Source organism: Sporosarcina sp. CAU 1771 (assembly GCF_054482775.1).
Window position 1 is genome coordinate 57,672 of the sequence record NZ_JBTLRN010000008.1, and the last position, 54,682, is coordinate 112,353.

The 54,682-nt window shown below is 39.9% G+C and carries 54 protein-coding genes (1 of these 54 running past the window's edge); 19 read left to right on the forward strand and 35 right to left on the reverse strand.

Features of this window, described 5'->3' with window-relative positions; genetic code table 11:
* Positions 1 to 525: the 5' portion of a DsbA family oxidoreductase gene (locus tag ACXYMX_RS08150; RefSeq protein WP_459043754.1), read on the reverse strand. Its footprint begins 183 nt before the window's first position; the window shows 525 of its 708 coding nt (coding positions 1-525); it begins with the start codon at positions 523 to 525; its stop codon lies beyond the left edge, outside the window.
* 104 nt (positions 526 to 629) lie between these two features.
* Between ACXYMX_RS08150 and ACXYMX_RS08155 the strand changes: the two genes are divergently transcribed.
* Positions 630 to 2,003, forward strand: coding sequence for an FAD-dependent oxidoreductase (locus ACXYMX_RS08155; protein ID WP_459043755.1), 1,374 nt, complete (start codon positions 630 to 632; stop codon positions 2,001 to 2,003).
* Positions 2,004 to 2,125: 122 nt separating this feature from the next.
* Here ACXYMX_RS08155 and ACXYMX_RS08160 read toward each other — a convergent pair whose 3' ends face one another.
* Both ACXYMX_RS08160 and ACXYMX_RS08165 read right to left on the reverse strand, forming a co-directional pair.
* Positions 2,126 to 3,052, reverse strand: coding sequence for a manganese-dependent inorganic pyrophosphatase (locus tag ACXYMX_RS08160; RefSeq protein ID WP_459043756.1), 927 nt, complete (start codon positions 3,050 to 3,052; stop codon positions 2,126 to 2,128).
* Positions 3,053 to 3,267: 215 nt separating this feature from the next.
* Positions 3,268 to 3,726 carry an Rrf2 family transcriptional regulator gene (locus ACXYMX_RS08165; protein ID WP_459043757.1) on the reverse strand — a complete coding sequence of 153 codons (459 nt, stop codon included), beginning with the start codon at positions 3,724 to 3,726 and terminating at the stop codon, positions 3,268 to 3,270.
* A gap of 163 nt (positions 3,727 to 3,889) precedes the next feature.
* On the opposite strand from ACXYMX_RS08165, the gene hmpA reads away from it, so the two are divergent.
* Positions 3,890 to 5,077 (forward strand): NO-inducible flavohemoprotein, encoded by a 1,188-nt coding sequence (gene hmpA, locus ACXYMX_RS08170; RefSeq protein WP_459043758.1) that lies wholly within the window; start codon positions 3,890 to 3,892, stop codon positions 5,075 to 5,077.
* A gap of 20 nt (positions 5,078 to 5,097) precedes the next feature.
* Here hmpA and ACXYMX_RS08175 read toward each other — a convergent pair whose 3' ends face one another.
* From ACXYMX_RS08175 to ACXYMX_RS08240, 14 genes are all read right to left on the reverse strand, one after another.
* Complete coding sequence (locus ACXYMX_RS08175; protein WP_459043759.1) at positions 5,098 to 5,895, reverse strand: alpha/beta fold hydrolase; 798 nt, start codon at positions 5,893 to 5,895, stop codon at positions 5,098 to 5,100.
* A gap of 161 nt (positions 5,896 to 6,056) precedes the next feature.
* Complete coding sequence (locus ACXYMX_RS08180; RefSeq protein ID WP_459043760.1) at positions 6,057 to 7,109, reverse strand: YkvI family membrane protein; 1,053 nt, start codon at positions 7,107 to 7,109, stop codon at positions 6,057 to 6,059.
* Between the two features lie 55 nt (positions 7,110 to 7,164).
* Positions 7,165 to 7,755 (reverse strand): DNA-3-methyladenine glycosylase, encoded by a 591-nt coding sequence (locus tag ACXYMX_RS08185; RefSeq protein WP_459043761.1) that lies wholly within the window; start codon positions 7,753 to 7,755, stop codon positions 7,165 to 7,167.
* A gap of 109 nt (positions 7,756 to 7,864) precedes the next feature.
* Positions 7,865 to 8,755, reverse strand: a complete 891-nt coding sequence (locus ACXYMX_RS08190) for a glycine betaine ABC transporter substrate-binding protein (RefSeq protein WP_459043762.1) — start codon at positions 8,753 to 8,755, stop codon at positions 7,865 to 7,867.
* 12 nt (positions 8,756 to 8,767) lie between these two features.
* Positions 8,768 to 9,409 carry an ABC transporter permease gene (locus ACXYMX_RS08195; RefSeq protein WP_459043763.1) on the reverse strand — a complete coding sequence of 214 codons (642 nt, stop codon included), beginning with the start codon at positions 9,407 to 9,409 and terminating at the stop codon, positions 8,768 to 8,770.
* A complete protein-coding gene (locus ACXYMX_RS08200) occupies positions 9,406 to 10,377 on the reverse strand; it encodes an ABC transporter ATP-binding protein (protein ID WP_459043764.1) in 972 nt (323 codons plus the stop codon). Before ACXYMX_RS08200 ends, ACXYMX_RS08195 begins: the two co-directional genes overlap by 4 nt.
* Positions 10,378 to 10,395: 18 nt before the next feature.
* A complete protein-coding gene (locus ACXYMX_RS08205) occupies positions 10,396 to 12,129 on the reverse strand; it encodes an ABC transporter ATP-binding protein (protein WP_459043765.1) in 1,734 nt (577 codons plus the stop codon).
* 40 nt (positions 12,130 to 12,169) lie between these two features.
* Positions 12,170 to 12,814, reverse strand: coding sequence for a uracil-DNA glycosylase (locus ACXYMX_RS08210; protein WP_459043766.1), 645 nt, complete (start codon positions 12,812 to 12,814; stop codon positions 12,170 to 12,172).
* Positions 12,815 to 12,852: 38 nt separating this feature from the next.
* Positions 12,853 to 13,200, reverse strand: a complete 348-nt coding sequence (locus ACXYMX_RS08215) for a DUF6054 family protein (RefSeq protein ID WP_459043767.1) — start codon at positions 13,198 to 13,200, stop codon at positions 12,853 to 12,855.
* Positions 13,201 to 13,370: 170 nt separating this feature from the next.
* Positions 13,371 to 14,513 (reverse strand): MFS transporter, encoded by a 1,143-nt coding sequence (locus ACXYMX_RS08220; RefSeq protein ID WP_459043807.1) that lies wholly within the window; start codon positions 14,511 to 14,513, stop codon positions 13,371 to 13,373.
* Positions 14,514 to 14,710: 197 nt separating this feature from the next.
* Positions 14,711 to 15,712, reverse strand: a complete 1,002-nt coding sequence (locus tag ACXYMX_RS08225; RefSeq protein WP_459043768.1) for a siderophore ABC transporter substrate-binding protein — start codon at positions 15,710 to 15,712, stop codon at positions 14,711 to 14,713.
* Between the two features lie 20 nt (positions 15,713 to 15,732).
* On the reverse strand, positions 15,733 to 16,494 hold the full coding sequence (locus ACXYMX_RS08230) for an iron ABC transporter ATP-binding protein (protein ID WP_459043769.1): 762 nt from the start codon (positions 16,492 to 16,494) through the stop codon (positions 15,733 to 15,735).
* The gene (locus ACXYMX_RS08235) at positions 16,491 to 17,441 is read right to left on the reverse strand and encodes an iron chelate uptake ABC transporter family permease subunit (protein ID WP_459043770.1); all 951 of its coding nucleotides are present in this window, start codon (positions 17,439 to 17,441) and stop codon (positions 16,491 to 16,493) included. The genes ACXYMX_RS08230 and ACXYMX_RS08235 overlap by 4 nt, the downstream gene beginning before the upstream one ends.
* The gene (locus ACXYMX_RS08240; protein WP_459043771.1) at positions 17,434 to 18,384 is read right to left on the reverse strand and encodes an ABC transporter permease; all 951 of its coding nucleotides are present in this window, start codon (positions 18,382 to 18,384) and stop codon (positions 17,434 to 17,436) included. The genes ACXYMX_RS08235 and ACXYMX_RS08240 overlap by 8 nt, the downstream gene beginning before the upstream one ends.
* Positions 18,385 to 18,682: 298 nt before the next feature.
* Here ACXYMX_RS08240 and ACXYMX_RS08245 point away from each other — a divergent pair, with 298 nt between their 5' ends.
* Positions 18,683 to 20,401: an ABC transporter ATP-binding protein gene (locus tag ACXYMX_RS08245; RefSeq protein ID WP_459043772.1), complete on the forward strand. Its 1,719-nt coding sequence runs from the start codon at positions 18,683 to 18,685 to the stop codon at positions 20,399 to 20,401.
* 501 nt (positions 20,402 to 20,902) lie between these two features.
* Here ACXYMX_RS08245 and hflX read toward each other — a convergent pair.
* Positions 20,903 to 22,174 (reverse strand): GTPase HflX, encoded by a 1,272-nt coding sequence (gene hflX, locus ACXYMX_RS08250; protein ID WP_459043773.1) that lies wholly within the window; start codon positions 22,172 to 22,174, stop codon positions 20,903 to 20,905.
* Positions 22,175 to 22,242: 68 nt separating this feature from the next.
* Positions 22,243 to 22,929 carry a VOC family protein gene (locus tag ACXYMX_RS08255; protein WP_459043774.1) on the reverse strand — a complete coding sequence of 229 codons (687 nt, stop codon included), beginning with the start codon at positions 22,927 to 22,929 and terminating at the stop codon, positions 22,243 to 22,245.
* Between the two features lie 120 nt (positions 22,930 to 23,049).
* On the opposite strand from ACXYMX_RS08255, the gene ACXYMX_RS08260 reads away from it, so the two are divergent.
* Entirely contained in the window at positions 23,050 to 23,511 is a 462-nt protein-coding gene (locus tag ACXYMX_RS08260; RefSeq protein WP_459043775.1) for a nucleoside deaminase, read from the forward strand.
* Between the two features lie 48 nt (positions 23,512 to 23,559).
* Here the strand turns inward: ACXYMX_RS08260 and ACXYMX_RS08265 are convergent, their stop codons facing one another.
* On the reverse strand, positions 23,560 to 25,122 hold the full coding sequence (locus ACXYMX_RS08265; RefSeq protein ID WP_459043776.1) for an FMN-binding glutamate synthase family protein: 1,563 nt from the start codon (positions 25,120 to 25,122) through the stop codon (positions 23,560 to 23,562).
* A gap of 141 nt (positions 25,123 to 25,263) precedes the next feature.
* Here ACXYMX_RS08265 and nfsA point away from each other — a divergent pair, with 141 nt between their 5' ends.
* Complete coding sequence (gene nfsA / locus ACXYMX_RS08270) at positions 25,264 to 25,995, forward strand: oxygen-insensitive NADPH nitroreductase (protein WP_459043777.1); 732 nt, start codon at positions 25,264 to 25,266, stop codon at positions 25,993 to 25,995.
* Positions 25,996 to 26,078: 83 nt separating this feature from the next.
* Positions 26,079 to 27,245 carry a class I SAM-dependent methyltransferase gene (locus tag ACXYMX_RS08275; RefSeq protein ID WP_459043778.1) on the forward strand — a complete coding sequence of 389 codons (1,167 nt, stop codon included), beginning with the start codon at positions 26,079 to 26,081 and terminating at the stop codon, positions 27,243 to 27,245.
* Positions 27,246 to 27,331: 86 nt separating this feature from the next.
* Here the strand turns inward: ACXYMX_RS08275 and ACXYMX_RS08280 are convergent, their stop codons facing one another.
* Positions 27,332 to 28,360, reverse strand: coding sequence for an NADP-dependent oxidoreductase (locus ACXYMX_RS08280; protein WP_459043779.1), 1,029 nt, complete (start codon positions 28,358 to 28,360; stop codon positions 27,332 to 27,334).
* A 153-nt stretch (positions 28,361 to 28,513) separates the two neighbouring features.
* On the opposite strand from ACXYMX_RS08280, the gene ACXYMX_RS08285 reads away from it, so the two are divergent.
* Together ACXYMX_RS08285 and ACXYMX_RS08290 are read left to right on the forward strand one after the other, a co-directional pair.
* Complete coding sequence (locus ACXYMX_RS08285; RefSeq protein ID WP_459043780.1) at positions 28,514 to 28,885, forward strand: winged helix-turn-helix transcriptional regulator; 372 nt, start codon at positions 28,514 to 28,516, stop codon at positions 28,883 to 28,885.
* A gap of 12 nt (positions 28,886 to 28,897) precedes the next feature.
* The gene (locus tag ACXYMX_RS08290; RefSeq protein ID WP_459043781.1) at positions 28,898 to 29,914 is read left to right on the forward strand and encodes an LLM class flavin-dependent oxidoreductase; all 1,017 of its coding nucleotides are present in this window, start codon (positions 28,898 to 28,900) and stop codon (positions 29,912 to 29,914) included.
* 46 nt (positions 29,915 to 29,960) lie between these two features.
* Here ACXYMX_RS08290 and ACXYMX_RS08295 read toward each other — a convergent pair whose 3' ends face one another.
* The 6 genes from ACXYMX_RS08295 to ACXYMX_RS08320 form a co-directional block, all read right to left on the reverse strand.
* A complete protein-coding gene (locus ACXYMX_RS08295) occupies positions 29,961 to 30,623 on the reverse strand; it encodes a Dph6-related ATP pyrophosphatase (protein WP_459043782.1) in 663 nt (220 codons plus the stop codon).
* Positions 30,620 to 31,621 carry a GNAT family N-acetyltransferase gene (locus ACXYMX_RS08300; RefSeq protein WP_459043783.1) on the reverse strand — a complete coding sequence of 334 codons (1,002 nt, stop codon included), beginning with the start codon at positions 31,619 to 31,621 and terminating at the stop codon, positions 30,620 to 30,622. The genes ACXYMX_RS08295 and ACXYMX_RS08300 overlap by 4 nt, the downstream gene beginning before the upstream one ends.
* 189 nt (positions 31,622 to 31,810) lie before the next feature.
* Positions 31,811 to 33,187, reverse strand: a complete 1,377-nt coding sequence (gene fumC / locus ACXYMX_RS08305) for a class II fumarate hydratase (RefSeq protein ID WP_459043784.1) — start codon at positions 33,185 to 33,187, stop codon at positions 31,811 to 31,813.
* A 94-nt stretch (positions 33,188 to 33,281) separates the two neighbouring features.
* Positions 33,282 to 34,214 carry an HD-GYP domain-containing protein gene (locus ACXYMX_RS08310; protein ID WP_459043785.1) on the reverse strand — a complete coding sequence of 311 codons (933 nt, stop codon included), beginning with the start codon at positions 34,212 to 34,214 and terminating at the stop codon, positions 33,282 to 33,284.
* A gap of 569 nt (positions 34,215 to 34,783) precedes the next feature.
* Positions 34,784 to 36,322, reverse strand: coding sequence for a flotillin family protein (locus tag ACXYMX_RS08315; protein ID WP_459043786.1), 1,539 nt, complete (start codon positions 36,320 to 36,322; stop codon positions 34,784 to 34,786).
* 18 nt (positions 36,323 to 36,340) lie between these two features.
* On the reverse strand, positions 36,341 to 36,883 hold the full coding sequence (locus ACXYMX_RS08320) for a hypothetical protein (RefSeq protein ID WP_459043787.1): 543 nt from the start codon (positions 36,881 to 36,883) through the stop codon (positions 36,341 to 36,343).
* 446 nt (positions 36,884 to 37,329) lie between these two features.
* Between ACXYMX_RS08320 and ACXYMX_RS08325 the strand changes: the two genes are divergently transcribed.
* Positions 37,330 to 37,530: a cold-shock protein gene (locus tag ACXYMX_RS08325; RefSeq protein ID WP_067205063.1), complete on the forward strand. Its 201-nt coding sequence runs from the start codon at positions 37,330 to 37,332 to the stop codon at positions 37,528 to 37,530.
* 836 nt (positions 37,531 to 38,366) lie between these two features.
* Positions 38,367 to 40,493: an MMPL family transporter gene (locus ACXYMX_RS08330; protein WP_459043788.1), complete on the forward strand. Its 2,127-nt coding sequence runs from the start codon at positions 38,367 to 38,369 to the stop codon at positions 40,491 to 40,493.
* 45 nt (positions 40,494 to 40,538) lie between these two features.
* On the opposite strand, the gene ACXYMX_RS08335 is transcribed toward ACXYMX_RS08330, so the two are convergent.
* The 4 genes from ACXYMX_RS08335 to ACXYMX_RS08350 all read right to left on the reverse strand — a co-directional run bounded on the left by ACXYMX_RS08335 (position 40,539) and on the right by ACXYMX_RS08350 (position 42,835).
* Complete coding sequence (locus tag ACXYMX_RS08335; protein ID WP_459043789.1) at positions 40,539 to 40,694, reverse strand: hypothetical protein; 156 nt, start codon at positions 40,692 to 40,694, stop codon at positions 40,539 to 40,541.
* Positions 40,691 to 41,176, reverse strand: coding sequence for a hypothetical protein (locus ACXYMX_RS08340; RefSeq protein ID WP_459043790.1), 486 nt, complete (start codon positions 41,174 to 41,176; stop codon positions 40,691 to 40,693). The genes ACXYMX_RS08335 and ACXYMX_RS08340 overlap by 4 nt, the downstream gene beginning before the upstream one ends.
* A 43-nt stretch (positions 41,177 to 41,219) precedes the next feature.
* Positions 41,220 to 41,876: a pentapeptide repeat-containing protein gene (locus ACXYMX_RS08345; protein WP_459043791.1), complete on the reverse strand. Its 657-nt coding sequence runs from the start codon at positions 41,874 to 41,876 to the stop codon at positions 41,220 to 41,222.
* A gap of 65 nt (positions 41,877 to 41,941) precedes the next feature.
* The gene (locus ACXYMX_RS08350; protein ID WP_459043792.1) at positions 41,942 to 42,835 is read right to left on the reverse strand and encodes a methyltransferase domain-containing protein; all 894 of its coding nucleotides are present in this window, start codon (positions 42,833 to 42,835) and stop codon (positions 41,942 to 41,944) included.
* 204 nt (positions 42,836 to 43,039) lie between these two features.
* Between ACXYMX_RS08350 and ACXYMX_RS08355 the strand changes: the two genes are divergently transcribed.
* Complete coding sequence (locus ACXYMX_RS08355; protein ID WP_459043793.1) at positions 43,040 to 44,167, forward strand: CAP domain-containing protein; 1,128 nt, start codon at positions 43,040 to 43,042, stop codon at positions 44,165 to 44,167.
* A 6-nt stretch (positions 44,168 to 44,173) separates the two neighbouring features.
* Here the strand turns inward: ACXYMX_RS08355 and ACXYMX_RS08360 are convergent, their stop codons facing one another.
* Positions 44,174 to 44,725, reverse strand: coding sequence for a superoxide dismutase family protein (locus ACXYMX_RS08360; protein WP_459043794.1), 552 nt, complete (start codon positions 44,723 to 44,725; stop codon positions 44,174 to 44,176).
* A 122-nt stretch (positions 44,726 to 44,847) separates the two neighbouring features.
* The gene (locus tag ACXYMX_RS08365; RefSeq protein ID WP_459043795.1) at positions 44,848 to 45,531 is read right to left on the reverse strand and encodes a phosphoribosylaminoimidazolesuccinocarboxamide synthase; all 684 of its coding nucleotides are present in this window, start codon (positions 45,529 to 45,531) and stop codon (positions 44,848 to 44,850) included.
* A gap of 179 nt (positions 45,532 to 45,710) precedes the next feature.
* On the opposite strand from ACXYMX_RS08365, the gene ACXYMX_RS08370 reads away from it, so the two are divergent.
* From ACXYMX_RS08370 to ACXYMX_RS08380, 3 genes are all read left to right on the forward strand, one after another.
* Positions 45,711 to 45,932, forward strand: coding sequence for a heavy-metal-associated domain-containing protein (locus ACXYMX_RS08370; RefSeq protein WP_459043796.1), 222 nt, complete (start codon positions 45,711 to 45,713; stop codon positions 45,930 to 45,932).
* Positions 45,933 to 46,012: 80 nt separating this feature from the next.
* The gene (locus ACXYMX_RS08375) at positions 46,013 to 47,899 is read left to right on the forward strand and encodes a heavy metal translocating P-type ATPase (protein ID WP_459043797.1); all 1,887 of its coding nucleotides are present in this window, start codon (positions 46,013 to 46,015) and stop codon (positions 47,897 to 47,899) included.
* Positions 47,900 to 47,912: 13 nt separating this feature from the next.
* Positions 47,913 to 48,620 carry a Crp/Fnr family transcriptional regulator gene (locus ACXYMX_RS08380; protein WP_459043798.1) on the forward strand — a complete coding sequence of 236 codons (708 nt, stop codon included), beginning with the start codon at positions 47,913 to 47,915 and terminating at the stop codon, positions 48,618 to 48,620.
* A gap of 103 nt (positions 48,621 to 48,723) precedes the next feature.
* Here the strand turns inward: ACXYMX_RS08380 and ACXYMX_RS08385 are convergent, their stop codons facing one another.
* Both ACXYMX_RS08385 and ACXYMX_RS08390 read right to left on the reverse strand, forming a co-directional pair.
* Positions 48,724 to 50,412, reverse strand: a complete 1,689-nt coding sequence (locus ACXYMX_RS08385; protein WP_459043799.1) for a DUF2207 domain-containing protein — start codon at positions 50,410 to 50,412, stop codon at positions 48,724 to 48,726.
* 94 nt (positions 50,413 to 50,506) lie between these two features.
* Positions 50,507 to 50,965, reverse strand: a complete 459-nt coding sequence (locus ACXYMX_RS08390) for a RidA family protein (RefSeq protein ID WP_459043800.1) — start codon at positions 50,963 to 50,965, stop codon at positions 50,507 to 50,509.
* Between the two features lie 587 nt (positions 50,966 to 51,552).
* On the opposite strand from ACXYMX_RS08390, the gene ACXYMX_RS08395 reads away from it, so the two are divergent.
* The 5 genes from ACXYMX_RS08395 to ACXYMX_RS08415 all read left to right on the forward strand — a co-directional run bounded on the left by ACXYMX_RS08395 (position 51,553) and on the right by ACXYMX_RS08415 (position 54,507).
* Positions 51,553 to 52,272, forward strand: coding sequence for an ABC transporter ATP-binding protein (locus ACXYMX_RS08395; RefSeq protein ID WP_459043801.1), 720 nt, complete (start codon positions 51,553 to 51,555; stop codon positions 52,270 to 52,272).
* A gap of 12 nt (positions 52,273 to 52,284) precedes the next feature.
* Positions 52,285 to 53,028 carry an ABC transporter permease gene (locus ACXYMX_RS08400; RefSeq protein ID WP_459043802.1) on the forward strand — a complete coding sequence of 248 codons (744 nt, stop codon included), beginning with the start codon at positions 52,285 to 52,287 and terminating at the stop codon, positions 53,026 to 53,028.
* Between the two features lie 64 nt (positions 53,029 to 53,092).
* A complete protein-coding gene (locus tag ACXYMX_RS08405) occupies positions 53,093 to 53,551 on the forward strand; it encodes a LytTR family DNA-binding domain-containing protein (RefSeq protein ID WP_459043803.1) in 459 nt (152 codons plus the stop codon).
* On the forward strand, positions 53,548 to 53,973 hold the full coding sequence (locus tag ACXYMX_RS08410; RefSeq protein ID WP_459043804.1) for a DUF3021 domain-containing protein: 426 nt from the start codon (positions 53,548 to 53,550) through the stop codon (positions 53,971 to 53,973). Before ACXYMX_RS08405 ends, ACXYMX_RS08410 begins: the two co-directional genes overlap by 4 nt.
* Positions 53,974 to 54,063: 90 nt before the next feature.
* Positions 54,064 to 54,507, forward strand: a complete 444-nt coding sequence (locus tag ACXYMX_RS08415) for a PaaI family thioesterase (RefSeq protein ID WP_459043805.1) — start codon at positions 54,064 to 54,066, stop codon at positions 54,505 to 54,507.
* The last annotated feature ends 175 nt before the right edge of the window (positions 54,508 to 54,682 follow it).

Consider the following 54,682-nt stretch of genomic DNA (forward strand, 5'->3'; position numbering starts at 1 on the left):
AACTTGTCTTGCTTCAGCGATATCCGCTTTTACTTCGGTGGCAAACGCGTCAGAGTCCATCATTTCTTTCATACTGTCCTTTGAAATTCCAGATTCTTCAGCGATGCGAGTAAGTACTTCTTCTGTACCGATTTTTTCACCATCTATAAAGTAAGCTTTCAACAATTTCTCTGTCACTTCTTCACCGACATTTTCTTGTTCTGCAAGCTTTGCAAGTCGATGTGCATCGAATGTATTTGCAGGTACCATGTTTTCAAAATCATACGTTAGTCCGACAGTTTTCGCTTGTTCAGCAACATTATCCGTCATGTTTTTCGCTTCTTTTGCACTCATGTTATATTTTGTAGCTAGTACTTCATGCATTGTTTTCTCTGTCTTTTTTGGTGTGTTTGGATCCAATTCATATGCTTTGTAAACTACCTCTATCTTATTGCTTAGTCCCGTTTCCTCTAAAGCCTCTTCTAGTCGACGCTTTCCAATATAACAAAACGGACATACATAGTCCGACCATACTTCAATTTTCATTATTTTTACCACCTTTCACTAATCTCCATATTAAATCTTATTAAAGAGGGCAACAATGTATATGCCTACTACTGCTAAGAATAATACGATATGGAGGTTTATGAATGTCTAGTTCATTATGGCTGGCTACAGCTTATTCGCGGGATGTTTACCCCGCAATAAATCAAGATATACAATGCGATGTATGTGTAATAGGTGGTGGATTGAGCGGACTCGCCACAGCCTATTTTCTCGCCAAAGAAGGAAAGGATGTTATATTGCTTGAGAAGAATAAAATACTGGCGGGTGCTACTGGGAATTCAACAGGTAAACTAACGGCACAACATGATCTAATTTACGCTCAATTACTAAAAAAGTTTGGGCATGATGATACAAAACTATATTATGAGGTCAATGAAAAGGCCGTAGAATTCGGTAAGTCTATTGCAAGCGCCGACGAACTAAAACCGGCCGACTCCATTCTTTTCTCGCAATCGAAGTATGGAACGGAATTGCTAAAGGCTGAGGCTAGTGCCTACGAGAAACTCGGTATTAAAGGTGAATTTGGAAAAAACTCTGAATTACCGATCCCAATTGATGCTACACTTACATTAAAAAATGAAAGTCAACTCCACCCTGTTCGGTTCGGACAAAAGTTAGCACAGATGGCTGTTGAAGCCGGGGCTCGTATTTATGAAGACTCCGATGTGTTGCAGATGGATTTAAAAAAGAAAATAGTGACGTTGCACTCTCATCATGAAGTACAGTTTAAAGAACTTGTTCTTTGTTCTCATTATCCAATTGAGGCACTTCGCGGACTTCAAATTATGAAGCTTTCCGTTGATCGCTCTTACATTGTTTCGGCGGAAGCCGACATCGCACTTCAAGGACAATACATTTCAGTTGATGAGCCGAAAAGATCGATTCGAACAGCACAATTCGACGACAAAACTTACTTTCTTTTGTCTGGGGAAAGTCATCAGGCAGGAGCAAAAGGCAACACAAACTTCCATTATGATCGTTTGTATAGAGATGTAAAAGACCTGTTCGGTTTAGGCGATTTCACGCACGGCTGGTCCGCACAAGATCCTCAAACACCAGATATGATTCCTTACGCTGGAATGATATCTACAGGAATGCCTTATGTTTATTTGAGTACAGGGTATCGTAAATGGGGACTTTCGAATTCAATAGCTAGCGCTCGAATTATTTGCGATCAAATTGTCGGACGAACAAATCGTGCAACCGGACTATACTCCCCTGAACGGACTGGGTTTGGTACCCTACTACTACAAGCTTTCAAAAATACGGGGCTTGTCGTCAAAGAACTCGCCTCGGGGTACACCACTCGACTGAGTTCACCAACGTGTACGCATATGGGGTGCAAAACGAGATGGAATGATGCTGAGGAGACATGGGATTGCCCTTGTCATGGGTCCCGCTTTCGTAAAGATGGTTCTGTACTCGAAGGACCTGCAACAAAACCATTGGATTTATAATTTACTACGACACCGTATTTTACGATTGGAAAAACACGACCTACTAAATTCATTAAATTGAAAGCACAATTAATAGCTATGTAAAAAGGCTGCACCTTTTGGTGTAGCCTTTTTACAATTTTTTATTTTAATGCTTCCGTCAGTACAGGAACAATTTGCTTCTTTCTTGAAACAATCCCTTTAAGCATTCCAATATTATTTTGTAGGTTTATATCGAAAGCAGCACTAGCGCGTTCCGCTTCTTTTCCGAGTGCGAGAATCGTGGAATCGTTATTCAATATATCCGTCACGACAAACAAGAACAAACTTAATTCTTTCTCTTCAATGACTTGTCCAATTAATGCTTCCAACTCAACTTGACGATCCATCACTTCTTGAACCTCTACTGCGTTCACTTGTGCAATTTCAATTTTCATTTCGCCAATTCCAAATTCCTTGGCATCTAGAGTGATTAAATCTTCAAGCGTTTTTCCACTTAAATCCGCGCCCGCTTTTAACATTTCTAGTCCGTATGTTTCTGCATCAATATCAGCAATTGCTGTCAATTCTTTTACCGCCAAACGATCTTCTTCCGTATATGTAGGCGATTTGAAAAGAAGCGAATCCGATATGAGAGCAGACAACATGAGTCCAGCAATGTCTTTAGGAATCTCGATCCCATGTTCTTTAAATAACTTATTTAGAATTGTTGCCGTACAACCAACTGGCTCCGCTCTGTAATAGAGTGGGTCATTTGTTTGGAAGTTTGCAATTCTGTGGTGATCGACGACTTCAATAATTTGTACATCGTCAATATCATCGACACTCTGTTGCTTTTCATTATGATCAACTAAAATAACATGATTTGCTTCAGGTGCTGCTTTTTCAATTAAACGAGGTGCTTCAAATCCGAAATAGTCAAGTGCATAAGCAGTCTCGCTTGTCACCGTACCTAGCCTGACAGCTTCTGCATTCATTCCTAGTTTCTTTTTTAAATATGCGTAACTAATTGCAGATGCAATTGAATCCGTATCAGGATTCTTATGGCCGAAAACCAAAACTTTATTCATGAAAAAATTCCTCCTACTGTTCTTATATCATAGTTCAGTTTATCACATATTTGGATTGATTCAATTACGCCTCGGCGTAATTGCGTCCAGATTTTGAATCGAGCGAGCTCGATAGACTCCTTTCAAAATCTGTGACATCCGCCGGAGGCTTTATCTTCTTACAGCGCGAGTCTGAACATCCACTGTAAGAAACATAAACGCATTCATCTCAACACCTACAGAGGTGGGAGTTTTCTGCTGGAAGAAGATAAAATTGCTGCAAGTCCTTCATTATTTTCAACGAAATCTGCAAGTGTATAACTGTCTAATACTTTAAAATAGGCAGCCATTGCTTCATGGAGAACCCCTTTTAATTTACAGGCGGGAGTGATGACACAGCGATTCGTTTCACAATTAAAACATTCCACAAGGTGAAAATCGTCTTCTGCTTTTCGAATGACATCACCAATATTAATTTGGTCTGGTGTCATTTTCAATCGAATTCCGCCACCTCGGCCACGGATTGTTTCGATGAACCCCATTCTTCCCAGTTCGTGTGTTACTTTCGTAAGGTGGTTTTTAGAAATCTCATAGACATCGGAAATTTCTTGGACCGTCGACAGTTTCTGTTGATCTTGAATCCCAAGATATAAAAGAACACGCAATGAGAAATCTGTATACATCGTTAGCCGCATAAAATCACCGCACTTTCTGAAGCTATTATACCTTTTGTGGCAGAAACGTGAAAGAAATGTGACTAACTTTTAAACGTTACTTAAACATGTATTTAAAATGTATCTTTAAACTCTTTTTTGATTTATGATTAATTTATACAAATACGAAAGGTTGTGCAACACTATGTTATCTCAAGAAACAATTCAAATTATCAAATCAACCGTTCCGGTTTTAGAACAACACGGAAAAACAATCACAACTACTTTCTACAAAAATATGTTCGAAGCAAACCCTGAACTATTAAATGTATTCAATCACGTGAACCAATCACAAGGACGTCAGCAAACAGCTCTTGCGAATACAGTTTACGCCGCCGCTGCGAATATCGATAATTTAGGTGCAATTTTGCCTACTGTTGTACAAATTGCACATAAACATAAATCACTCGGAATTACTCCAGAACAGTACCCAATTGTTGGTTATCATTTATTAGGCGCAATTAAGGAAGTCCTTGGAGATGCAGCAACTCCAGAAATCATTGGAGCATGGGGAGAAGCTTATGGTGTGATTGCTGATGCTTTCATCGGCATTGAAAAAGACATGTATGAAGATGCTGAAAAGCAAGACGGTGGATGGAAAACATTCAAAGAATTTATTATTACTGATAAAATCGTCGAAAGTGACGTTATTACTTCATTTTATCTAGAACCTAAAGATGGGGAGAAGCTTCCTTCTTATAAACCAGGTCAATACATCACGGTTCGATTAGATATTCCCGGTGAAGAATATACGCTCAACAGACAATACAGTTTGTCTCAAGCAGAAAACGGAAAGTGCTACAGAATTTCAGTAAAACGAGAAGATGAATTTAATCCGAACGGAAAAGTTTCGGTTTACCTTCATAATCACTTGAATATCGGAGATAGCCTTGAAGTCAGCGTTCCCGCGGGTGATTTCTACTTAGATACTGACGGTGCAAATCCGGTTACGTTAATAAGCGGAGGTGTTGGGATCACACCTATGATGAGCATGTATGAAACGATTGCCAAGAATACACCCGAACGACCTGTTGCATTCTTACATTCGGCCCGTACGCGTCAGCACCAGGCGTTCAATGATCGTGTTCACAAGCTACATGAAACTATGTCTGCTTCAAGTTATTCCGTACTCTATTCTGAAGAGGGTGACGGATTCATAACACGTGAATTTCTTGCTTCAAATGTACTAACTGACAGCGATATATACGTATGTGGCCCAACACCTTTCATGCAATCCGTAATTAAGGATCTTTATGCAATTGGCATTCCAACCGAAAGAGTACACTTTGAATTTTTCGGACCAGCTGTTCAACTCGACCTTGTTGAAGTTTAATTAAACACAAAAAAACGTCATCACATTTGGATGACGTTTTTTTGCTGTTCGACTTTTGCAATATAGTCGATCGATAATCGATTAAAAACATCCGGTTGGTCAATGTTACAAACATGTCCAGAATCTTTTATAGAAATATACTCAAAGTCGTTATTCAGCCGAACCACTTCTTTAACTGGAGCTGAAAATAAATAATCTTGCTCGCCCATTAGAAAAAGTGTTGGAATTGCAGTGGTTGAAACTTGGAGACGTGTTAAGTAGGGATTGATTAGTTTCGTGAGGGAAAACCATTTAATGAATTCCTTCTGACTCATCAGTTTTGCCTGATTGACAAACGCCATACGTGATTCCTCATGGGATTTACGCGGCATTAATATATAAGCAAATAATTTATAGAGCAACATATAAGGTACAAATTTTTTCGATACGCGCGCAACCATCATTAAAAATTTCGTTCGAAAGTCAAAACGAATAATTGCACCGCCAAGAATTAATGATTTCACACGGTCTGGATGATTGTCTGCCATCGTCTGTGCAACAATGGTACCAAGTGACATGCCAATAACATGTGATTCTTGAATACCAACCTTGTCCATAACATCGACAACTTCTTTTGCTACTTCAGTAAATGTATCATCTTCCTCCCAAAGTCCACGCTCTGATTTCCCGTGACCTCGAAGATCGACAAGTAGTATATTATGTTCTTTCCTGAATTCTCGAATTTGTTTAAACCAAGTAGAAGAGCTGCCTCCCGCCCCATGGACAAACGTTACCCACGGAGATTCTGGTCCAAGCTCGTAAGTTCTATAGTGAAGCAATATGTTCATCCCTCCTTCTAGGCTATCTATATTAAACCACCTTTCATAGTTCTATATCAAGCTATATGTGTAGCAAATTGCTAGTAATCAATCAAAGAGTGACAACATGCTATTTAGAAAACCTAGTTTTGAATGACCTTTTACAATCAATCTTGTTGGTTTCATTTAAAGACTTTTTGTGGAGGTTTTATCGAGGCGAAAACTAATGTTACGACTAAAAACAATCCTAGATACCCTATAATTGGATAGAATAACTCTACTAAATCAGTAAACCCTACAAAACTTGCAACAAATCCAACAACTAATGTTAGGCAGACAAATACCTTGAATTTAGTTGTACCTGTGCTCATGAATCGTGCACCAAAAGCAAAGAACATGCTGACAGCCGTATTGTAAATCATTCCAAACAAGATGAAGGACATGAGCACGCCAAGTATGGGTGATAGATCATCAACAATCTTTAACATCGGAAGGGCGTATGAAGAAACCTCATCTACTTTAGAGAAAAGTGCAAAGTGGTTTAGTAAGATTAAAATGCCGAGACCAAGTCCTCCTATAAATCCACCCCAAGACGCGATTCGTTCATCTTCCTCTGCCCCACCCATTACGAGTGCCATCGAAGCACCAACAGCAATGTTAAAGGACACGTAGTTAATTGCAGAAATGAACCAGTTTGGTAATGGGGTTTCTACAGCTAAGGCAATTGGATTAAGTAAACTAAAAGGTGTTTCCAATGTTACAAGACAATAAATCGCAACCAAAACAATCGTCAGTACGAGAAAAGGAGTAATGCTCCCAATGATGGCAACCACTCGTTCGACGTTTAACATAATCGTGACCAGTACGAGTCCTACTAGTACTAGACTGCCTATAAAAGGTTCAAGTCCAAACTGCTGATGCAAATTTGAACCCGCCCCTGCAATCATCACAACTCCGACACCAAACAATGTGAAAACGATAATGGCATCCACAATCATTCCTAAATATCGGCCACTTATTGTGTAGATAACCTCTTTATGGGATGTTGTACGCATTCGACTTCCCAAGCGTGTAAGCGTCATGCCCAAATACGCAAATAACGCTGTTGAAAGAATAGCTCCAAGCGTTCCCAAATAACCGAAACTTGTAAAATACTTTAGAATCTCTTGTCCAGATGCAAATCCAGCACCTACAATGATGCCTATAAATGCGCTTCCTATTTGTATGACTCTCATTTTATCCCCCAAATCATTTCTTTATCTTAAGGGTATTCAATGCGTCAACATTGCATTACCTATATTTTGAGACATACTCATTATACCTTTCATAAAAACGCCATGGATAGTCGACAGCTTCGCCTGAATTTCCAATACCAACGCGCGGTCCCGATTCGATTTCCTTTATTTCATCCCCTTCGGCAATAAAGAGTGGTTTTTCTGTCCAATGGTGACCGTAATATTCCATTGTAATTCCAAGGGCTTTTGTTAACTTACCAGGTCCATTTGTCCAATCTTTCATTTTCAAGTGTTCGCCGCGATTTTTTTTCATTTGCTCCAATCCTTCGATCGGTTCCGCTGCGCGAATCAAAACCGCATGTGGAGTATTTATAGGCCCACTAACGACATTCATCAGCGTATGCGTATGCATTTGATATGTATAGACAAGGCCAGGTTCTCTGAACATAACTTCTGTTCGCTTCGTTCTTCGATTGCCGAAACTATGTGCTGCTTGGTCTTCTGGTCCGTGGTAAGCTTCGGTTTCTACAATTCGAGCGACAAGCCGACCCTTTTCATGTTCATGGACAATGTACTTTCCTACTAAACTTTTTGCAAGCTCTAAAACTGGCGCTTCAAAAAATGATTGATCTATCGGTTGATACATAGGAATCCGCCTCCGTTTCTATTCCATTCTTCCCTTTATTTCAATAAAATCATACAGAATATGCGGGGAAATCAAAAGAATTCCTACAGGGTGTGTAGGAATCCTCTTTTCACTTCTGTATTAATCCTTTTTCAATAAGGAAATCTCTAGCAACATCTTCTGGTTTGTCTTTATCTAAATCTACGCGAGCATTCATTTTCAACATGTCTTCTTCCGTAATTTTACCTGCAAGACTGTTCAAGGTCTTTTCTAAATCAGGAAACTTTTTTAACGTTTCTTGACGAACAACAGGCGCAGCATCATATTTCGGGAAAAATCCCTTATCGTCTTTCGTAGTAGACATCTCAAATAACTGAATACGACTATCGGTTGTAAACGCTGGTATAACATCTACATCTCCATTTTTTACAGCCTCATACATTACATTGGGATCTAAACTCTTTGTATCTTTAAAATCGAAGGGATATACAGTGACTAAATCATCAAAACCGTCCCCTTGGCGTTCATAAAATGCATGGGGTGCACCGAATACTAATTCGCGTTCGGATGAAATCGTTACAAGATCCGAATATGTAGAAGCTTCGAAGTCACTTCCACTCAGATACGCTAATGTATAGCCATTTTCAAATCCTAGAGGCTCAAGCCATGTAACTTCAAATTCTTCTTCATATCCTTTTTTAACACGCTCAAATACACTTTCTGAGCTTTCACCTGGTTCTGACTCCTCTTTCAACACATCTTTAAGGCCTGTCCCTGTATATTCTACATACAAATCGATGTCGCCTTTTTCAATAGCAGGAGTCATAATGGCTACTTCACCTAGACCATCCTTATAACTCACTTTATAATCCGTATTTGCTTCAATATATTGACCTAATACATGAGGCAATATGAATTGTTCCGTCCAAGGCTTACCACTAATGACAATTTCATCTTTTCCTCCACATGCGGCAAGCAATAACCCTGTCGAAATGAGAAGTAAAGCTAATTTTTTCTTCAAATGAAATACCCCCTAGTTTTGTTTGTACCCTTTTGGTGTTACTTTCTTCTCTACCCTCTTTAAGATAAAGTCAAAACCAATTGCAAGGAGAGCAACAGGAATTGCTCCTGCGAGCACAAGTGAATTGTTATACGATTGCAACCCTCGGTAAATCACATCCCCTAGACCACCTGCCCCTACAAATGTGGCAAGAGTCGCAATTCCTACCGTTAAGACAGTAGCCGTTCGAATCCCCGCCATGATCACGGGTAAAGCAATTGGAAATTCAATTTTTTTCAATATTTGATTGGGCGTCATTCCCATTCCGCGCCCCGCATCGATAATGGACTCATCTACACCTGTCAATCCGGCATATGTATTTCGAACAATCGGTAATAATGCATAAATTACGAGAGCAATAAGTGCAGTTTTCGACCCTATCCCAATCAGTGGTACTAGAAACCCGAACAACGCAAGACTTGGTATCGTTTGTAAAATAGCCGTTATTCCAATAATCGGTTCAGAAAAGCGTCGATACCTCGCAACTAGAATGCCAAGTGGTAGAGCAATGAGTAGACCAATTGCAAGTGCAACAAATGAAAGATAAATATGTTCAAGTAAAGCGCCTAATACCAAATCTGACCGACTGCTAACCGTTTCAATAAAATTTTTCATAGTGATTGCCCCACCTTTCGTTCCAGCATTGCTGCCTGCAATAAAGAGTGGTGCCCTATGTATCCTAATATTTCCCCATCTTTTTTAATCTCAAGTCGGCTCATTGGATTCTTATCAAGAATCGAGATGGCCGCATCTACTTCAGCAGTCGATTCTATTTCCACTACTTCACCGTTCCAGAATTCATCGTAAAACCGTTCAAATTCCACCAGCTTTCTGCGTCCAAAATCACGTTGTCTTTCAATACGCTCCATGCCAATAAAATCACGCACAAAATCATTTACTTGATGTTCGATTAGTGCTTTTGGCGTCGCCATTTGTTCGATTTTTCCGTCTCTCATAATAATAATTTCGTCTGCAATTTTTAGTGCTTCGTCCATATCATGTGTAACAAAAACAATTGTTTTCTTAATTTTTGTTTGCAACTTCTTCAATTCCCCTTGCAATTGTTCCCTACTAATTGGATCGAGTGCTGAAAATGGCTCATCCATTAAAATGATTTCGGGATTACTAGCAAGCGCTCGACTTACTCCAACGCGTTGTTGCTGTCCACCTGATAATTCAAATGGATACCGCTGTTTAAAAATAGTAGGCTCTAAATCTACCAATCTCAGAAGTTCATCAACGCGGCTATCCGTTCTTTCTTTTTCCCAGCCCAGAAGTTCAGGAACCAATCCGATATTATCGCGAATTGTCATATGTGGAATAAGGCCAATGCGTTGGATTACATAACCAATTGAACGTCTTAATTCGACTTCATCTTTTTCAGATATTGGCTGTTCATCAATCGTTATTTCTCCACTTGTTGGAACTTCCAGTCGATTAATCATTCGCATTAGGGTAGTCTTTCCGCAACCACTCGGTCCAATAATTGCAGTCAATTTATGAGCTGGTATTGTCACAGATATACCTTTTAATGCCTCAGTACCATCTTGAAATTCTTTTCTCACATTGTCAAATCGAATCATATCTCCTCACCCCTTCCTTTACGATAATCCTTGACCTGATGCATATTCACTATACAATAGGTGCTTCCCCATCAATTCCGCATGTGTACCACTACCTGTAATCTTGCCTGCTTCCAACACAATGATTTGGTCCGCATCTATGACCGTTGCTAAACGGTGTGCAATTATTAACGTCGTTCTGCCTTCCATTAACCGCGCAAGCGCTTCTTGCACATGGGTTTCAGAACCACTGTCTAAGTTCGAAGTCGCTTCATCCAACAATAGAATTTTAGGATTGTAAAGAAGTGCTCTTGCAATAGCTATTCGCTGCCGCTGTCCACCCGATAACTTCATCCCTCGCTCACCTACTAAGGTGTCGAACTGATGGGACATTCCTTCGATAAATTCAAGTGCATTGGCCGCTTCAGCAGCTTTTCTCACTTCCTCCATCGTCGGCTTCAGATCTAACCCATACGCAATATTGTCAAAAATAGTTCCGCTTAGTAAGGGACTCTCTTGCGATACATATCCAATCTTCGCTCGCCAATCTGAAAGCGCCAGTTTATGAATAGGAGTCTGTCCAATAGTTATTTCCCCACTTGTTGGTTCATAAAACCTTTCCAACAAAGAAAATACCGTTGTTTTCCCTCCACCACTCGGACCTACAAAAGCTGTAACTGTTCCTTGTTGCGCTTCAAAAGTAAGATCCCTTAACACTTCTTTTCCAGATTCATATGAAAAGGACACATCATTAAACCCAATGACTCCCTCTGAAATGCTCGCTTGGCCTTCCGATTTTTCACTATCCATTTCTAATATATCTTGGATTCGTTCCGTTGCACCTACTGCTTTTTGGAATGATGTAAAAAAGGAAGCCATCTGGGCAAACGGTATGATAATTTGAAACATATAAAAGATAATTGCCACAAGGGCACCCGCTGACAATGCACCACGTGATACTTGAGAGCCTCCATAACCAAGAATAACGACTAAAATACTCATCATAATTAACGTCATCACTGGTGAAATAACAGCTTGTATTTTAGCCTCTTTCAAACCAAAACCAAACAGAGATCGAATCGCTTTGTCTCCGCGCTTCGCTTCCGTAGGTTCAGCTCCATAAGCTTTTACAAGTCGAATATCCCCAAGAACCCTGCCAAGGTGCCCGGAAAAAGAAGCCATTTCCGCTTGTGTTGCCTTTGCTACTTTGTGCATAATTCGACCAAGAGGTATGATAATCGCCATACTAATCGGAACGCTAATCAGCATGATTAAGGTCATTTTCCAATCAATAAAAAAGAGGATAATGACTGAACCAACAATAGATATTAACCCGGAGACAAATGTAACAAGGTGATTCGTCACAAGAGTTTTTAGCGTTGTTGTATCTTGTGTAATCCGGCTCATCGTTTCACCGGTTTCATTGGCATCGTAATATGGAACGGGTAGCCTAAGAACTTTATTCCACAACTTCCCTCGTAAATCAGCCACTATCGTTTCTCCAATATAGGTTAACAAGTAATAGGAAAAGCCACCTGTAATTGCTTGAACAATAAAAATAACAAATAGAAGTGCTGCTGTTTTCCAATTGAATAGCGCACTCTCTAACGTGTCTACGAGATCCTTTGTAATAAGCGGAACAATTAGTCCGGTGATTGTTTCAGCGAGCGAAAGAATCAACGCGGTAATCGTAACACCAATCGGCCACTTTAACTGTCTAATCAGTGCAAAAAAATTCTTCGTTGACTGATTCTTTTTAGTATTTGTTTCCATCCACTTCACCTTTTCCGTTTTACCTCTTAGTAAACCTTTGTTATAACTTATTCAAAATACGCCCAATCTCTAACCAATCTGCTTCAAGGGAAGGTCTATGTGAAGGGCGATAGAAAACGGACGCCGGATGAAAAGTAGGAACGATTCGATGTGTATCCTTTGTCCATTTAAAAGTCGTGTCATCTAAATTTTCTAAGTATTGAACTTGCCTTTCTAACAATTGACCATGGATTTCAGTTACCTTTACTTCTTTACCCAATAACCGTTGTAAGCCAACATTTCCTAATGTAACAATTAACTTCGGCTTAATATTCGACAGTTCATAATCGAGTACAGGTGCATGTGCGAGAATTTCCTTTTGAATCGGCGGGCGATTGTATTTGCGTTCCGTTGTCGATCCATCCCGTTCTTTTTTTGTTCCCCGCCGATAAGGACGACTTCGGACTGCACTTGAAATGTATACATCTTCTCGGGTTAGACCGATTGTTGCCAAGGACTTCATCAGTTCTTTACCAGCCCTACCGATAAATGGAATGCCATCTACAAGTTCAAATTCTCCTGGAGCTTCTCCGATTAACATCAACTCAGGGGCTTCTGGTCCTCCCCCGACTAAAAACCCTTCTACAGGGTATCCTTCGATTCTTTTCTTTCCAAGCACAACAAGTGATTCAGGAATTTGAAACATATACACACCTCCGATTTCTTCGCTCACGGTACCTAAACTTATTTAGTGTTTACGATATGATTACTTAATGCCTTTTCAACACTGCCCGCAAAGTTTGCGCTAGCACCCCAGTCGAAACGGAAAAATACGCCTTCCCCTCCACCTGATGCAACCGCATGTACTTTCGTTTCCCCGTCAAAATTATCAATTGTTACCGTTAAAGATGCACGATTACTCGACCGCATATAATACTTTTCCAAGATGAATACAAAAAATTGGTACTCATCGACAGTTCTCACATAACTATCGACAAGTGTACCCGATATGCTCCCTTGTATTACCTCATTTTTAATAATCCCCATTGCCTCTGTTGGCGATATATTTACGTTAAATTCTCTAACAGACATCTTGCATTCCCCCTTTTTATCTTTTACGAACCAATCATTGATTAAGTTTCAGGTAAATAAAAAACAACCCAATTAGAGGTACTGGTAATCACCTTCTAACTGGGTTGCCTTACTAAAAATAATTCCTATTGTGAACATAATGAAGTGCGTGAATAGAACCCAACGTTTCTTTATTCCAATTCTAACTGTTTGGTTTCGGTTCCTAAGAAAACAACCGCTAATACTCCAATAACAATCGATACACTGAAGATCCCGAAGATAACGCCAAACTCATATCCAGCAGTTAACAATGTTCCAACAAGTAGCGGTCCAAAAATCCCGCCAATTCGCCCAATTGCCGCTGCCATGCCTGCGCCAGTTGCACGAATCGACGTTGGATATTGCTCAGGAGAATAAGCATAGAGCGCTCCCCAAGCTCCTAAGTTAAAGAAGGACAACAATGCTCCAAATAATAGCAACATCGGTAATGTGTCGGCGTTGCCAAATAAATACGCACTCGTTGCTGTACCCAACATATATGTAGCGAGGACAAACTTCCTTCCCGCTCGCTCAATTAACCACGCTGCAGAAAAATAACCTGGGAGTTGAGCTAACGTCATCAACAAGACATAACCAAAGCTTTTAATCATCGTGAAACCTTTAAGTACCATGACGCTCGGCAACCAAAGGAACATCCCATAATATGAAAAAACAACCGTAAACCAAACAATCCATAACATGATTGTTCGTTTGACATACGTTCTAGATAACAAAGCTGCCATCTTTTCTAGTGTCGATTGTTTAGGTTCTCCATCTTCTATAAACTTCGGAGAATCTGGTAAGTTTCGCCTCAAATAGATTGCATAAAATGCTGGAAGTGCCGTAATGATAAGTGCAACCCTCCAGCCAAATGAGGGAATAATAAAGTAGGCAATAAGTGCAGCTAATAACCAACCTGCCGCCCAAAAGCTTTCAAGCAAAACGACAACCTTGCCGCGCTCCTTCGCATCTACACTTTCAGATACTAACGTAGATGCAACCGGTAACTCTCCGCCTAGCCCTGCACCAACAAAGAAGCGTAAAATCAAAAATGCCGTTAACGACATGGTGAACGCCGATAGCCCACTGGCAACTGAAAATAATACTAAGGTTATCATGAACACATTTTTACGACCAATTCGGTCAGCTAATAGTCCAAAGCCTAACGCACCAAAAGCCATACCAATGGAATTCACACTACCAATCCAACCCATTTGAGTCGATGTCAGATTCCACTCTACAGCGATTGCAGCGATCACAAACGAAAGGATTCCTACGTCCATCGCGTCAAACATCCAACCTGTGCCCGCAATTCCAAGTAATTTATTTCTTGATATACCCTCTTTCTTATTCCCCAATTTGTTCTACCCCTTATATGTACTTTAATGTAATTCTACCTAAGATTACTATACGCTAGACACTAAAAGGAGACAAACTTTTTTTCAATCAAAAAATCGGCCCAATAACGGACCGATTTTCTTCGTTTTTCAGATTATAATGCGGCTTCTACTTCTTTTATCATTTCTTTCATCGAAAGCAATCCGCCACCTGAAATGTACCAGTATTCCCCATTTAGATAAATCATTTTTTCGTTTTTATATGCGTCTGTTTTTTGAACAAGTTCATTTTCAAGAGACTCTTTCACACTGGATTCTACGCCAATAGCAGCGTCTCTATCAACTACGAACAAAATCCCTGGGTTTGTTGACATGATGTATTCAAACGTAATGTTTTGACCGTGCGTAGATACTTCAATTTTTTCATCTGCAGCTTTGAATCCAAATACATCATGAATGATACCGAAACGAGAACTCGGACCATAAGCACTTACTTTTCCTTCAGTTCCTAGTACAATCAAAGAATTCTCTTCAACTACTGAAGCTTTTTCATGAATGGCAGCGATTTGTACTTCAATTTCAGCGAGCTCAGATTTTACTTCGTCCTCTTTACCAAATACTTCACCAATCATTTCTAAGTTTGCCTTAAATGATTCCATATAATTCGCATTATCAATACCTACATATACAGTAGGTGCAATTTTCGAGAATTCTTCATACATATCCGCCTGACGGGCAGAAATAATAATTAGGTCCGGCTGTAAAGTATGAATCGCTTCAAAATCAGGCTCTTTAAGACTCCCCGTATTTGTATATTTGGCATCTTCATATTTTTTAAGATACTCAGGTATATTTGCTTGTGGTAAACCTACAACTTCAATTCCTAGATCTTCAAATGTATCAAGTGTACCAAAGTCAAAGACTACTACTTTTTCAGGGTTTTTATTTACCGTTACAGGTTTCTTATCAAGTTCATGCGTAATTTCTATAGTAGTAGCTTCTTCTGTCGCATCATCTTTTACTTCTTCCACTTCATCTTTTGAACTGTTTGCATCATCATTTCCTGAAGTCTCGGGTGCCGTTTCAGCTTTCCCACCACATGCCGCAAGTACAAGCATTAGAGCAAACATCATCATTACTATTGAAATTTTCTTCATCATAACCATCCTTTTTATTTTTAAGAGTTGAAATACATACAGATATTGCAATTGTTTATTTTCTTAATTGGGATGTCCATATCGTAAATTTGCTTTAATGCATCTGAATTAATAATTTCATTTGTCGGTCCATCTTTGACGATACGACCATTTTTCAAAGCTACAATGCGGTCTGAGTACACGGAAGCAAAGTTAATATCATGAAGTACAATGACGACCGTCTTTCCAAGATCGTCAACTAGTCGTCTTAGGATTTTCATTATCTGAACAGAGTGTTTCATATCCAGGTTATTTAGTGGCTCATCAAGTAAGATGTAATCCGTATCTTGTGCAATAACCATTGCGATAAAAGCGCGCTGGCGTTGCCCACCAGATAACTCTTCGAGATACTCATGTTGCATATCCATCAACCCAACATAATCCATTGCCTGTTCGACAATTCGGATGTCTTCAGTGTTCAGCCTGCCCTTTGAATACGGAAATCGTCCAAAAGAAACAAGCTCTCGGATTGTTAACCGAACATTTATATAGTTCGCTTGCTTTAAAATCGCTACGCGTTTAGAAAACTCATTGGAATTCATCTTCTTTACATTGTCTTTATCGACGATGACTTCACCTGTATCTGAATCCATAAGGCGACTTACCATTGAAAGTAGTGTCGATTTCCCTGCACCATTCGGGCCGATAAAAGAAGTAATTTTTCCTCGGTAGATGTTCACGTTCACTTTTTCAACGACCGCTTTTTTACCATAAAACTTCGATAATTCGCGAACCTGAATCATGTGGATCGACTCTCCTTTAATAATAAGTAAATAAAGTAAATGCCACCGACAAAATTGACTATAACACTAAGCGTCGTAGAGAAAGTAAAGACTCGTTCCACGACCCACTGTCCACCGACTAAAGCAACAACACTCATTAACGAAGCTCCTACGATGAGAACCGAGTGTTTATATGTTTTAAAGAATTGATAAGACAAGTTTGCAACAATGAGTCCAAAAAAAGTGATCGGACCAACAAGCGCTGTAGATACTGCAATTAAAATTGAAGACAAAATCAATATTTTCTTAACGACTTTATCATAAGATACGCCCAAGTTAATGGCAGTGTCCCTACCAAGTGAGAGTACATCCAAATCATTTAACGATTTCCAACCAACAATTAACGTTACCCCGACGATACCAAGTGCCCACCATACGAGTTCACCATTGACATTGTTAAAACTTGCGAACATTTTATCTTGAACCATCATAAATTCATTCGGGTCAATAAGTACTTGTAAAAAGGTTGAAATACTTCCGAAAAATGTACCTACGATGATCCCAACGAGAAGTAAAAAATAAATCGGTTGTTTCCCGCCTTTGAATAAAAAACGATAGAGAAGCAATGCGAAAATAATCATCGCAGCGACCGATAATATGAAATTGACTTGTTTATTCATCAATGTAACGTGGTTTGAACCTAATGCAAAAATAAGTACTGTCTGTAACAATAAGTAAAGTGAATCCAATCCCATAATACTCGGTGTCAAAATCCGATTATGCGTAATCGTTTGGAAAATAACCGTCGAGTAAGCAATCGCAACTCCAGTAATGACCATAGCAAGCACTTTTATCGCTCGACGTGGTAATGCGTAATCGAAACTGCCATTCAAACCTTGGAACAAATACAATACGCAGAGAAAAACTGAAATCCCAGTCAATATGTAAAGCTTAGTGGTGTTACGCATAGGCCTTCCTCCTAAACAACAAATATAGGAAGATTCCGCTACCGATAACGCCGACCATTAGACTTATCGAGATTTCGTAAGGATAAATGAGCACTCTACCTAAAATATCACATATTAAGAGGAATATTGCCCCGAGTAATGCGGTATGTGGCAATGTTTTCTCTAAGTGATCACCTTTAAAGATGGATACAATATTTGGGATGATTAACCCTAAGAAAGGAATCATACCAACAGTTAAAACAACGGACGTCGTCAGAAGTGCAACGAGTATGAGTCCCACATTAACGACTCGCTTATAAGCAAGTCCAAGATTTTTTGAGAAGTCTTCTCCCATTCCTGCAACTGTAAATCGATTTGCGTAAAGATAAGAAATGAGTAAAATTGGGATACTTAAGTAAAGAAGTTCATATCTGCCCTTCATTATCATCGAAAAATCACCTTGCAACCAGGACGACATGTTTTGGATGACATTTGCTTTGTAAGCAAAAAATGTCGTGATTGATGATAAAATACTTCCATACATGAGTCCAACTAGCGGAATAAAAATCGCATCCTTGAACTTAATCCGGTTGAGTATTTGCATAAATAATAGCGTGCCGGCTAGCGCAAATACAAATGCAACAATCATCTTCTCGATTGTCGATGCGCTTGCAAATAAAAGCATCGAAACAAGAATTCCTAGCCTTGTTGCGTCAAGTGTTCCTGCTGTTGTCGGCGAAACAAATTTATTCCGGCTCAACTGTTGCATAATAAGACCTGCTATACTCATTCCGGCTCCTGCGAGTAAAATGGCAACAAGTCGTGGTACGCGGCTGATTAAGAAAACTTCAGTTTCCTCCGATTTAAAATCAAGCAGGTCCAACGGTGAAATATTGCTCACTCCTACAAATAACGAAAGGAGTGAAAGGATGATAAGTGCGACAAATAAGTAACGTTTCTTCATTGGAATCCCCGTTGTCATTTATTTAAATCTAATTGAGAATCTCGTACTGAAAACTATTATCAATTAGACTCAATGTTTATTATAGCACGCTGTATAGCACTGTCAACATATAACTGAAAATGATTCTCAATTGGATTCACATTGTTGAATAGCTGTCAAATCTCCATTCATTCACGAAAACCTCCACAAGAATAAATCCCCATAGAGTGCCTTTTCTTGATGTATTTCTACGAAGTATCGTTTTCTCTTTCATAATTCGCTATAATTATGCTTACCAATGGAAGGAGCTCTTTTATTTATGCTTAAAAAATTCTTTTCTTACTATAAACCACATAAACGTTTGTTCATCATCGACTTTTCAAGCGCGGTCGTTGTTGCACTGCTTGAACTTGCTTTTCCATTAGCTGTTCAGTGGTTCATAGACCGACTGTTACCTAGTGGCGATTGGGGAAAAATAGTTTCTGTTAGTATCCTGCTATTAGTCATCTATATAGTAAGTACGTTTTTACAATTCATCGTCAGTTATCTTGGACACAAGCTCGGCATAAATATCGAAACCGATATGCGCCAGAAGTTGTTCAATCATGTTCAACGGCAGTCGTTCAGATTTTTTGATAATACTAAAACGGGACATATTATGAGTCGAATTACAAACGACCTCTTTGATATCGGGGAGCTGGCACATCACGGCCCTGAAGATCTGTTTATCGCAGTTATGACGCTCGTAGGGGCATTTATACTGATGTACAACATTAATCCAGAACTCGCACTCATTGCGATTGTCATGGTTCCACTTCTAATTATTTTAGTAGCATTTTGTAATGTGAAGATGAATGCAGCGTGGACAAACATGTATGGAAAAATCGCAGATGTGAATGCGCGCGTTGAAGATAGCGTTTCTGGTGTACGTGTCGTGCAGTCATTTACGAATGAGGACTTTGAAATTGAACGTTTCAAAACGGATAACGGCAACTTTAGGATTGCCAAACTTGTCGCCTATAAAGTAATGGCTTGGACCACTTCAAGCATGTATATGATGACGCGACTCATGACGCTCGTCGTACTCGTCGTAGGCGCTTGGTTTACTGTGAACGGGAAACTGACCGCTGGTGAACTTGTCGGTTTCATTTTATTTGTTAATTTGCTCATCAAACCGGTAGATAAAATCAGTGCACTTCTTGAACTATATCCAAAAGGCATGGCAGGGTTTAAACGATTTCAAGACCTAATTGATGTGATTCCTGAAATTGAAGATCGACCCGGCGCCATTGCTGTTAAACATTTAAACGGGGATATTTCCTTTAGAGATGTTCACTTTAAATACGATGACCATCAAGCTGTCCTTAGAGGGATTAATTTAACCATCCCCGCTGGTGAAACTGTTGCCTTGGTAGGTCCATCTGGCGCAGGTAAGACAACGATTTGTTCACTTATTCCACGCTTTTACGATGTGAATGAAGGTTCGATTTCTATTGATGGACTCGATATACGTGAAATGACAACGCAATCTCTACGTGCCCAAATCGGTATCGTTCAACAAGACGTTTTTCTTTTCACTGGTACGATTCGGGAAAACATCGCATACGGAAATCACGATGCGTCTGATGAAGATATTTATCAAGCTGCTAAAAAAGCGCATTTGGAAGATATGATTGACGGACTTCCACTGGGGTATGAAACGCAGATTGGAGAACGCGGGCTGAAACTCTCAGGCGGACAAAAGCAACGTCTCGCAATTGCTCGTATGTTCCTTAAAAATCCTCCAATTCTCATCTTAGATGAAGCCACATCGGCTCTGGATACCGAGACTGAACGCATTATTCAACAATCCCTTGCTGAACTTGCTGAAAATCGAACGACTCTTGTCATAGCACACCGACTTGCAACCATACGTGATGCAGACCGCATCCTTGTAGTAACCGAAGAAGGTATTGCCGAAGACGGTAAGTATGCAGAACTTGTAACTAAAGGCGGGCATTTCGCTCGGTTGCATAACATCCAATTTCAAGAAGTTTAAGTTCTTTCTATAAAATAGGCTCTGTTAAATAACTCTTTTGATAGTTGTTGAATTATTTGTGCACTCCTTGAATAGTGGAGTGGAAGGTGTGAAAATATCGCTTCGGCGCTTGGTGATGGCCTCCCGTAGTAAGCCCGTCAGAAAGTTCACTGTCGGTCTTACTACTTCGGCTCACACTTGTCGCTTCTGCGCTAGTTCGATTTACTTTATGGTTATTGCATTACTAAGAGTGGAGCAATAATACGACTTGTACACTTCTAGTTGATTGAAGTGGAAGACTTCGACTCCGGGAGGACAGCGGGTCAGGTGAAACAACAGCGGGTTGGTCCACCGCCTGCCCTCCGGAACGCGTCAGGGAAAGATTGCACTTCATCTTTCCAATCTTCGGGTTTGAAACGGAAATCAACAGCACTATTGTGTAATAAGTTTTATCAAAATTATTATTTAACATAGCTTTAAAATAAAAATCTGGCCAATGTGAATATCACATCGGCCAGTTTTTTAATAACTAATAATAAATTCTTCGAAACGTTCGCGATCCCACAATAGCATTTCTACTGTCATGAACGTTCCTTCTTCTTCATACGTTGTTTCTTTCACATTGCTTTTTTCATTCAAATAAGAAACCACATCTCCACGATCGAATGGAACGAGTAATTTGCACGTCACATATTTATTGAATATATGACTCTTTATTAACTCCACCAGTTCATCTAGTCCAATTCCTTCTTTCGCGGATAACCAAATGTTATCATCACTTACTTTTGGATAGTGCACATCCGAAAGGTCCGCTTTATTAAAAATATTAATCGTAGGGATGTTTTCAACGCCAACAACTTTCAATGTTTTGTTTGTTACGTCCATCATGAATTGATGTTCAGGATGCGATACATCTACTACTTGTAAAAGAAGATCCGCATTACGTGCCTCTTCCAACGTTGACCTAAATGCCTTCACTAGATGAGTAGGCAACTTACCAACAAAACCAACCGTATCTGTAAGCAGAAACTCTTTGTTGTCCGGTAGCTTTACCCGGCGCACAGATGTATCGATTGTGGCAAACAGCATATCTTTTTCAAATACTTGTTTTGTATCTTCTGCATTCATCTTTTTCAACAGTTCGTTCATAAGCGTGGATTTCCCAGCATTTGTGTAACCAACAATTGACACGACTGGTGTGCCACTTCTCTTCCTTTGTTTACGCTGAGTTTCACGTTGGTCTTGCACACTTTCAAGGTCTCTTTTCAATTTTGCGATTTGGTCTTCGATGATTCTACGATCCAGCTCAAGTTTTGTTTCACCGGCACCTTTGTTTTGAAAGCCACCACCGGTTCCGCCCCCTTGTCTTCCAAGAGATGCACGTAACCCTATTAAGCGCGGCAACATATATTGAAGTTGGGCAAGGTCAACTTGCATTCGAGCTTCTTTTGTTTTTGCTCGCCGTTGAAATATATCAAGGATAAGCATCGTTCGATCGATTACTTTGCATTCCAATCCATTCTCTAAGTTTCGAATTTGAGATGGGGATAACTCATCATTGAAAATGACTAAATTCGCATCCGCTTCATCAAAACAACTTTTAATTTCCCCGATTTTCCCTGTCCCGACATAATGAGAAGGGTTTCTTCGTTCCAGGTTTTGCACAACCTCTCCAACAACTTCAACATCAATTGCCTGAGCAAGGTTTTTTAACTCTTCCATTGAATACTCAAAATGATCATCGGTTTGAATATTCACCCCGACTATTATTGCACGTTCAACTAATAAATCCATAAACGAACTCCCCCAACTACCAAAGTGGCTTGATTTTATCATATGCGTGATGTTACAACAAAAGAGTGCTACTCAATAGCTTGTTCGATTAACACCTCTGTCAGTCTTTCTTTGCCTTTTTTCTTTCTAAAAGTTAACGTCACATTCTCTAGCTGCAGCTGGGAATCGGCGGTGTCTATTGCGAGTAAATTCGACCAAGCCGAAACGGACTCCAGTGGATCATTCACGTTAAATATACATTCTTTAATTTCAAGTAGTGAACTTGTAGAGGTAATCGTCCCATCTGCACGTAGTTTTTCTAACCGTTGCTCTTCTGTTTCTTCCCATTCGATAAAGAATGGCATGGGTAACTGATCAGAAACTCGTTGCTCTACGAATACCATTTTCCATTTACGTACTTCCCCACTTGTTGTTTTTCGTTCTGCTGGCAACACACCTGAAGTAAGGAATCCTTTTTCGATTAAGCTGTTGTTAAACTCATCTATATTATTTACCGACAAGCAAATCGTTCCCCATCCTTCAACGTCGTACAACAATTGTTCCGTGAGTGGGTGTTTCGCATTTTCAGCAATCTCTTTACGTTCAATCGAGAGCCATTCCAGGTACGCATTTTTCACATACATAAGTGCGTTGTATGTACCCCATTGTACATGACTCCCACCAACAACTGCATGACGGCCGACTTGTTCTTGCTCATTTACCACTTCTGCAGGAGATTTCTTAGTGAAATAGACAACATGATCTAGTTTTATCATAACCAAGCCCTCTTTCCTAACGTTCAATATGTAGTATGATAAGTAAAGACAAACATTCTTCTATCTTTTCCCCGAAATTTCCTGGGAAATAGTTAATATTCGACAAGGAGCGTGCTAAAAGTGACTCACGAAAAATGGCTTCAACAAACTATCCAAATGGCCGTTGATAATGTAAAACAAGGTGAAGGACCTTTTGCTGCCATCGTTGTAAAAGATGGAGTTATTATTGGTCGGGGTACAAACCAAGTACTTCTTCAAACAGACCCTTCCGCACATGCAGAACTACTTGCGATTCGAGAAGCCTGCAAAGTGGTTGGTACGACAGATCTTTCCGACTGTGTTTTATATGCGAGCGGTGAACCATGCCCGATGTGCCTAGGCGCATCTTACTGGGCAAACGTAGGCGCCATCTATTATGCATGTAGCAAAACCGATGCAGCTACCGAGGCTGACTTTAACAATCCACTTCATATGTTTTTTTCGGATCAATCCCAACAGCCAGAACAACGAAAAGTTCCATTTGTTCATTTAAAAACTGAAAATTATTTGGATCCATTTACATTGTTGAATCAAAGAAAATAACCTAGAAAAGCGTATTCATTCAGCGAATACGCTTCTCTATTTTTTTAATTACGAATCAAGAGGAAAAACCCGACCTCTTTCATCCTTATAAACGATATGATGTCTTTCCAATTTCGTAGGCGAATCCACCCCTGCCGCCGCTGATACACGGAAAAGTCCTTCACGCATTGTCAGAATAAAGTTCGCAACACGGTATTTCTTTTCTTCCACAACAAGTCCTTGTTGTAATTTTTCATCTGTCGTCGCAACACCTGCAGGGCAGTCATTCGTGTGGCAACGATGCGCCATTATGCACCCGACCGAAATCATAAATCCTCTTGCCACTTGGACTAAATCCGCACCCATCGCCATCGCTATCGCAGCCTTATCTGGTGTTGTAATTTTACCAGATGCAATAACTTTCACCCTGTCACGCACCTCATACTTTCTAAGTGCATCTTCAAGCAACAAAAGTGATGAGTGAAGTGGTAATCCAACACTATCTGCAAGGTCTTGATACGTGGCTCCGGATCCACCTTCTGCACCGTCTAGCGATATAAAATCAGGACCTTTTCCGGATTCCAGCATGAAAGAAGCAAGTTCTTCCGCATCCTGTTTTCCACCAATTACGATTTTCATGCCAACTGGTTTTCCAGAGTGATTTCGAATCTTTTCAATGAATTCAAAAAGGGTTGGATAATCTTCAAATTGATGAAAACGATTTGGACTATTGATTGAAGTGTACGGCACTACGTTTCGAATTGCGGCGATTTCTTCTGTAACTTTTGCACCTTCAACGTGACCGCCACGCATCTTCGCTCCTTGCGCCAACTTTATTTCAAATGCTTTTACTTTAGGCATCTCTGCTTTTTCTTTAAGAAGATCCCAACTAAACTCGCCATCCTTCGTTCGAAAGCCAAAAAGTCCGGAACCTATTTGGGCAATGATGTCTGTATCACCGGCTAAATGATGGTCTGACAATCCACCTTCTCCAGTATTCATCCAAGAGCCTTTAGCCATTCCAATCCCCTTTGACAAAGCAGTGATTGCATTCTTTCCAAGTGCACCGTAACTCATCCCAGACTGACCGACCATGCTGCGCACATGAAACGGATGCTCACAGTTTGGTCCGATTACAATTGCATCTTCTTCAGGCAATAACCAAGGAAGCGCTGGAACTTCCTCACGATGCTCTTTTCTCGCGAATAAATTATCTGCATCCACTACATAACGCATTGTGTTGACCAACGTCTCGTTATCAACACGCATTTCTTCATTTTGTTTCGTAAACATTGCGTTTCGGATGTAGTAACCCGCTTCTTGAAAGTCCCGTTTTGACCCAAAACCAATAACACTATTTAAATACTTCCCAGGAAGTACCATATGTAAATATTCTTCGCGGTTAAACGGCTCTCCATCATTGTCGTCATCAAATAAGTATTGTCTGAGTTCCGGTCCCGTTTTCTCTAGTACATATCTCATCCGACCTAAGATTGGATAGTTCCTTAAAATCGCATGTTGCTTTTGCTTTTTATCATAAACATAAAGAAAAATTGCGACTCCAATCGGAACAACTACTAAAAAGATAATTAAAAGCGCCGTCGTTATCGATATACTTTCAATCCAGACCATACTTCCACACCTTTCCAAGCTTTATTAATAGTTTAACATGAATCAAGTCTGTTATTCTTATATTATCAAACAATTTAGTAATTATATGAATGCACAAGAAAAGTATTGAAACAACAATGTTTTTTAAAAGGAGAATGATGTATGGTCATTGAACTGTTAACTTCACACGCTTCCGTAAGAAAATATAAGGATTTCACCTTGCCTAAAGAAGAAGTCCTTGAACTTGTTAGAGCAGGTCAGCATGCGGCTAGTTCCCATTTTGTACAAGCTTATTCAGTTATTCACGTAACCGATCCAGAAAAAAGGAAGCAGCTTGCCGAACTTTCAAAAAACCCAAAACAAATTTTGGGTGGCGGTGCCGTTTTAGTTTTCTGTATGGATTATTACCGCTTGAAAAAAGCAGCTAATTTAATCGGAAAAGAGATAAATTTCTCTGTAGCTGAAAATGTACTCGTCGGTGCTACCGATGTAGCATTGTTCGCCCAGAATGTCGCGATAGCAGCTAGATCTAAAGGATACGGTATTTGTTATATCGGTGGCGTTCGCAATGCACCTAGTGAAATTAGTGAATTGCTCGGTCTTCCAGTAGGTGTTGCCCCCATGTACGCAATGACCATTGGAGTTCCAGACGAAGCAAATGAAGTAAAACCAAGGCTTCCCGTAGAAGCAATACTTCATGAAAATAGCTATGATGGAGAACGATACAATACCGTCATTCCTACTTATGATCAAACATTGCAGAAGTACTATGCAGACCGGGGTTCAAACCAAAAAGACACAACGTGGTCCGAAAATATGGCTGACTTTTTAGCAGAGCCTAGACGGGGACATATGAAAGAATTTATGAACAAAAAAGGATTTGAATTTAATTAAGAGGAAAGGAGTTGGCCAACGCTGACTCCTTTTTGTTATGCTTGGAGTACAAATCATGCAGTGCACTAAAAGGAGCGTCAAAAATGAATTTTGAAGAACTAGTAAATACACTCGTAGAACGGTTAACAGATGGTACGTTCATAGGAGGGACAATTAGCCAATCCCGATCAAAATCAGATGACTTAAAACGGATTCGGCTGAAGCCAATTGAGTTGCGCGGAGAACTGCATATTCAATTTGAGTATCAGTATGAGCGCGTTTTAAATCACGAGAATATCCAATTCCATGAACTGCATCCGGTGTTACTAAAAGTACTAGAAGGATTCAGACAAATACACTTAGAATTTACAGACGAAAAAGTTCATGCACAACTTTCAAAAAAATTTAAAGTGATGTGGAAATCTGAAGGAACAGCATCATCGAAAGTACCTGACCTCTCTCATAATCGAAAGAAAAACTACTTGCTCGATGAAAATCAATTGTATCCATTTCTCGTTCGTCTCGGTGTTCAAACGCCAGATGGCAAAGTAAGAAAACAAAAACACGACAAATTTAGACAGATTAATCGGTTTGTTGAGTTCATTGATGATTCACTAGAACATTTACCGAAGGACCGTACCATTCGTATTCTAGATTTCGGTTCAGGAAAGTCTTATTTGACGTTTGCTCTCTATCATTATCTTCGAATTGAAAAAGGGCTAGACATTAACGTAACTGGTCTGGATTTGAAAAAGGAAGTAATTGAGGAATGCAATCTTATCGCGAAGGACTTGGGATACGAGCAACTGGAATTTCTTGTAGGTGACATTAATGATTTTAATGAAGAGACTTCCGTCGATATGATGGTTACTTTACACGCTTGCGACGTTGCGACAGATATGGCACTTGCGCGAGCTGTCAAATGGGGCGCAAATGTAATTTTAAGCGTACCTTGTTGCCAGCATGAACTTTTTTCACAAATCAACTCCCCTGCACTAGATAGTATGCTGCAACACGGATTAATAAAAGAACGTTTTTCCGCGCTCGCTACAGATTCCATGCGGGCACAACTTTTATCCTTAGTTGGTTACGAAGCACAATTACTAGAGTTTATCGATATGGAGCACACGCCGAAAAACATCTTAATCCGAGCGTACTTAACGGGTAGAAAAGCATCCGTTTCTGAACACGAAAAGTATATTGAGTTCCGCAACTTACTAAACGCTAAACCATTTCTTGAGAAAGAATTAGGTAGTTTATTGAGAAGCTAACTAAAATTAAAAAGAAGATGACATTGGCAATCACCCAAATTTCATCTTCTTTTCATTAAATTCTATTCGCTGTTACTGGTTCGACTTTACAGTTTTGCAATTTCAGGATCTGCAACTTTAACTAGCTGTTTACCAAGATTCGTTCCTTTAAACAATCCGAGAAATGCTTCAGGAATATTTTCAAATCCTTCTACAATCGTTTCCTCATATTTCAATTTACCTTCGGATACCCATTTACCAAGATCCGTTGCAGCGGTATTAAAATCAGCTGCATAGTCACCGATTGTAAATCCTTTCATAAGTGCACTCGTCTTTATCATCGCAGACTGGATTCGTGGCCCCATATCTTGACCTTCCATATTATAAGATGAAATCGCCCCACATAGTGGAATGCGCGCGTGCTTATTTAATAAGCCAAAAACAGCATCTGTCACATCTCCACCTACATTATCGAAATACACATCGACACCATTAGGTAAAGCTTTTGTCAGTTCGGTTTTAAAATTATCTTTTTTGTAATTAACTGCAGCATCAAAACCTAGCTCTTCTTTCAAGTAAGCTATTTTTTCATCTGTTCCTGCAATACCTACGACTTTAGCGCCTTTCAATTTGGCGATCTGCCCCACAATCGATCCAACTGCTCCTGCTGCTCCTGATACTACGACGGTTTCACCCTCTTGTGGTTTACCAATATCAAGCAATCCAAAATATGCAGTTAGACCGGGCATGCCCAATATCCCTAAATGTGTGCTTATCGGTGCGACTGCTGGATCTACTTTCCGAATTTCTTTCTCAGATGCAGCCGTATATTCTGCCCATTTGAGATTCCCTAAAACGACATCTCCTGGTTGGAAAGCATCTGATTTTGATTCAATAACTTCACCTACAACTCCACCCGTAATTGCTTCATTGAGCACAAATGGCGGTATGTATGACTTTCTATCTTGCATACGCCCCCGCATATATGGATCTACAGATACATAAAGCGTTCGCACCAGTACTTCTTTGTCTTTGAGATTCGGTATGGGTAGCTCTTTGAATTCAAAATCTGCCGCTGATGGCATTCCTACTGGTCGGTTCGCTAAGTGAATTTCTTGTTGTGTTGTTTGTTTCATTCTATATTCCTCCTCGTGTGTATTAAGTGCAATTTATTCAAACAAGTAATATACTTACTAAAGGTAATCTTAACTTTAAGGTTACTATTAGTAATCTTGTTTGTCAATTCTAACCGATCTAAAGGATCACTATTAAGAAGTGGAGGTTAAATCATGGACAAGCACATAGGTATCAGCCAAACATCTAATCAACAAAAGAAACAATTAAGTTGTGACAGTTTTCACGGAACAATCGAGTTCATCGGAAAAAGATGGATGGGCATCATTATCTATCACTTATTGGATGGTCCTAAGAGATATTATGAATTAGCAGAAACAATTGAAGGGATTTCAGATCGTTTATTAACGGAGCGTCTACGTGAATTAGAAGCTCAAGGTTTTGTCTTAAAAAAGACAGCTGGTCCCGGCACAAGAAGAGTTGAATATGAATTGACAAGTATAGGAAGAGACATGGAAGAAATCATTCAAGCAATCCGTAATTGGGTCAAGGTTCACGGCTGTTCTACGAGTGAAAAAGAAGTTTAAGGAGAGATGAGTATGATTACAAATACAGCGAAGAAGTTTAATGGTGTACCTTTATCTGTACTTGATTTAGCAATGATTAATGAGGGAAGTCATGCGGGCGAGTCCTTTAAGAATAGTGTTGACCTTGCGCAACATGTGGAAGATTGGGGGTTTAACCGCTACTGGCTGGCTGAACATCATAATATGCCAGGCGTTGCTAGTTCAGCGACTTCGGTTATTATCGGACATATCGCTGGAGCGACGAAGTCCATGCGAATAGGTTCAGGTGGAATTATGCTACCTAACCACGCTCCGCTTATTATTGCAGAACAGTTCGGTACATTAGAAGCCATTTATCCGAATCGAATCGACCTCGGAATCGGACGTGCACCCGGTAGTGATCAAGCAACTGCTTATGCACTTCGCCGTACATTGCATAGTAGTGCAGAACAATTCCCTGAACAACTTGCGGAACTTCGTGCTTTTTTTGCCGACGATCCGACGATGCGAGTTCGAGCAGTTCCCGGTGGTGGTCAAGACATTCCGATTTGGTTACTTGGATCCAGTGATTTTAGTGCACGTTTATCTGCAGAACTTGGCTTACCTTTTTCATTCGCAAGTCATTTCGCACCTCAATTTGCGATGCAAGCGTTACAAATTTACCACCAGAACTTTAAGCCATCTAAAGCACTTAAAGAACCTTACGTCATGATGGGAATCAGTCTAGTCGCGGCAGACACCGACGAAGAGGCACGCTATTTAGCAACATCTACACAACAGCAATTCTTAAGTTTACGTACAGGAAATCCGACTCAGTTTAAACCACCTATCAAAGATCCGAAAACATTTTGGACGCCTCATGAACAGGCTGCCGCTGAACAAATGTTGGAATCACCTTCAACGATTGTAGGAGGCCCCGATACAGTCAAAAAGAAATTGGATGCTTTTTTACAAGCGACAAAAGCAAATGAATTTATCATAAGTACAGGGACTTACGATCATGCAGCTCGACTACGTTCCTACGAAATACTCGGAGAGTTTATGGAATAGAAAAATGAAAAGACAGCTTCCAAGAATACTGGAGGCTGTCCATTCATTACGTTTTACTCAACTCGACATCCATGAATATATAATTCTCTCGTTCATGCTGACCTGAAAAAATAACCGGAACTCTTTCCGAAAAAATTGGACCATCCACAACTACTGTATGAAATTCACCAGATTCTCCGCATGAATCAATACCTAGTTCCTCCAGTTCATCCATCAATTCGAGCGTGAATTTACGGCCAATAAACTTACCTGGCATCATTTTTGTGTTGACAACGACAATATAAGCCTCAAATCCACTAGTTACAAATTCCTCTAACAACTTTCTACGTGGTTCCATCCACAAAGGATGTACAGCTTCCATTTCTACTTTGGCACACGTCTTTTGCACCCATTCTAAATGATCAATAAGATCGATGTCTCCAAAAACCCCGTGCTCAATACCTGCGTCTTTACATTCTTTCATTGCATCCAAAAATTCTGCTTCATAACTACCCCAATCCGCACCGCGAATCATTAGTGGAACACCTAGACTTTTAGCCTGCGCTTCAATAACTTCGGGTGGAAGGGCGTGTGATTTGGAGCGCTCTTTGTCCTCTTCAAACATCGTCCAAAGTCTTTTCGGGATAGCGCCTGATTGGATAGCGCGATGATATGCAAGTGCAGAATCTTTCCCGCCACTCCAAGAGGCAACAAACGGCTTATTTTTCATTGGACACCGTCCGCCCACGAAATCCGCGGATCTACCTTGCGCACCATACGAATCATATACGATTGGAACCCACGTTTCGGCCAGAAATACGACGCGAGTGGGTTTGGTGTATGCCAATCCGCCATAATATACTTAGTGCCTTGGTCTTCAACTTCGCTAAAACAATAATCGGCAATGGCCTTTCCAATTCCTTTACCTCGCATATCGGTATTTGTCGATGCCGCCGCTAAGTGGACAGCGTTTTCCGGCGTGACTAACGAGTTACCTGACTCCGCTGGGTAATAGACATGGAATGCTGCTGTAATCCCATTTTGCTCAGCAATCCACATACTCACGTCTGGATCCGATGCGAGTTCTGCATAGGATTTACGCACTTTATCAAGTGACTCTTTCGTTATCGGATGCCACGCGGGTGCCGATGCCTGATGAATCGAGTTCCAAGGCGCCATCTTTTTTAATAAAGAAATGTCCTTCTCCTCTACTTGACGGAATGTTACTTTTGCCGTCCCATCGCTTTTAGCAATGTAATTCTCAAGTGGTAAAACCGCATATCTTTGATCAAACCTAAATGATTGTTCAAGTAATTCAAGAATTACAGGATTATCTCCCACTGGAACAAATAGGACGTGTTCGAAATACCCATTGCGCACCCACTCCGCTCCAGCTTCCGCATACATAAGACGTACAAGTCTCGGGTGTTCAGTATCCTTTATAACGAGTGATGCATAACTAACAGATACATGTCGTCCCCTTGTCGCATTTTGCTTAAATTCGTATAATAAATAGCCAATTACTTCATCATCACGTAATGTGACAAGTCCCGCTGTATATGGTTTTTGAGTTTCTTCCGTCACTATTTTTGTTGCTTCTTCTGCACTTTCATAACTACTAGGTAAAAAGGAAAATTGTTGCCTTTCTTTAGCATGTCTTGCAGCAAGAAGTACTGCCATTTGTGGTATGTATTTTTCTTCAAATTGAACAAATCGAATAACCGACATCCTCATCCCTCCGTTCGTAGTTATTCTAATTATACCATGTTTTCACTTGAATTCTCTTTCATTGACAGAATATTCTTTGGCGCCCGCTAATAAAAAGACAGACACTAGATTAAGTGTCTGTCCGGGTTACCTCTATTAAGAAGGCATTGCTGGATTAGTTGGTTCTGCGTAGCCTTCTTAAGGGGGTGATTAAATCATTTTTGATGGATCAACGTACTCATCGAATTGCTCTTCCGTTAGAAGACCTGTTTTCAGCGCTGCTTCCTTCAATGTAGATCCTGCTGCATGTGCTGCTTTTGCAATTTTAGCCGCATTCTCATAACCGATATGTGGATTAAGTGCCGTAACAAGCATTAATGAGTTCTTCACATGGTTGTCAATCACTTCACGGTTCGGTTCGATACCTACTGCACAGTTATCATTAAAGCTAATCATTGCATCCGAAAGAAGTGTTACTGACTGCAAGAAGTTATAGATGATTACTGGCTTATAGACGTTCAATTCAAAGTTTCCTTGGCTCGCTGCAAATCCAATCGTTGCGTCGTTACCCATTACTTGTGCAACAACCATTGTAATTGCTTCACTTTGAGTCGGGTTTACTTTACCTGGCATGATTGAACTTCCTGGCTCATTTTCAGGAATTGTAATTTCACCGATACCTGAACGTGGACCACTTGCCAACCAACGAACATCGTTTGCAATTTTCATAATGTCCGCTGCTAATGCTTTAATCGCACCGTGTACAAAAACAACTTCATCGTAACTTGTAAGTGAATGGAATTTATTTTGTGCTGAAGTAAATTCAATATCTACCGCTTTACTAATTTCCTCTGCAACTTTGTCTCCGAAACCTGCTGGCGCATTCAGTCCCGTTCCAACTGCAGTTCCACCAATTGCAAGTTCTTTCATTGAGTCAACGCTTGCTACGATCATTTGCTCCGTTTTTTCTAGCATACGGTACCAACCGCTAATTTCCTGACCCAAAGTTAACGGTGTCGCATCTTGTAAGTGCGTACGACCAATTTTTATGATATCCATAAATTCTTCAGACTTTTTACCAAGTGTTTCTTTTAATTTACCGATTGCTGGTACCAATTGATTTTCAACTGCAAGTACGCCTGCAACGTGAAGAGCTGTCGGGAATGTATCATTTGAACTTTGTGACTTGTTTACATCGTCATTTGGGTGCAAACGATCTTCTTCGCCCCACTCTTCAAGCAGTTGGTTTCCGCGGTAAGCTAATACTTCGTTCATGTTCATATTCGACTGTGTTCCGCTTCCAGTTTGCCAAACAACTAACGGGAAATGGTCATCTAATTTACCTGAAATAACTTCATCTGCAGCCGCAGAGATTGCTTTCATTTTAGCTTCAGAAATATTTCCATGTGAATGACTCGCAATTGCAGCTGATTTTTTCAAAAGAGCAAATGCATGAACTACGCCAATCGGCATTTTTTCTCCGCCAATTTTAAAGTTTTGTTTGCTCCGTTGTGTTTGCGCACCCCACAGCTTGTCCGCAGGTACTTTAATTTCACCAAATGTGTCATGTTCGATACGATAATCCATTTTTATTCCGCCTTTCAGTTATGTATAGTTCGATTCCTTTTCAATTATAGCACGCAATTGTAATTTTATTCTGAACAACTGACTGGTTAAGTTTTCATTTCCACTTGCCTTCATTTTTCCTAAGTATTGATAAAAACACATCAACAACATTAGGGTTGAATTGTGTTCCTTTTCCACTGATTAGTTCTTGCATCGCTTCTTCGATTGGCATAGCTTTTTTGTATACACGGTCTGTCGTCATTGCATCGAATGCGTCAACAACCGCGACAATAGAAGCTTCGCGTGATATCTCATCCCCTTTTAAGCCATGAGGATACCCTTTCCCATCGTAGCGTTCATGATGTTGCTCAACAATAAAGGCTGCTTTTCGTAGCTTTTCAACCCTGTGATTGAGCATGATTTTTGCGCCTTCCGTCGTATGCGCTTTCATAATTGACCATTCCTCGGGCGTCAAGCTCCCTGGTTTGTTGAGTATTTCTTGTGGAACCGAACGCTTACCGATGTCATGAAAATAAGCTCCCCATCTAAGCGTCAACAGATTTTCTTTCGGCAAATCAAGTTCTGTCCATACTTTAATAGAATAGTCTTTGATGCGATTGCAATGCATATACGTATATCCATCCAACTTCTCTATGGCGTCTGCTTCTTTTTGCAAGATTTGTGTTTCAAAAAATCCAGGCTCAAAAACTTTAGCCGTATTCTTAATAAGTATTTCAACGTCCGTAAGAGCGTGAAACAAAATTGTTTTATTAAACAGCGAGGCATTAATTAATTCCCCTACTTCTAACTCCCGGCGAATCCCTTCATACCCCATTTCGACTCTGCCGGCCAGAATCAAATATGTTTCAATCGTGTCAATTGTGGAGTTTAGGTTGTAGTGGACCCAAAGTGTCCGATCCTTATGTAACGAGTACAATGCATTTGATAATCCATCCCACCGCCCAAGTAAGACTGCTTCTGCATATCCGAGGCGCAACACGAGATATCCGTTATGATCGTAATTGTGATATGAGATATTCGTTAACACATAGACCATCACCCTTCATGATTTGGGAATTCAGCCTTTTATAAATGCATTCTCTACTTCTTAATTAAAATCCGTGAAATCTATTGAACCATCTATTATTATACCGATTATTCAATAACTTTCATATGCTTATTTTTAGTTTCCAGAATACACATATACCTACCTCAATATTTAGTAGGATTTTACTCAATCTCGTAGACGGGTGTGATTTATCGGCGGTGGAGGGGCGGATATCGGCGGACTCTCCAGGTATATCGGCGCTCCAGTCATCGATATCGGCGCAGCAACGGCATATATCGGCGCTTCTTTCACACTTATCGGCGAAACAGGCCTTTTGACATATAAAAAGAAGCCGAACCACAACAACATCGTGGCCGGACTCTTCCTCGTAGAATCTGCAGGGATATCGGCGGATCCTCCAGGTATATCAGCGCTCCCGTCGGCGATATCGGCGAAGCAACGGCATATATCGGCGCTTCTTTCACACTTATCGGCGAAACAGGCCTTTTGACACATAAAAAGAAGCCCGAACCACAACAACATCGTGGCCGGACTCTTCCTCGTAGAACTTATTCTTCTTCGTCAACTATCACTTCTGCAACTGGTTGTTTTGCTGCTCGAACTTCATTTGCCAACTGATCAAGACTTGGTCGAAGAGTTCCTTTGCCTGCATAACTCTCAAGCATTTCTTTTACATCAATGCCCGCTGTTTCTTTTAATGTTTCTTGTAGTGTAGACATAAGGTTCGTTGCGTAAGAGGTCACTTTGTTTGCACCGCCGCCTTCTCCCCCACCTGTGTCAACAACTGTAATCTTATCGATATTGCTTAGTGGACTAGCAATTTGCTTCGCGTATTCAGGAATCATGTGGACAATCATATCAAGCATCGCAGCCTGACCATATTGTTCAAATGCTTCTGCAATTTTACGCTTCGCTTCGGCTTCTGCTAAACCTTTCAGACGAATAATATCTGCTTCAGATTCACCCTGTGCGCGTAAAGAGTCAGCTTTAGCTGTTCCATCGAGACGGACTTTTTCTGCATCGGCTTTTGCTCTTGCTTCAATACCATATTTTTCAGCATCTGATTCTGCCATACGTCTTGATTTATCTGCTTCAGCATTTTGTTCAATTGCATAACGATCCGCATCCGCTTTCTTCTTCACTTCAGAATCATATTGTTTCTCACGGCGTAAAATTTCTTTTTCTTCGAGTTCAATTTGCTTTTGACGTTCTATGATTTGAATTTGCATCTCTTGTTCCATTACTTCTTGCTTGGAACGAGCAGATTGAAGTTCGTAAGCTTGGTCGGCTCGCGCCTTCGCAACATCTTGCTCTAAACGATACTCTGCAACTTTCAACTCGTTTTCTTTTTGTGCTTCTGCAATTTCAGTCGCACGCTCAATTTCAGCTTTTTGAGCTTCTTTAGATGCTTCAGCATTTTTAATACGTGTTTCTTTTTCAGCTTCTACTGTAGCAATGTCTGCGTCACGCTTCACTTGAGCAATACGCGGCTTCCCTAGTGAATCGAGGTACCCATTTTTATCTCGGACATCTTTAATTGTAAATGAAACGATGACAAGTCCCATTTTCGAGAGATCCTGTGATGCAACACGTTGTACTTCTTGGGAGAACATATCCCGATTTTTATAGATTTCTTCTACTGTCATTGACCCTAGAATTGAACGTAAATGTCCTTCTAATACTTCTTTTGCTTCGTTTTCACGATCTTCTTTCGACTTCCCTAAAAATTGCTCAGCAGCTGTTGCGATTTCAGAGATTGATCCACCAATTTTAATAATCGCCGTTCCATCTGCCATAACTGGAACACCTTGCTCTGTATACACTTCAGGTGTCGTTACTTCGAGCTTGCTCGATAAAAGACTAAGTGGCTTAGCTTGTTGAAAAACAGGAAATACAAATGTACCTCCACCACGAATTATTTTGACTCGGTTTCCTGAATCATCTGTATGTACATTTTTCGATCCAAGATAACTTCCTGTAACGATTAACGCTTCATCAGGTCCAACTGTCTTGTACTTTGAAATATAAATCAAAACAACTGATAATAAGACAAATGCGACTACCCCAAGTACGATAATAATTTCCATTCCAATTCCCCCTAAATTTTAGTCGTTATCTGCAAAGCGAAAAGGTTCATACTCTTTAACGATAAATGTTCCTTGCTTCACATCGATAACTAATACTTCTTTTCCGTAGTCAATTGGTGCATTTTCATATCCTGATGCTCTCTTTGCAATTGTTCCGTTTACCGTTTCGATTGTTATTTCACCAAATCCATCAATAGGCACCGGGACAATTACCTTTCCAACTTGCCCTTTTAAGGACTCGTCAGTATATGCAAGAGATACTTCAGCTGAACGTAGTGGTAATAAAACAAAGAAATAAAGAAGTAGATCGAGAATAAATGATGTTATTAATGCGACTACTAGAATAATACCACTTGTCCAGTTCGTAACAAGCTCCAAAATATAACCAACAGCACCGACGAACGTTATGAATGATAGAATAACTGCTGGATCTAAAAACGGACTAAATTCTCCAATCCCTTCAGCCATATCACTAATAAAAAAATAGAGCACTGTTGAAATTCCCGCAACGATTAAAGTAATTAAATATACTTGAAGAATCGGCATTCCGAACAGTTCCATTTCATCACCTCCAAATTCTTTATTCTTTGTATTACCTATACATACGTTAATCGAATCAAGAAGTTTCAATTTAACAAAAATTAATTTATTATGCTGAGTTCATTCTTCATAGTAGTTTTCTAACCTTCAACGTTAATCCATAATTTAATTTTAATGAGAAATGTTGGTGCATATAGCTTTGCCTACCAAACCCATTCCTACAAGAATATTTAAATCGTCCGAATACTAAGTTTTTACTGTCAAAATCCACTTAAATTAACCATCAGTTTCTCGTCTGTCGTTTTAAACTTAATCATTTAGCTTGCATTTCCAATGTAGCCGTGTTATTCTTAAGAAGAATTATTTTTGTTCGGCGCGATGGTCACAGAATAAATCTTGACCGCTTCAAGACTTGAGCAAGGATAGTAACACAATGTGTGCACAATGCACACGAGGAGGATACACACATGGAACAAGGTAAAGTTAAATGGTTTAACGCAGAAAAAGGTTTTGGCTTCATCGAGCGTGAAGATGGCGACGACGTATTCGTACATTTCTCAGCTATTCAAGGAGAAGGCTTCAAGTCTCTTGAAGAAGGTCAAGACGTAACGTTTGAAATCGAGCAAGGCCAACGCGGTCTACAAGCTACAAACGTTAACAAAAACTAATTTGAATTAACCATTCAAAAGTCATTCTCTTCGGAGGATGGCTTTTTTCTTTGCGTTTTTATATGATCAAAAGATACTTCAAGATGGTGGTGTCATAGTATCTGGCATTTTCTTGACTTTATAATGTCTCGCCTTTTCACGATATTATCCGCTCCACAGTCGGATGTCAGCCCTTTCCTCGCGATTGTCCGCTCTTTCAATCGGAATGTACGCTCTTTTAATGATAATGGCCGCTCCCCAGACGGATGTCAGCCCTTTTCACGATAATGTCCGCTCCCCGGACGGATGTCAGCCCTTTCCTAGCGATTGTCCGCTCTTTCTATCGGAATGTCAGCGCTTTAAACGATAATGTCCGCTCCCCAGTCGGATGTCAGCCCTTTCCACGCGATTGTCAGCTCTTTCAATCGGAATGTCAGCGCTTTAAACGATAATGTCCGCTCCCCAGTCGGATGTCAGCCCTTTCCACGTGATTGTCCGCTCTTTCAATCAGAATGTCAGCCCTTTTCACGATAATGTCCGCTCTTTCAATCGGAATGTCAGCCCTTTTAACGATAATGTCCGCTCCCCGAACGGATGTCAGCCCTTTCCTCGCGATTGTTCGCTCTTTCTATCGGAATGTACGCTCTTTTCACGATATTGTCCGCTCCCCAGTCGGATGTCAGCCCTTTCCTTGATATTCCTCTACTTAACTCCTCTATAAGTTACCGCTTTATCTACAAAATATAAGTCTCTAAACATTCTTCTATATTAAGTATTCGTTATAGGACATTTCTCTTTGCATCCGTTACTATATAAGAATAGACTCCACTTTTTACATAGAAAGGAAGATTAACTTAATGCTGCATTTAGCCAATTTTGTAACTCGTGCTTATAAATATATTATTGTTGCGTGGATTATCATTTTTGCTGTACTTACTTATTTTGCACTTCAACTTCCAAACATGCTTGAAGGCGATGGTTTTCGAATGGATGGAGAACACTCCGAAGTAATGGACACCATTTCAGAAACATTTGATATGCCAAAAGAATCGATGCTCCTCGTTTTCGATCAAGTGGACGATGAAAAGATAACGTCAGCTTTGGAGAAAGTCGAAAAACTGGACGTTGCTTCTGAAATTGTTTCACCTTTAGATGACAACTCACTTTACAAAAAGGATATATCCTATGCACTCCTTCATTTCGATGATAATGCTGAGCACATGCCAGATATTGTAGCTGATATTCGTGAAACCATTGGAGACGAATCAGGCATTACCCTGACAGGTGCGTCAGCTATTTCCAAGGATATCAATGCAGCGAGTCAAAATGATTTGATCACAGCTGAAGCAATTGGATTACCAATCGCAATTATTATTTTGCTTTTTGCATTTGGAACTGTCGTCGCGTCATTTGTACCACTCATGATTGGAATCGTTACAGTTGTATCTTCCTTCGGTATACTGACATTTCTCGGCGGACAAACAGATTTGTCCATCTTTGTTCTAAATATTATACCAATGCTTGGGTTAGCACTCAGTATAGACTTTGCACTTTTATTCATTAGCCGCTACCGCGAAGAACGACTCTTAGGTAACTTTGATGGCGCCGTTTCAACAACGATTCAAACAGCCGGAAAGTCAGTTATCTTCTCCGCGTTTTGTGTATTCATCGGCCTCGGCGCAATGATGCTCATCCAAGTGGATTTATTTCAAAACATAGCAATGGGTGGAATGATTGTTGTTTCCATGGCTGTGCTTTGTTCGATAACCCTTCTTCCATCTATACTCATCGCATTAGGTGATCGCATTGATAAGTGGAGAGTATTGAAAGTTAAAACGAACGGTTCAGATCGTTGGAGAAACTTTGCAAAATTTGTTATTAAACGTCCTGTATCGATTATAGTTGTTGCGTTAGTATTACTTGGAATTTCTTTGATTCCAGTCAAAAATATGATTCTTACAATCCCAACAATTGACTCTTTACCGGAATCTTATGACTCAAGACAAGCATTCGAAAGGATAGAAGATGAATTCGGACTCTCCAATCAATCTTCTATATATATGATTGCTGAACGTTCTGACGGCTGGGAAGATGAAGAGGGAATCCAAGCAATGCATGCACTTGAAAAAGAGCTGACGGATGACAAATTTGTCGATCAGGTCACTACGATTTTTACGCTTGGTGAAATCGGGTCTGCAGAAGAGTGGACGCAAGCGATGATGGTTCCCGAGGTTGAAGCTTCCCTCACACCTCTTTTGGAGACATTCGTCAAAGATAAACAGTTAATGATCCCTGTTACCCTATCTATTAAAGGTGATTCAACAGAAGCGCAAGATTGGGTGCGGGATTGGTCTGAAAAAGAAACCGACTGGAATCTAACGATAGGCGGCCAACCAAAATTCAGCCAAGAAATCTTTGATGAGATTTGGAATAAAATCGGTTATGTGCTTGCATTAATAATTGTCTCTACATTCTTTATATTGATGTTTGCATTTAGATCTTTAATTATTCCAGTGAAAGCCATTTTAATGAACATCGTTGGCTTATCCGCGACATTCGGTATACTTGTTTATATTTTCCAATATGGTCATTTTGGGATACCCGCAGGCACCATCGCACTCATTATTCCAGTGATTGTATTTAGTTTAGTTTTCGGATTAAGTATGGACTATGAAGTGTTTCTCATTTCGAGAATGCAAGAGGAATATGCACAGTCCTTTGATAACGACAAAGCTACCGTCGAAGGTCTAGCAACAACGAGTAAGGTTATTACATCCGCCGCCCTCATCATGATTGTTTTAACTGGTGCGTTTGCGTTTACGGACGTCATGCCCGTTAAGCAAATCGGTGTCGGTATCGCCATTGCCGTTGCAATAGATGCAACGATTATTCGACTACTGCTAGTACCTAGCCTAATGAAATTGTTTGGCAATTGGAATTGGTGGTTACCATTCGGTAAAGGTCTTTATAGAAAAAAGAAATAACAAAAAGCGCGTTGAGATGATAAAGTCTCAACGCGCTTTCTTTACTTATATAGTAAGCTCTAATTTTTCAGTATCGTTAATAACTTCTTGCTCCATCACACGAGGTCCTTTGTCAATTTCCGCTTTTATCGAAAAGTAAATTCCAGCGACTACTAAAATTACAAATAACACGAGTCCGATGACTAAATGCTTACCTTTCATTTTACATCACTGCTCAAAGGTACTTTTTTAAATTGCTCTTCTACCAAATAACCCTTAGCCTGATAATATTCACCAAAAGTCTCTTCCAAATTCAAGCCGTGATACAAATTCCAGAATCCGCCTTCTTCTTCGATAAGAACGAGCTCGATTCCCTCTCGACTCACCCATTTTTCTTCCACGGGTTGGTCAACTTCTTCAACTTCTTCTTCTGATAATCCCATAATTGAATCCGCAATTACTTTACGAAGTTCTTCCTCTGTTGCTTCGCGAATATTTACAAGACCACGTTCATCCGGATCGTAACCTGGCACATCTGCAAGATATACAAAACCATTCCCATTCGGGTGTAAATGTTGAATTACTACGGTTTTATCAAACAGACTTTCTTCGTAATGATAATTCACTCGCTTCATTGAAACCTCTTTGCGTTTCAATTCTGGGAACGATTCAATGATTGCTTGTTTTTCTTCAAATGTAAGCATAGTTGTCCACTCTTTTCCAATCTGATTTTCTTACAGTATACCATCAATCTTCCTTTACCATTAAGCCTAATACTCGAGCAAATCCAATCGCTTGCTCCCTAGATACAATGCAACCATCAATCTTTGACAGCGTGACTTCAATTCTCTCATACATACTGTCCGATAAGTCAATTCCAAACATATCTGTTTCTGCAAAGTTACTATTATCCATTTTACACATTGAAAAATGAACACCTTTAAATATGCATTCATAAAAGTCGCCATCAGCAATCGAACATTCCTTAAATTCAACTTCAGTCATTCTTGAAAAGCTAAAGGTGATGTATCGTCCATCGCATTCAGCAAACAACGTGTGCCCGATAGTTGCACTCGCAAAATTTGCCCCTGTTAATTTAGAATTTACAAATTCACAGCGATGAAAAACTGCATTTTCAAAGTTTACGTTCGAAAAATCACAGGTGTCAAATCGGACATCAACAAACTCAGAAGTACTTAGTTCGCTTCCCGCGAATGAAACATCTTTGAATACGACGTCGTCAAAACACAATCGTTCTCCTTCAATACTGGATATTATTCCACCATTGAAACGAACTCTTTCAGTATATCCCTCATCTTTCCATAGATCTTCTGCATCCATTTCTTCATGGATTCCCAAGGAGAGTTTGGGCAGATTCCGTTTTACGCTTCTCTTTTTAGACAAGTACATCCCCCCTTATCTGGTTTTCCACTCCGTAATAATTACAAATAAAACAACGACAACAATGGCTACAATGTAAAACCATCCTGGTACACTGCTGAACATGATGAATCCCCCTTCTTTCCTACCATAACCAGATAATCAATTGTAATAACGGGAATATCTGAGCTTGTCGCTTCTTCTAGCTTCTCTTCAGATGCCCCCCAAGAAAGGGGTGTCATTCGAATTAACTGCTCCAACAGCTCACGGTTAAGTGGAAATTCGTATGTAATTCGCTTTGTACTTACCAAATCAAATTGCGCTGAAAATCGTTCGACTGGATTCGACTCTTCTTTCGGCTCTTTTTCTTCATAAAACAGGGCGCGTAGTTCTTTCAAATAATTACTTTCTGGAACGACTTTGATTAATAACCCATCTGGATGTAGCAATCGTCTAAACTCTGTATAGTTAGCTGGGGATAACACATTAAAAATCGCATCGAACTGAGCATTTTCAAAGGGACAGTTCGCCAAATCAGCTACACACCAAGAAATCCCTGGATGCGTTTTCGCCGCAGTCGCCACTCCTTCTTTCGCTAAATCAATCCCAACCCCATGAACTTCAGCTGGCAATTGTGAAAGTACTTCAGCCAAATGCGAGCCTTCTCCACAGCCCGCGTCTAAGATTGATTTTGCTTTGCTTACCGTTACTACTTCTGTCATATATTGAAGTAGCGGATTGAAAAATCCACTCTCAATAATTTTTTTTCTTGCTTCAAAAAGAGACTTATCATACTTAGTCACATGTGCTTGCGGAGCTAAGTTGATATAGCCATTTTTTGACACATCAAACGAGTGATTTTCTGAACAAACCAATCGTGATTTATCTTCAACTGTCATTTTCATCTTACAAATAGGACATCTAAAGAACGTTGAAGTGTTTTCAAGTGCTAAAACATTCATCATTTTTTTGGATAAAGTCATTCGTTACAAGCTCCGATCTTTTGATATTCTTTAAGTATACATTTTTTATCTGTTTACAGGTAATACTCCGCATTTGATAGTATGTATACTTAATAAAACGTTCTCACTGTATCTATCCGTCCTTCACGGGTTACAATATAAAGAAGTCTTGGCCAGTATATAGAACAACACTGAAGACTGGGCGCAAATAAAGGGGAATACACAATGAAACGATTCTTTTTTCTAATTCTATTTATCATACTCATTTATATAGCAAAACCTTTTTGGGAGGAACCCGTATCAAAGTTTGTTGATATTTCTTTTCTTGAGCCTGTCGATGAAAAAGTTGAATCCTTTTTATCGAGTGACTTTTTATTCACAAGTGTGAATTCCGCGAGTGAACGTATCGATGAAGCGATTCAATTTTTATCATCCAAATTAAGCAAAGAAGAAACACCGGGTGAAGAAGTTAAAAAACCAGCTTTAGCAAAACCTACATCGACGCAATTCGCCATTCATAACTTAGAAATTGGAACGTCTGAAGCCGTCGTAACCACTAAACTGGGTGCACCGAATAGTCGTTCAAAAAATGAATATGGGACAGACTGGCTTACGTATCACGAAAACTATCAGAACTTCTTAATGATTTCATTCGATGAGAAGCAAAATGTGAATGCCATCTATACGAATGACGATTTAATTTCTTCAAGTACTGAAATAAGTTACGGATCACCAAAGGCAACCGTACGTGAAACACTAGGTGTGCCTCTGACTGAAATTCGTAAGGGCCTCAATATTTTTATTTTACAAGAAAGTGAAGGATTCGACTTATTTGAATTAGGCAATATATACGCCTATGTGTTTTATGATCTTCATAAAAACGATAGGGTAACAGCCATTCAACTGGTCACGAAAAAACTTGAACAACAAAAAACCGGCATGTACGCCGGCGGGGATTCTATACTTCAATACGGTTTTGAGCAGCAACTTTTTGATTTGACGAACGCGTCACGTGTCCGTAATAACTTGAATGCACTTACTTGGGATGACCGTGTTGCAGGCACTGCCCGTAAACATAGTATTGATATGGCAAAGGAAAACTATTTTGGTCATGATAACTTACAAGGCCTCTCACCATTTGACCGAATCAAACAAGATAAGATTTCCTTTCGTAGCGCTGGAGAAAATTTAGCATATGGACAATCCAGCAGTATTTTTGCACATGAAGGTCTCATGAATTCCCTTGGGCATCGTGAGAATATCCTACTAGACGGCTACAGCAATCTGGGTGTAGGTGTTTCTTTCAATGAAAAATCGCAACCATACTATACTGAAAACTTCATTTTAAAATAATATCTTTTAGGGATTAATTGCTGCACAAGCAATACGTGCACCCGAATCGCCAGATGGATCTGTTTTATAATCATCTACTTTTTCATGAATGACGAGAGAACTACCATCCGCATCAAGTAATGAGTTTTCAACATTTGGCATCAATGTGAATTCTTTCGTAGTCAATGTAATTTTAACGTCTCTGTCTGCCTCAACGACGATATTTGGTAAATCACCTGCATGAAACCCTTTCGGATTATCATATCCATGTTGTTTACTCGTTGGATTGAAGTGTCCACCTGCCGACTCAAAACCTGGGGGTGTACATTCGCCTTTTTCATGGATATGAGTCCCATGCAATCCAGGTGGGAGTCCTTCCGCTTCAATACTAATCGAAACACCTTCTCCAGTTTCGGAAAATACAGCTTCACCAATTTTTTTACCTTCAATATCCAGAATAGGTGCTGCAATTGTTTTATACTCAGTGCCGCTCACAGGCATCCAACCTACTTTTGGCGTGCAACCAGCTATAATAAACAGTGTAGAAAATAGACTAAGTAATATAGTATTTCTTTTCAAACCGATTCCTCCTTAAAAATACTCTTATAAAGGAGGATGGCTTAATTCTAAGGAAATATACATGACAAAAACCGGTTGATTATCCAAATGATAATTAACCGGTTTTTGTCATTCTATTCTCGTTAACTCAATACCAACTTTTCTAAATCCATAGGAGGGATATACGTTCCATCTTTATAGACTCGCATATTACCACCAGAAATTTCATCAATAAGCAAGATTTCTTTTGACTCGCTATCCCGACCAAACTCTAATTTAATATCATATAATTCTAGACCTTTTGCGGCAAGTTCATCTCTTACTAAATCTGAAACTACCTTAGTAAGAGCTTCAAGCGTGTCAAATTCTTCTTTGGATAAAATACCGAGTTGTGCCAGTCCATCTTGATTAATAGGTGGATCTTTTCTGTCGTCGTCCTTCAACGTCACTTCTACAAACGCATCAAGCGGTTGCCCTTCCTCACAATAAGCTCCGTATCTACGAAGAAAACTCCCAACAGCACGATATCGACAGATGACTTCAAGACCCTTTCCAAACATTTCTGCCGCACGAACCGTCATTGTTGCGTCTTCGATATTTGAATCGACGTAATGTGTTGGAATCTTTTTCTCTGCTAATTTCTTAAAGAAAAATGTCGTCATTCGAAGTCCCGATTGCCCAGCACCTTCAATTGTCAATCCGACTGTGTTCGCACCCGGATCAAAAACCCCGTCTTCCCCAGTAACATCGTCTTTAAATTTCAGCAACACATTGCCGCCATCTGCTTTGTATACATCTTTTGTCTTTCCCTTATAAATAAGCTCCATTGTCACATTCCCTTTCCATACGTCCAGTTCATATGTTAAGTATAAAACAATTTCGCAAGAAGAAAAAGGATTGTGGCAAAGTTTTTCAATTTACTTGATGCACGTCAAGGTTTCATTCTCCAATCCGTCCTATGATATAGACAGAAGCAAAACAACAAACAATTAGGAGGATGAGGAAAATGAAAAAAGTTGTATTTGGTTTAGAGCCACTTAGCTGTCCGTCATGTATTAAGAAAATTGAAGGGTCATTGAAAAAAATGGATGGTGTACAAGACGCCAAAGTATTATTTCACTCAGGAAAAGTACGTGCACAGTTTGATGACAGCATCGTTCAAGCAGAAGACATTCAAAATGTAATCGTTAAACTCGGGTATCCAGTACTTTCACAAAAAGTATCTTGAGTTGAAAGAAAGAGCCCGACTAAAAGGATTAATTTAAACAGTACAGAAATTCACTTTGATAAAAGGAAGGAGCCTTTCAAATGAACGCCAAGCGAACATCACAAATTACCGCCGTTACTGGTTTCTTATTAGCCGCAGCGATTGGACTTCATTTCGTAGGTTTACACGACTGGAAAGTTGCACTTCTTATCGCATCCACCGTTATCGCCGGATTCCCGATTATGATCAAAGCATTCAAAGCGCTTCGAATGAAGGCGTTCAGTATTGAACTCCTTGTAACCATCGCAGTTGTTGGTGCCTTATTCATCGGTGAATATGTTGAATCTGCTGCAGTTACATTCCTATTCTTATTCGGGGCATTTCTCGAAGCACGCACATTGGAAAAAACACGGTCGTCACTCAAATCGCTCATTGACATGGCGCCACTTGTAGCAACTGTCATTCGGGATGGAGATACTCTAACGCTCCCCGTAGAAGACGTCGTAAAAGGCGACCGCGTCATCATTCGCTCTGGTGAAAAAGTTGCGATTGACGGCACAATTGTTATTGGTACAGCACTTTTGAATGAAGCAGCGATTACCGGTGAATCCGTCCCCGCTTCGAAAACAATAGATGACCGCGTCTTCAGTGGAACGATTATTGACAACGGGTTCGTCGAAGTGATTGCGGACCGTGTCGGTGATGACACAACTTTCGCACGCATCATTGAACTTGTTGAAGAAGCACAAGAATCTCAGTCGAAAACAGAGAAGTTCCTTGATCGTTTTGCAAATATTTATACACCATCCATCGTCGTTTTATCCATACTCGTTTACATTTTTACTCAAAATATAGAAATGACGCTGACGTTCCTTGTCATCGCATGTCCTGGTGCACTTGTCATCTCTGCCCCTGTTTCCATCGTAGCCGGTATCGGAAACGGAGCCCGCAATGGTGTTCTCATTAAAGGCGGAGACATTATGGAAAAACTCGCAAAAATTGATACAGTCGTATTTGATAAAACAGGAACGCTCACACGTGGACGTCCTGAAGTGACAGATATCCATTCATTTGCAGGAAATGAAGACGAATTACTTCGTCTCGTTGCTGAAGCTGAAATGATTTCCGAACACCATTTAGGTCAAACAATTGTAAAAGAAGCCCGTAAACGCAACATTCCACTCGTCAATGAACCAGAGGATGCAGAAGTGATCAAAGGAAATGGAATTCGCGCACGGATTGAGAATCAATTTCTTGCGATTGGAAATCGGAAATTGATGGCATCTGAAGGTATTCAAATTGAAGAAGCAATAGAAGCATATGCAGTAAAACGTGAAAAAGCTGGGAACACAGCCATTTTTGCAAGTATTGACGGAAAAATTGCAGGAATCTTCTCGATTGCGGACCGTATTCGTCCAGAAGCCGAAAGTGCACTCAAACAATTACGTGCAAGCGGCATCAAGAAAATGATTATGCTTACAGGAGACAACCGTCACACTGCCGAACTTGTTGGCGCACAACTAGGACTCGATGAAGTTTACGCTGAACTCCTTCCAGAAGACAAAGTGGCGATGATTCAAAAACTAAAAGACGCAGGTCACCGTGTAGCAATGGCTGGGGACGGTATAAACGACGCACCCGCAATAGCAACTGCCGATATCGGACTTGCAATGGGTGAAGGTGGTACAGACGTATCGATGGAAACGGCTGATATCGTCTTAATGGCAGACCGTCTTGACCAATTCTCTCACGCATATTCACTTTCCAAAGCAACAGTTCGGAATATGATGCAAAACACATTTTTCGCAGTCGGAACCGTCGTCATTCTTCTCATAGGTGTCTTACTCGGAAAAGTATTTCTCGCATCCGGTATGCTCATCCACGAACTAAGCGTACTCGCCGTTATTTTAAACGCAATTCGGTTAATCAGGTATACTAGTAAAAAGCAAGAAAAAAAAGAGCCGACACTACAACCAATAACGGAGTAGGGGTGCAACCAAATTGACTGAACGTACAAATTGTCAACACCATACCGAAAACACGTTGGGGATGCAGAAAGTATGCATCTCCATCGTGCCGATTTTTAACCACTTGGATAATTCTGAGATGAATGAAATTGTCAAAACGACCAACTCAGTAACACACCCAAGGGGCGATACGATTTATCATGCGGGAGATCGATCTGACGGGTTATATATTGTGCATAAAGGTCGGGTGAAAGTTTACAGATTATCGGACAACGGGAAAGAACAACTTGTACGTATTTTGGAACCAGGTGATTTCACTGGAGAGTTGTCTTTATTTTCCGAGTCCGTTCATGATGCATACGCAGAAGCAATGGAACCAGTTGAGTTATGTGTCATGGGTAGAGACGACTTTCAGCAGTTTTTATTGAAATATCCTGCCATTGCACTTAAGGTGCTTGCTGAGTTCTCCTTGAGACTTGCAAAAACGGAACAACAAGCCGCAAGTATTGCTATGGAACCTACAGAAACTCGAATCGCCATGTACTTGGCCAACCAAGTGGAAGAGCATCAAAGTCACTCATTCAATTTACCAATGAGCCGAAAAGATCTTGCCTCTCATTTAGGAACTACACCTGAAACGATTAGCCGTAAACTAAAAGAATTCGAAGAAGCACGTTGGATTGCACAAATTAGTCAACGCAAAATTGAAGTGTTGGACTTAGAAGCGCTGTTGCTAGTCTGATAATTTTAATTGTAGATGCACTTAAAACATCGAAAAGGATCCGGAAAAGTCCTTTTCGATGTTTCGTTCGTTTTTAACTCCCTAGAATACGTCAGCACCAAAATCAAAACGCGCCTGATCCACCACCACCGCCGCCAGTTCCTCCATCTGAAGAGGAGGACGAAGATGAGGTATCCGGCGGATTCGAGTTTGTACTTGCACTCGTAAACGAGACGTGCATCATCAGAGGATCATAATAGAAAAGTCCTACATGACTGTTTGGTGTTCGTCTTTCGTATTCAATAAACTCATTAAACCGCTTTACTAAACTGCTCCCACTAAAAGTAATTGCAAATGTAAACCCTCTAAATTTATCTTCAGTCGACAAATTTCTCCATTCCTCCGGCTCGAGTTTAGGAAAAGCTCTCTGAAACCATTTCCATTCCTCATAAATTTGATGACCTTCCTCTGTTCTTGGGTTATAAACAATTGCAAATACAATACCAATAATTCCAAGGACAATAGAGAGACCCAACAACAGTAGTAAACCATATTTAACCGATTGAATCGCTACTACAACCATCAGCAAACTCGCCAAAGCAATACCGTAATGGAGAAAACCTTTTTTCTTCTTCAGCTCTTTGTCGAACACTTCCTTAAACACCTCAAACTGCCAATGTTCAATTGCATCGTTATAGTAACGGTGATTCTTTTTATTTTTCGTGTAATCTTCTAAATCAGCAAGTTCAAATTGTCCATTTTCTCCAACATAGTCAAATAATAGCTCGATCAATTTTTCTTCATGCGCATGAAGAACATTTCGATTTACAAGTTCAAATCGTTCTTCAGATAATTGCTTCACATATCCATTTCGAACGAGATCGAACAATGCTGCAGAAATCGTTTCACTCACTTTGCTTCCACCATTTAGATAATAAATCGTCGCAGGCATACTCATTTTTGCTTCCGGCACAGAGAATTTTTTACCGTACATCTTTTCCTTCACTTCTCGTCTCTTGCCGCTCGCCAAAATAAAGCCCCTTCCAATGAAACCAACCAACACAATACCAAATGTACCGACAAGAATTGAAAGATAAACGGACATCTTTTTCCGATTTGCATCGAACACTTCGCCTTCATCAGCTAATCTAGCCTCCTCAGCAAGAAGTTTGTCACGAATCGTTCCTTCTTGGAGTGATATATCTGGAAACAATTCTGGTTCATAGATGACTCGCACATCACCATTCTCACCCGAAGGAACATATCCAATTTCAAAAGTGACAATCCCATCCTCATTGCCATACCCTTTCATATAAGCCGTGTCCGAACCTAAGTAAAGTACATCTTTCGCAATATCCGGGGGAATGATTTTAATTTGCATAGACCCGTAGTCCGTTTCATTTCTACTATCATAAAATGGCCAGTAAAATTGGGCACCGTCTTCAAACTTCTCCATCCCATCGATAATTCGATACTTCATATCTACTGTAACCGTTTCATTCTCGCCACCTCTATAAATCTTATATTCTCCTTCATTTTCTTCAACTTTAAGAAGCTGCCCATTTTCAAAGGCCGTAAAGTCAACAATCGAGGCACCTTCTTTAGGTATTATTTGTCGGATGAGTCCATTAAATTCACTCTTAAACACATATGTATGCTTTTCACTAACAAGTACTTCACCATTAGGCTGCAATTCCGCTTCAATTTGTACATCTGTAATAGTAAATACTACCGCGAATGCCGATGTGGGAATTAGTAAAAGACACAACATAACAAGTAAGGATATGCTTTTCTTCCGATTCGTAACAATCACCCCTTATTTCTATTTCAAAACTTCCATCTAGTGCCCTCCAAACAACTGGAATCTCACTCGATGAATCTATTTTCATCCAACGAACGTAACTAACTTATTCGATTTCTACAATCAATTCTATTTCTACGGAAGCATTGCCTGGCAACGCATTTACTCCTATTGCAGATCTAGCATGCTGTCCGTTGTTTCCAAAAATAGCAATTAGCAACTCTGATGCCGCGTTAACTACGATTGGCTGGTCCTGGAAGTCATCTTCACTTTGAACAAAAGCTAATACTTTAACGACTTTCTTGATTTTATCTAAGTTACCTAGATGTGATTTCAAAACGGATAAACAATTCACAATACATTGTTCCGCCGCTTTTCTCCCCTCTTCTATACTAACTATCGTTCCTAATTTTCCTGTTGAAATCAGTTTTCCTTCTTTAATGCACACCTGACCCGATGTGAATAGTAGATTTCCACTCTGAATAACCGATAAGATTGGCATATCATCCAGTTCAACTACTTCTAAATGAATACCGAGCTCACTAATTCTTTTCTCTATCGACATGTAATTTACTCCCTCTACTTCAAACTTTATTTTCTTACCTTTTAAGAGATGACGTATTGATCCCCTATATCCGCTTGGCTGCTGATAACACGTAAGCCAATTTGAATATTCCGTTAATTAAAGCGAGACTAATCCTTCATCCCATTAGACTTTTCACTTGCTATAATCCAGTCGATTTTCGGGTACTATTTATACTCATCATTAATCTTTTTTTGAAGAACACACCTAATTTGGAATGGTTAATTACGAAGCTGCATCATTTTCTATCCACTCTTTAAAAGTAATAGAGTTCTTCAGCAACTTGCAAACTCTCAAATTTTACATACCTATTCACATTATAAACTCCCCAGATTTTTAATACAAAATTGGGCTCACACTTCTTGCTGTTTTATACTTCTAGGAGATATGAAATCGGTTTCCAACACTTCCCGATAACAATTCCGTATTTAATCCAACCCAAATGCGATTCAACGAGGGATTTCTGCTAGTCACCTTCAAATTAAGGCCAGTCACTGGAATTGCAACGACAACAAATCAAATCCCCCATATACTTTGGATACAAAGAACGTTCAACTGGAGGGAATCAAATGACCATCGTCAACATTCAAAACTTGCAAAAGTCATACGGCTCAAACCATGTGTTAAAAGGAATTAATTTTCAAGCGCGACAAGGAGAAGTGATTGGCGTCATCGGAAAAAACGGAGCGGGTAAGTCTACTTTCCTTGAGATTATCATGACGATTAAACAGTATGACACCGGCTCTGTCGTTGTTTTTGATGAAGACATTCGATCACTCTCAACAAATCGAATGGAAGACATACGTAAACAAATTTCGGTCGTCTTGCAACCAACCCAGTTTTACAAAACATTAAAAGTTGGCGAGCTACTGAAATTATTCAAAGCGTATTATAAATCTCCAATCGATCTTGAAAAAATCATCATCGACTTCAAATTGGAACCACATCGTAAAAAGTATTTCGAGAAGCTTTCGGGTGGTTGGAAACAGATTGTGAGCCTTGCCATCGCCTTTTTATCGCAACCAAAACTACTGATTTTAGATGAACCAACAACTGGACTCGATCCACATATGCGCAACCTCCTATGGGCTTATATTAAAGAATACAACCATCAAACAGGCGGTACAGTTATTTTAACAACACATAATATGGACGAAGTTGAAATGTACTGCGACAAAGTCATGCTAATTGATAATGGAACCAATGACTTTTTCGATACAACAGCAGCAATTTTAGCGTCCGGTTATTCATCGATTAATGACTTTTACCTACAAAATGTTGAAATCTAAGGGGGAAAAAATATGTTAGCCACGCAGCTAAGATACGACTTGCTAATGTTTTCAAGGGAGATCTTTTACTTAGTTTTTACGATTATCGTTCCTCCGGTTTCTTACCTTTTTATGGGGCAATTATTCGGAGATCAGACGTACGCTGGGAATCTAAGTTACGCCGAAACCTACACCCCCTCCTTTATCTTGCTAATCACTTTTGGCGTCGTCTTTTTTGCCTTTGGTTTCGACCAAGTAACACACCGTGCAACTGGCGTGGAAAAACGGATTCGCATTTCACCTGTGCCCCCAAAAACACTTCTAGTTTCTAGTATTTTGAAATCAATCATCATTACAAGTGGTGGATTTTTTCTTGTCTATCTCATTGGAATGATTGCTTATGATCTCGCTTTCCATCCACTGCGCTTCCTGGGTGCTTACGGATTTTTTATTTTATTAAATGCAGGGTTACTTATCCTTTCTTCAGGCATTTATTCTTTATTCAACAGCGTCAACGCTGCACTTGTATTTTCGATTGTTATTTTCCAAATCGTTATGATTACCGGCGGATTTACAATGCCAATTGCTCTCATGCCGAAATTTGTGCAAGTCATTGCCGAGGTAAATCCTCTTTATCATATGAACAATTTATTCATCGCAGTATGGAATGGCCAATTCGCTTTTGACACAGGCACCCTCATCTCGATTAGCTATATTTTGTGTTTAATCGCCCTTGCACTGGTCATCATTCACTTTGCCAATAAAAGACGAAGTTGACAGACCACTCTCAGACAATGGTAAAGTAAATGGATAGATGATTGTCGAAAAGGAGTGTCCCAGATTGAAAGTATCATTGAATATTGACAGTAATTTTAATGAAACGAAGATAATAATAGAAACACCAGAATTGAATGACTCCGTGCAAGGAGTTCTTGATTTTATCAAAGGACAGGAAGCAGATTTCCTCGTTGGGAGAGATGGGGATCGACAGCACATTTTAAAACCAGCTGACATTCACTATTTTCACACCGAAAACGAGGCTGTCGTCGCTGTCACTGTTAACGGTTCTTTTAGATTAAAAGAGAAATTATACGAACTGGAAGAAATACTTCCCTCTAATAGATTTATTCGGCTATCAAAATCGGTTATTGCGAACCTTCATGAATTGAGCCAATTCGAGGCATCCTTTAATGGTACCCTTTGCGTCTATTTCAAGTCAGGCGTCAAAGAATACGTCTCTCGAACCTACGTCAATTCCATCAAAGAAGCATTGAAAATGAACAGGAGGAACAGCAAATGAAAACCTTTTTATTTAGAAGCATGATCGGCGTTTTCTTTGGCGCATTTCTTGCTGTCGTCTTAACGAATTCAATTGTTTACTTTGGTAACGAGGAAATGCTGGATGGTAAATTATTTCTAAAGAATTCGCTCGGGTCGATTTTCTGTGGATGGTTGTTCACGGTTAGTCCACTTTATTTTGAGAATATGAAATTACGCCTTTCTCAACAGACCGCCCTTCATTTTGGAACGGTTATTGTCTTTTATTTTATACTTGCATTCGGCATCGGGTGGATTCCGTTTACGATAAAAAGTTTTTTGTTTATGCTAGGAATATTCATTGCTTTTTATTGTGTGATTTGGACTGCTTTTTATCTCCACTTCAGAAATCAAGCGAAGAAATTGAATGCCGAGCTTTTCGAATCCCAAACAAGAAATGAATAGCTGTTCACTTGTACATTCTTATGATATAGTTTATGCATACAGAAGATGACAGATAATTCTTATTACTGAAAGAGAATGAGGGGGATTTGAATGCGGCATTATGAAAACTTGAAGAAGATGCAAAAAGGAGAAGTTCCAAACGCTCCCATTGGTGATTTTTTGGGATTTAAAGTAATTGATGTAGAACAGGGTATGGTCACAATTGAAATGGAAACATCAGAACGTTTCTACAATCCTATGGGAACCCTTCATGGCGGAATTCTAGGCGATCTCGCTGATGCCGCAATGGGCTATACATTTGCAACCACTTTAGCCGATGATGAGGCGTTTACTACATTGGAAATAAAATTAAATTTCTTGAAACCAATATGGAAAACCAAGCTTCGTGCAGTAGGTAATGTTGTTAAAAAAGGGAATACTATAGGATTACTTGAATGCCATATCTACGATTCCGAAGAAAGTCTTGTCGCACATTCTACAAGTACGTGTATGATTTTACGAGATACAATGGCTAAAGGTAGAGGCATTAAATAAGAAACACCTGAAAATCCATCACCGAGAAGGGAGGCCACTGAAAAAGTCCCCATCAACAGGATTATGCTAAAACTGTTGATTTCCGTTCCGAGCGGACGCGTTCCACGGGGCGGGCGGTGAGCCGCATCGGATCGCTATCGCTCCCTGCTGGGTCTCACCTGTCCCGCTTCATCCC

What these genes read in the sequence shown, in the direction of transcription:
- ACXYMX_RS08395 (WP_459043801.1), top strand. Translation starts at nt 51,553, where the DNA reads ATGACCATCGTCAACATTCAAAACTTGCAAAAGTCATACGGCTCAAAC.
- ACXYMX_RS08410 (WP_459043804.1), top strand. Translation starts at nt 53,548, where the DNA reads ATGAAAACCTTTTTATTTAGAAGCATGATCGGCGTTTTCTTTGGCGCA.
- ACXYMX_RS08295 (WP_459043782.1), bottom strand. Translation starts at nt 30,623, where the DNA reads ATGAAAAATAAGCCGTTTGTTGCCTCTTGGAGTGGCGGGAAAGATTCT.
- ACXYMX_RS08350 (WP_459043792.1), bottom strand. Translation starts at nt 42,835, where the DNA reads ATGACTTTATCCAAAAAAATGATGAATGTTTTAGCACTTGAAAACACT.
- ACXYMX_RS08325 (WP_067205063.1), top strand. Translation starts at nt 37,330, where the DNA reads ATGGAACAAGGTAAAGTTAAATGGTTTAACGCAGAAAAAGGTTTTGGC.
- ACXYMX_RS08320 (WP_459043787.1), bottom strand. Translation starts at nt 36,883, where the DNA reads ATGGAACTGTTCGGAATGCCGATTCTTCAAGTATATTTAATTACTTTA.
- ACXYMX_RS08370 (WP_459043796.1), top strand. Translation starts at nt 45,711, where the DNA reads ATGAAAAAAGTTGTATTTGGTTTAGAGCCACTTAGCTGTCCGTCATGT.
- ACXYMX_RS08185 (WP_459043761.1), bottom strand. Translation starts at nt 7,755, where the DNA reads ATGTATCAACCGATAGATCAATCATTTTTTGAAGCGCCAGTTTTAGAG.
- ACXYMX_RS08155 (WP_459043755.1), top strand. Translation starts at nt 630, where the DNA reads ATGTCTAGTTCATTATGGCTGGCTACAGCTTATTCGCGGGATGTTTAC.
- ACXYMX_RS08390 (WP_459043800.1), bottom strand. Translation starts at nt 50,965, where the DNA reads ATGTCGATAGAGAAAAGAATTAGTGAGCTCGGTATTCATTTAGAAGTA.
- ACXYMX_RS08340 (WP_459043790.1), bottom strand. Translation starts at nt 41,176, where the DNA reads ATGCTTACATTTGAAGAAAAACAAGCAATCATTGAATCGTTCCCAGAA.
- ACXYMX_RS08415 (WP_459043805.1), top strand. Translation starts at nt 54,064, where the DNA reads ATGCGGCATTATGAAAACTTGAAGAAGATGCAAAAAGGAGAAGTTCCA.
- ACXYMX_RS08240 (WP_459043771.1), bottom strand. Translation starts at nt 18,384, where the DNA reads ATGAAGAAACGTTACTTATTTGTCGCACTTATCATCCTTTCACTCCTT.
- ACXYMX_RS08355 (WP_459043793.1), top strand. Translation starts at nt 43,040, where the DNA reads ATGAAACGATTCTTTTTTCTAATTCTATTTATCATACTCATTTATATA.
- fumC (WP_459043784.1), bottom strand. Translation starts at nt 33,187, where the DNA reads ATGGATTATCGTATCGAACATGACACATTTGGTGAAATTAAAGTACCT.
- ACXYMX_RS08200 (WP_459043764.1), bottom strand. Translation starts at nt 10,377, where the DNA reads ATGATTCGATTTGACAATGTGAGAAAAGAATTTCAAGATGGTACTGAG.
- ACXYMX_RS08280 (WP_459043779.1), bottom strand. Translation starts at nt 28,360, where the DNA reads ATGAAACAAACAACACAACAAGAAATTCACTTAGCGAACCGACCAGTA.
- ACXYMX_RS08230 (WP_459043769.1), bottom strand. Translation starts at nt 16,494, where the DNA reads ATGATTCAGGTTCGCGAATTATCGAAGTTTTATGGTAAAAAAGCGGTC.
- ACXYMX_RS08235 (WP_459043770.1), bottom strand. Translation starts at nt 17,441, where the DNA reads ATGCGTAACACCACTAAGCTTTACATATTGACTGGGATTTCAGTTTTT.
- ACXYMX_RS08210 (WP_459043766.1), bottom strand. Translation starts at nt 12,814, where the DNA reads ATGTTTCAAATTCCTGAATCACTTGTTGTGCTTGGAAAGAAAAGAATC.
- ACXYMX_RS08205 (WP_459043765.1), bottom strand. Translation starts at nt 12,129, where the DNA reads ATGGAAACAAATACTAAAAAGAATCAGTCAACGAAGAATTTTTTTGCA.
- ACXYMX_RS08220 (WP_459043807.1), bottom strand. Translation starts at nt 14,513, where the DNA reads ATGTTTGACGCGATGGACGTAGGAATCCTTTCGTTTGTGATCGCTGCA.
- ACXYMX_RS08195 (WP_459043763.1), bottom strand. Translation starts at nt 9,409, where the DNA reads ATGAAAAATTTTATTGAAACGGTTAGCAGTCGGTCAGATTTGGTATTA.
- ACXYMX_RS08285 (WP_459043780.1), top strand. Translation starts at nt 28,514, where the DNA reads ATGGACAAGCACATAGGTATCAGCCAAACATCTAATCAACAAAAGAAA.
- ACXYMX_RS08160 (WP_459043756.1), bottom strand. Translation starts at nt 3,052, where the DNA reads ATGAATAAAGTTTTGGTTTTCGGCCATAAGAATCCTGATACGGATTCA.
- ACXYMX_RS08300 (WP_459043783.1), bottom strand. Translation starts at nt 31,621, where the DNA reads ATGTCGGTTATTCGATTTGTTCAATTTGAAGAAAAATACATACCACAA.
- ACXYMX_RS08265 (WP_459043776.1), bottom strand. Translation starts at nt 25,122, where the DNA reads ATGGTCTGGATTGAAAGTATATCGATAACGACGGCGCTTTTAATTATC.
- ACXYMX_RS08330 (WP_459043788.1), top strand. Translation starts at nt 38,367, where the DNA reads ATGCTGCATTTAGCCAATTTTGTAACTCGTGCTTATAAATATATTATT.
- ACXYMX_RS08375 (WP_459043797.1), top strand. Translation starts at nt 46,013, where the DNA reads ATGAACGCCAAGCGAACATCACAAATTACCGCCGTTACTGGTTTCTTA.
- ACXYMX_RS08165 (WP_459043757.1), bottom strand. Translation starts at nt 3,726, where the DNA reads ATGCGGCTAACGATGTATACAGATTTCTCATTGCGTGTTCTTTTATAT.
- hflX (WP_459043773.1), bottom strand. Translation starts at nt 22,174, where the DNA reads ATGGATTTATTAGTTGAACGTGCAATAATAGTCGGGGTGAATATTCAA.
- ACXYMX_RS08290 (WP_459043781.1), top strand. Translation starts at nt 28,898, where the DNA reads ATGATTACAAATACAGCGAAGAAGTTTAATGGTGTACCTTTATCTGTA.
- ACXYMX_RS08225 (WP_459043768.1), bottom strand. Translation starts at nt 15,712, where the DNA reads ATGAAGAAAATTTCAATAGTAATGATGATGTTTGCTCTAATGCTTGTA.
- ACXYMX_RS08335 (WP_459043789.1), bottom strand. Translation starts at nt 40,694, where the DNA reads ATGAAAGGTAAGCATTTAGTCATCGGACTCGTGTTATTTGTAATTTTA.
- ACXYMX_RS08255 (WP_459043774.1), bottom strand. Translation starts at nt 22,929, where the DNA reads ATGATAAAACTAGATCATGTTGTCTATTTCACTAAGAAATCTCCTGCA.
- ACXYMX_RS08400 (WP_459043802.1), top strand. Translation starts at nt 52,285, where the DNA reads ATGTTAGCCACGCAGCTAAGATACGACTTGCTAATGTTTTCAAGGGAG.
- ACXYMX_RS08215 (WP_459043767.1), bottom strand. Translation starts at nt 13,200, where the DNA reads ATGTCTGTTAGAGAATTTAACGTAAATATATCGCCAACAGAGGCAATG.
- nfsA (WP_459043777.1), top strand. Translation starts at nt 25,264, where the DNA reads ATGGTCATTGAACTGTTAACTTCACACGCTTCCGTAAGAAAATATAAG.
- ACXYMX_RS08245 (WP_459043772.1), top strand. Translation starts at nt 18,683, where the DNA reads ATGCTTAAAAAATTCTTTTCTTACTATAAACCACATAAACGTTTGTTC.
- hmpA (WP_459043758.1), top strand. Translation starts at nt 3,890, where the DNA reads ATGTTATCTCAAGAAACAATTCAAATTATCAAATCAACCGTTCCGGTT.
- ACXYMX_RS08180 (WP_459043760.1), bottom strand. Translation starts at nt 7,109, where the DNA reads ATGAGAGTCATACAAATAGGAAGCGCATTTATAGGCATCATTGTAGGT.
- ACXYMX_RS08365 (WP_459043795.1), bottom strand. Translation starts at nt 45,531, where the DNA reads ATGGAGCTTATTTATAAGGGAAAGACAAAAGATGTATACAAAGCAGAT.
- ACXYMX_RS08315 (WP_459043786.1), bottom strand. Translation starts at nt 36,322, where the DNA reads ATGGAAATTATTATCGTACTTGGGGTAGTCGCATTTGTCTTATTATCA.
- ACXYMX_RS08275 (WP_459043778.1), top strand. Translation starts at nt 26,079, where the DNA reads ATGAATTTTGAAGAACTAGTAAATACACTCGTAGAACGGTTAACAGAT.